This window comes from Streptomyces sp. NPDC026417, assembly GCF_055567695.1.
The window spans coordinates 48,265-104,145 of record NZ_JBVHPY010000020.1 but is presented as its reverse complement, the minus strand read 5'-3'; the positions used below and the strand labels follow the sequence as shown (position 1 = coordinate 104,145).

Genomic DNA, 55,881 nt, shown 5'->3' with positions numbered 1-55,881 from the left:
TGGGAGGGTCCGGGAAGCGGCTCCCTGGGGCAGCACCCGCATCCACATCCCGAGCGGCGTTTCCGGCTGGACCTGCACCGGCACCTCTGGGACGCCGGGCGGGCCGCGGAGCTGGCCTCGCGGTGCGGCGCGCCGGGAGCCTGTCCCCCGACGAGCTCCGGGCTCGGTCACGTCCCGCGTCCGCCGTTCCCGGCGGAGACGGCCGATCGGCTCGACTCCCGCTGGTCGACGCCGCGTTGGGCCGCCGAGGCGGAGTTGCTGCTCCGTGCCGAGGGGCTTCCCCGCGGGGCCTTCACCGTGCGGCTCGACGCCCGGCGCCGAGCCGTGCTCGAACTCGTCGCCCCGGACGACAGCCACGTCCCGGCGTTCCGTGCGCTGCGGGAGGGTGCCCTGGCACCGCAGGAGGTCGCGGCGCTCCCGATACTGCCGGAGGCGGCGGCCCGGGTCCTGCCGGACCTGGAACTGCTGCAGGCGGGGCTCATCCCGGCCGGGAAACTGCATCCTCTCGTCGCCTCGGTCCTGGCTCCGGACGGCTCGACGCCCGTCGGTCCACTCGCCCCTGCATCCGGAGATCCGCACCACGTGGAGTGCCGGGGCGAGGTCCACCGGATTGCGCTGCGGGACGGCGTGTTGACCGCGGTCGACCACGATCCCGTGCAACTACGGCGCGAGGAACTGCTCGTGGCGCTCGGCGGGCCCGCACTGCCCTGCCTGCGGGCGATCGACGCGGTGCACCGCGATCCGGAGGCACTGCCCGCGGTCCGGGAACGACTGTGCCATGGCGACGTCACCGGAGCGCTCGACGTGGTCGAAGGGCTGCTCGGTCCCGGCGCGATCCTGCGCGACGGGCCACTCCGTGAGGAGCTGGAGTCGGCCATGGCCCGCCGCGTCGAACACGGACTCTTCCGCTCTGGGCTGCATCCCGTGCACCCCGCCGCCGGCCCAGGCGGCGAGAACAAAACCGGCGTGACGCGAGCCGGGACGGACCATCGCCCCCGCCTCGAACGGCACACGCCGATTTCCGTGCGCCGCAAACTGAGCAGCCGCTCCCGGCCTCGCATCGGTCTGGCTCCCTGACAGGAGCGCGATCGGCGCGAGCCGGTCCACGCCACCCCCACCTCCCACTCCTCCGCTGCGCGCCGTGCGCCGCACCCCCTCATGAGCCTCGGTACGGGCCTTCCCGTTCCCTCGACCCACTCCAGGTGATCCCATGACATCCAGCACGATCCTGCACGCGCCGACTCCGTCCGCCGACCAGCCCGCGTCCTCCCGCGCGAAGGAGACGGGCGCCCATCTCGCCCTCGCCGAAGACCTGTTGACCCTCCTGCGGACGACCACCACCGAGCAGCGCCCCGACGAGCAGCTCGAAGCACTCACCCTGGCCGTCGCCGCGGACCTGCCCGTGCTGCTCTGGGGCGAGCCGGGCATCGGCAAGACCGCGGCCCTGACCCAGCTGGCCGCCTCTCTGGACCTGCCGCTGACCACCGTGATCGCCAGCGTCCACGAACCGTCCGACTTCTCGGGACTGCCGATCGTGGGCGAGGACCCGGCGGTTCAGGGAGTTCCCATGGCTCCGCCGCAGTGGGCCGTCGAGCTCGTTCGAGCGGGGCGCGGCCTGCTCTTCCTGGACGAACTCTCCACCGCCACGCCGGCCGTACAGGCGGCACTGCTCCGGGTCGTCCTGGAGCGTCGGGTCGGCGCGCTGCAACTGCCGCCGGGTGTGCGGATCGTGGCCGCCGCCAATCCACGGGCGTCGGCGGCGGACGGATGGGAGCTGAGCCCGCCCCTGGCCAACCGGTTCGTCCACCTGTACTGGGTGCACGACCAGGAGGTGGTGGTGCGCGGACTCGGCGGTGTCTGGCCCCGGGCGGAGCTTCCGCGCCTGGCGCCCGAGCGCCTGCCGGAGGCCGTCGCCTTCTCGCGGCGCGTGGTCTGCGGATTTCTGGCCGCCCGGCCGACGCTGATCCACCGGTTGCCGAGCAGCGAGACCCGGCGCGGGGGTGCCTGGCCTTCGCCCCGCAGCTGGGACGCCGCCCTGACGCTGCTCGCCTTCGGTACGGCCGCCTCGGTCTCCCGCGACGTCTTGGCCCTGCTCGTCCGGGGTGCGGTGGGCGACGGGCCCGGTCTCGAACTCCTCGCCTATCTGGACCGGCTGGACCTGCCGGACCCGGAGTCGTTGCTGGCCGACCCGGCCGCCGCCGAGCTGCCGGAACGGGGCGACGTCCGGCAGGCGACCCTGGAATCGGTCGTCGCCGCCGTCGGCGCGCGGCCGGACCGGAAGCGCTGGGAGGCGGGCTGGGCCGTGCTGGTCCGCGCGCTGGAGACGGGGGCCGCTGATCTGCTGGTCGCCCCGGCGAAGGCGCTGGCCGCGCTGCGGCGCGACGACTGGGAGGTACCGGAGACGATGGAACGACTGGCCCCGGTGATCGGCCTGACCCGGACGGCGGACAGGTCGTTGAGCCGGGTCCCCGGCCTGGCCGTGGCGGGCCGTGCGGGGGCGGGCCGATGACCGCCACTCCCGGACCTCCGGCTCCACGTCCGCGTCCGTTGCCCCGGCCCGCGCCGCCGCGCCCCGTGCGGGCCACCGTGCCGGGGCCTCCGGCCGGCCCCGGCGAACCGGCGCCGTTGGACATGGAGAAATTGCTCGCCGCCCGGCTCCACGCGGTGAAGGCACGGCCCTACCTCGCCCATGCGCTCTTCGCGCTGCATGTCGTCGAGGACCGCTCGGTGTCCACGATGGCGGTCGACGTGCACTGGCGTTGCTACGTCTCCCCCGGGTTCGTGGCACGGATGCCGGTGGAGGAACTGGCGAGCGTCTGGGTGCACGAGGTCTCCCACCTGCTCAGGGACCACCACGGCCGGAGCGAGCGGTACGCACGGCAGCACGAGGCCCACGGTCCGGGCGAACGGCTGCGGCGGAACATCGCCGCGGACTTCGAGATCAACGACGACCTCTACGGGGACGGTCTGCCGCTCCCCACGGGAGCGGTGCTGCCCTCGCTGCTGCGGCTGCCCCCGGGGCTGCTGATGGAGGAGTACCTGCGGACGGCGTCGATGTCCGGACTCGCGGCCGATCTGGCCTGGCTGGACTGCGGCGCCGGCGCCGATGGGCAGGACCGCCCGTGGGAGCTGGGGCCTGACGGGGCGCACGGGCTGACCCGGCAGCAACGGGACGCGGTCCGCTTCCGGGTCGCGGAGGGCATCAAGGGCCGGCCCGGCGAGGCACCACAGGGGTGGCGCCGCTGGGCGGACGAGGCGTTCCACCCGCCGCAGCCGTGGCGGCAGTTGCTGGGGGCCGCCGTCCGCTCGGCGGCGGGTGCGCCCGGCGCGGGCGAGAACCACAGCTACCGGCGCCCGTCCCGTCGTTCCGCCAGTGTCCCCGGGGTGGTGCTGCCGAGCCTGCGCCGGACGCCTCCCCGTGTCTGCGTCGTGATCGACACCTCGGGCTCGGTGAGCGACGCCGAGCTGGGCAGCGCACTGCTGGAGGTGGCGGCGATCACGCGAGCGGTGGGCGGCCGGCGTGACCTCGTCTCGGTCATCTCCTGCGATGCGGCGGCCGGGGTCGCCGTTCCGCTCTGCCGGGCCGAGAACATCGAGCTGATCGGCGGCGGCGGCACCGATCTGCGCTCGGGTTTCGCCCGGGCACTGCGCTCCCAGCCGCGTCCGGACGTGGTCGTGGCGCTGACGGACGGTCAGACTCCATGGCCCTCGGCACCGCCGCCCTGCCGTACGGTCGTCGGCCTCTTCCCCCGGCCCATGCGCGACCGGGACGAGAAGAACCCCGAATACGTCCCCGACACCCCGCCTTCCTGGGCGCGCGTCGTCACCATCAGTTGACCGGGCGAGCGGGCGGTGTCGCCGACCCGCCGCGTCGGGAGGCACGGTCGGCGTCCCCTGCGCGGTCACGACGACCGAACAGAGTTCCTCGCCGGCATCACCGCGTCGCGGACACCGGCCGGCCCGGCCGGCTCCGAGCAGTCGTGGGCGCGGTCGCTTCCGCCGCTGCCCGGGCCGGCGGCGCGGCACACCGTCAGCGCACGGTCCGCGGGGCGGCCCGGACGTCCGTGGCAGCGGGGCCGGTCACGGTCAGGACGAGGGCGGCCTGGTCGTCGTCGATGGTGCGGTCGTCGCTGAAGGCGTGGACCGCCCGGGTGAGGGTGTCGAGGACGGCGGGGGCGCGGTGCGGTCCCGGCGTGACGGCCCGGAGGAGACGGTCCTCGCCGAACTGCTCCCCCGTGGCGTCGCGTGCCTCGGTGATGCCGTCGGTGTAGAGGACCAGGCTCTCGCCGTGGGCGAGATGGAGGCCCCGGGTGGACAGGCGGGGGTCGGCCAGTGCGCCGAGCAGGCAGCCCTCGCTCTCGACCAGGTGGGCACCGGCCGCCGTGAGGTGCAGCGGAAGCGTGTGGCCCGCACGGACGTACTCGATGTCCAGCCCGTCACCCGAGGGCCTGAAATGGCCGTAGACGAGGGTGACGAAACCGGTGCCGTGACTGCCGTGCCGGTTGGTCAGGGCACGGTTGACCGCCTGGACGACCGCCTGCGGGTCGGGCAGCAGCGGAGCGACCGCGCGGGCGGTGTGGCGGACGAGCGCGGTGGTGGTGGCGGCGAGCGCCCCACGGCCGCAGACGTCCCCGAGCATGAAGGCCCAGCGTCCGTCCCCGAGGGGGAAGACGTCGTAGAAGTCCCCGCCGATCTCCAGCCCCTCACCCGCGGGATGGTAGTAGGTGGCCAGTTCCGCACCGGGCAGCGCGGGCAGCTCGGGGAGGAGGAGACCGGCCTGCAGGTCACGGGCGAGGGTGACGCGCTGGTTGTACTGGCGCGCGTTGTGCGCGGCGGTGGCGGCGCGCCGCGCGACCTCCTCGGCCAGCGCCACGGCGTGCCCGTCGAAGGCCTGGTCGCCGGTGCTGAGCAGGGTCAGGGCGCCGAAGGTCTGCCCCCGGTCGGTCAGCGGAATGCACAGATAGCCGGTGACGTCCAGGTCGGGCCAGGGGCCGGGACCCGTGGGAGTGCGGCGCGCGACCTCGGTCAGGGACGTGGCCAGGACGCGGGCGACGGCGTCGTCGTCGGCGTCGTACACCGGGATGTGTGAGGCCAGCAGTTGCCGCTCGCGCTCGGTGGGCGCCGCCGTGGCGATCCGGCGCACTCGGCCGGCCTCGACGATGTCGACCGCGCACAGCGGCGCCAGCGCCGGCACGCACAGGGTGGCCAGCCGCTGCAGGGTCTGGGTGTGGTCGAGGTCCGCGCTCAGCGCGGTACTGGCCCGCAGCAGGAACGCGAGGTCGTCCCGGGCGGCCTTCTCCCGGGTCTCGGCGGCCAGCCGGGCCCGCTCGGCGTGGTGGCGCTCGATGGCCAGCGCCGCGGTGCCTGCGAAGACGCCGGCGAGCGCGAGGTCGGCTTCACTGGGCGCGCGCGGGGTGCGGTGGTACATCGCGAACGTGCCCAGCAGCCGTCCGTCGCTGGCGAGGATCGGGGTGGACCAGCAGGCGGCGACACGGGCCCGGTCGGCCAGGTCGCGGAAGTCGTCCCAGAACGGGTCAGTGGCGATGTCGGAGACGATGACCTTCTGCCGGCGGTGCGCGGCGGTCCCGCAGGAGCCGACGCCCTCACCGGTCGCGATGCCGTCGATGGCCTGGTTGTAGAAGTCCGGCAGGCTCGGGGCGGTGCCGTGCCGCAGATGGCGGCCGTCGGCGTCGGCGAGCAGGACCGACACCAGAACGCCGGGAGACAGCGTCTCGATGACGTTCGCCATGCCCTCCAGGACCTCCTCCAGAGGCGCCTGGCGGGCGATCTGCTCCAGCAGAGCGCGGTGCTCGGCGGTCAGCCGCTGGGCGTGCTTGGCCTGGGTGGTCTCCACCCCGATCATCCGTACGCCGATGACGTTGCCGCCGGTGTCCCGGCGCGGCTCGTAGGTGAAGTCGAAGAACGCCTCCCGGGCCTGCGGACCCGTCCCCAGCAGCACTCGGGCGTCGCGGCCGGTGTAGGGCACGCCGGTGCGGTACACGCGGTCCAGCAGCGCGATGAAGCCCTGGTCGGCCAGCTCGGGCATCAGCTCCCCGATCGGCAGCCCGGTACGGGGGCGGTCGCCACGGCCGATGGCGGTGAAGAACGCCGCGTTCGCCGCTTCCAGGAGATGGGCGGGCCCGGCCATCGACGCGAAGAGGGCCGTCGACTCACCGAACAGCGCCCGTAGATCCTCGTCGACAGCGGGCGCCGTACCGGCCGCGTCCGGCCGCGCCGCGCGAATCGGCCGCTGCGGTGTGCTGGTCATCTTCTCCGCCCCTAGGACAACGGCCGCTGTTCTGTCACAGAACAGACTTTCATGAACACCCCGGTCGGCAGCAAGGGGCTCCCTGCGACCCGGGCGCGGGCAAGGGGGGAGGGACCGTGGCCGTCCGCCGGCAGAGTCCCCACGGCTCTAGAGAGTGATCCAGTAACGCCGCTTGCCGCCGCCGTCGGTGGCGCGGACATCCTCCAGAACACCCCCGTTGGCCTCGATACTGCGCGCCGATCCCACGTTGTCCTCGTCGCAGGTGACGAGGACCCTGTCCAGACTGAGCGCGCGGGCGTCGGGCAGCACCGACCCGAGGGCCCAGGTCGCCAGGCCTCGCCTGCGGGCGGAGGGCCGGATGCTGTAACCGATGTGGCCGCCTGCGTCGAGCAGGAAGGCGTTCAGGTAGTGCCGCAGGTCGATGGCGCCCAGATACCGGTCGTCCTCCACGATCCACCAGTGGGTGGCGTGGACGCGCCCCTCCCCCAGGACGGCCGACATGTCCGACTGCCGCTTCAGCTCCTCGACCCACGCGGAGAAGGACCGGGGATCGGTGAGGTCTGCGCCCGGCGCGAGTCGCAGACCGGTCCCGTCCTGGTGGGCGCCCGGGGGCCACTCGTCACGCGCCCCGAGCCATGAGGCGTGGAGCCGCCCGGTGGGTGTGATCAGTGCAGGCATGCGCGCGACGATAACACTCAACTCGTTTTCCGGATCGTGGAGTTGCTCAAGCGTGCGAGGACCGCCTGGTGGCAGCGGACGCCGTGTGTCGCGGGCGTATCGAAAAGCGCATACGCCACCGCAACGGCCCCCGGTCTGCAATGGGGTCATGACCCACGACGCATCCTCGTCCGCACCGTCCCGCCGCACGCGGCGGATCATGCTTCTCGGCCTGGCGGTCCTCGGCGGAGTGAGTGCCGCGTACGTGGTGCGGCGCCCGCTCATGATGTCCGCTCCCATGTGCATGGCCGGGCGGTGGCACGGCTGCTTCGACACGTTCAACGGCGTGGTGCTCATGACGCTGGTCACGGTGCCGCCGGCCGTGCTCGTCGCGTGGGCGCTGGCACACCGCCGGCGTGCCGCCGGCACCGCGGGGGCGTGGCGGATGTCGGTGGCCGAGGTGGGCATGGTCCACGGGACGGTGCCGTTCGTATGGCTGACCATGATGCCGGGCGGCGACGCCGGCACGGCACCGGCCCGGGTGAGCCTCGTACCGCTGCGGGACCTGGTCACGATGGGGGCCCTCGGGATCGTCGGCAACCTGTTGGTCTTCGCGGCGCTGGGGTTCTTCGCTCCGATGCGGTTCGCGGCCCTGGCCTCGGTGTGGCGGATCATGGCCCTCGGAGCGGGCTGCTCGGTCCTGGTCGAGAGCGCGCAGTACGTCCTGCGGCTGGACCGGGTGTCCTCCGTGGACGACGTGCTGGTCAACACCGCGGGCGCCGTACTGGCCGCGCTGGCGTCGCGCCGACGGTGGCGGGCGACGGCGCAGCCGCACCCCGCGCCGGTCCCGGCGGGCTGAGTCGCACGGGTGCGCCCGCCCGCGCATACGACGGCGATACGGTGCGCTGCTTAGGCTTCCGCCATGCGCGTACTGATCGTGGAGGACGAGCCCTACCTGGCCGAGGCCGTCCGTGACGGTCTGCGGCTGGAGGCGATCGCCGCGGACATCGCCGGCGACGGCGACTCGGCCCTGGAACTGCTCGCCGTCAACTCCTACGACCTCGCGGTCCTCGACCGCGACATCCCCGGCCCCTCCGGTGACGAGGTCGCACGGCGCATCGTCGCCTCCGGCAGCGGCATCCCGATCCTCATGCTCACCGCCGCCGACCGGATCGACGACAAGGCCTCCGGGTTCGGGCTCGGCGCCGACGACTACCTCACCAAACCGTTCGACCTGCGGGAGCTCGTCCTGCGGCTGAGAGCGCTCGACCGCAGACGCGCGTACGCGCGGCCGCCGGTGCGCGAGATCGCGGGTCTGCGGCTCGATCCCTTCCGCCGAGAAGTCTTCCGCGACGGGCACTACGTCGCCCTCACCCGCAAGCAGTTCGCCGTGCTGGACGTCCTCGTCGCCGCCGAGGGCGGGGTCGTCAGCGCCGAGGAGCTGCTGGAGCGGGCGTGGGACGAGAACGCCGACCCTTTCACCAACGCTGTGCGCATCACCGTCTCCGCCCTGCGCAAACGGCTGGGTGAACCGTGGATCATCGCCACCGTCCCCGGCGTCGGCTACCGCATCAACACCGGCCCTGCTGCCACCCGGCCCGGCGGGCACTCGTGAAGAGGCGCCCCGGGCACAGCGCCCGGCTCGCACTCACCCTCAGCTACGCGGGATTCCTCTTCGTCGCCGGCGTTCTCCTGCTGGCCGTCATGTGGGTGTTCGTGCTGCGCTGGCTGCCGACCGGCGACCCCCGGTCCCTGCAGGAGACCTACGGCGCCGTGATCATCGTCGGGCCCAGCCGCGCCGACCTCCTGCGCGGCTTCACCCCCGCCGCGGCCACCGCGCTGGGCTTCCTCCTCGCGTTCGGCCTCCTGGGGGGATGGATCCTCGCCGGCCGGATGCTCGCGCCCCTCACGCAGGTGACGGACGCGGCGCGGATGGTCGGGAACGGTTCGCTGTCCCATCGGATCCGCATGAAGGGCCGCCAGGACGAAATCCGTGAGCTCTCCGACGCGTTCGACTCGATGCTCGAACAGCTCGAGTCCCACGTCGCCGAGCAGCAGAGGTTCGCCGCGAACGCCTCCCACGAACTGCGCACCCCGCTGGCGATCTCGCGGACCCTCCTCGACGTCGCCCGCCAGGACCCCACCAGGGACCGGGGCGAACTCATCGAGCGCCTGCAGGCCGTCAACGCGCGGGCGATCGATCTCACCGAGGCCCTTCTGCTGCTCAGCCGCGGCGACGGCGGAGGCTTCGCCCGCGAAAGTGTCGACCTCTCCCTCCTCGCCGAAGAGGCGGCCGAGATCCTCCTGCCCCTGGCCGAACGGCGTGGGATCACGCTCGACGTCACCGGCGGGGCCGCCCGCACCCGCGGCTCCGCGGAACTCCTGCCGCGGATGGTGACCAACCTCGTCCAGAACGCCATCGTCCACAACCTCCCCGTCGGCGGCACCGTGACGGTCCACACCGAAGCGGACGGCGACACCGTCGTGCTGCGGGTCGAGAACACGGGCCGCCGGCTCTCACCGGACCTGGTGCCGACCCTCACCGAGCCCTTCCAGCGCGGAACGGAACGCGCGCGTACGGACGAACACGCCGGCATCGGCCTCGGTCTGGCGATCGTGCACAGCATCGTCCGCGCCCACGACGGGACCCTCGGCCTCGTCGCCCGCCCGGCCGGCGGTCTGCTCGTCACGGTCCGGCTTCCCGGCACGCCGTAGGCACGCGTCCGAGTTCCGGTCGCGGCGGATGCGTGGGTCGTGGGGTGAGCGCGGCCGGAGGCCGGCGGCACGGGACCCGATCGGCGGTTCGAGGGGTCCCGGTACCGCGCCCGAACGGCCGCCGGGGCGAACCGAGCCGGAAGGGAACCGGCCCGGCTCGGCCCGGCGACGGGGTGAGCAGATCCTCCGGCCGATGCGCGATCCCTCTCAGGGCGTGACCGTGATGTTGGTGAGGCCCCTCCCTCCGGTCACCGTGTTCGACGCGTACACCGTCGTCCGGCAACCGGCGCTGAGATTGGTCACGTTGATCGCCAGTTGTTTGTCGCCCGTCGCGCCGGCCAGGTTCGAGGTGTTGCCCCGGAACACCGTGCCGCAGCCCCAGCCGGGCTGCTGGGTGTGGGTCTCGTAGCCGTTGTTCGTCGTGGACGTGCCCCTGTTGTTCTCCACGACCACGTCGTTGCCCTTCACGTCGACCCAGGAGTCGTCGTAGTTGGCGCCGGTGAGACCGCTGCCGTCGAAGACGTTGCCCGTGATGCGTGCGCCGGTCGTCCCCTCCTTGATGTCGACGTTCTCTCCGCCCACGTCCGGACCGATGGTGTTGCCGGTGATCTGGATGCGGTCGCTGCGGTCGGCGGTTCCGCCCGCCGTGCCGACATAGACGCCCTCCCCCATTCCGCGGCCGTCGTTGCCGGTGTCGTAGATCGTCGAGTTCCTGATCACGCCGTCCGTGCTGGAGTTGCGGAAGTGCACGCCCTCCATGTCGAGGTCGTGGACGGTGACCGTGTCGACGACGACGCCCTGCGCCGAGTCGACCATGATGCCCTTCTGGCCTCCGGTGACGGTGACGCCACGGACGGTCCAGTACGAGGCTCCGTTGAGATGCAGGCCGTACCCCCCGCTCGCCGCCAGGACGGCCCGCGCCGAGCCGGTGAGCGTGATCCTGGACGCCGGACCGCCGTCGAGAGTGGTCTTGAAGTTGCCCGTGTACGTGCCGTCCGCGAGGTGGATGGTGTCTCCGGGGGACGCCGAGGTGAGCGCCGATTTCAGCTGGGCCGCAGTGGTGACCTCGATGACCTGCGCCGCCTCGGCCGAGGGGGCGGCGAGCGTCATCGAGCCGGCGGTCGCGGCGAGCAGGGGCAGGAAGAGCGTGCGTCGCATACGCATGTGGGGGTGACCTTCCCGTCGGTTCGGAACAGAGAGGTTCTGGTACATGAACAGCGGGCGCCCACATGAACGTACGAGCGCCGCATGCCCGCGTCAAGGTCTGGACCAGTTCCGGTCGACGGGGAAATGGCATGCCAACCGCCTCGGTCCTGGCGGAGATCATGAGCTGACCCCTGTGCCTTCGCGACGGCCGTACTTCCCAACGCCCGCGCGACCTCCGACAACTGGGCGCCGCGACCACGGAGTTCTGACCCGGGCGGCGCCGTCCCGGCGCTCACAACGCCCGGTCCCTGCCGCCGTGCGCATGCCGTCGGCGGAGGTGCCTCGTAGCCTGGATCCAGGGGGCCGAGGAGGTGCCGTATGGCAACGCCCACCGCTGTCGCCGCCAAGGACATACCCCGGACTTCGGCAGCCCGGGCGCGCACGGTCAACGAGGCGGAGATTCGAGCCTCGCTGGCGACGATGAACGCGCTGGACGCCGAGGCGTGGTCGAGGCCGACCGCGTGCACCGGCTGGACCGTCCGGGACATGGTCGCCCACGAGGTCGGCCAGTTCGAGGAGCTGCCCAAGCCCTGGCTCATGATCACGCGCGTGCGGCGGGCCCGCCGCACGCACCCCGGTATGGGTCCGCTCGACGGACACAACGAGAGCCAGATCGAAGATCGCCAAGGGGCCTCGGAGGAGCGTCTGGTCGCGGACTTCGCCCGCATCGCCCCGAAGGGCGTGCACTCACTGGGCCGCATGCCTGCTCCGGTGCTGCGCCGGATCCGTACGAGCATGATCTTCCCGGAGGCGAAGGCACTCCCCGAGGACACCATGGAGTACCTCAACAGCGTCCTCATCGCCCGCGACACCTGGATGCACCGCATCGACATCAGCGACGCCACCGGTGCCGAACCGTCCCTGGACGGCCACGACAGCGAGATCATGCGCCAGGTGGTGCTGGATCTGGCGCTGGGCTGGACCGGCCCGTCCTGCCTGCTCGACCTTTCGGGCCCGGCCGGCGGGCGCTACCGGCTCGGCAGCGGTCCACCCGTGGCCACCCTGCGCGCCGATGCCTTGGACTTCGCCCGCCACGTCTCGGGGCGGCCCACGCGGGGTGAGCTGCTGGTCGAGGGCGACGGGGAGGCCGCGGCGGCCCTCAAGGCGGCCCGGGTCGTCTTCTGAGCACCGCGACCCCAAGCGCCTGCGTCAGCGCTCCTCGCGCAGCCCCCACGGAGACCCGTAGGCGCCGAGCAGGTCGAGGAACGGGCGCGGCGGCAGCGCCTCGGGCCCGAGGACGCCCCGGGCCTTCCACTGGCCACCGGCGATCAATTCGAGTGCGATCACCGGGTTGAGCGCGGTCTGCCAGACGACGGCCTGGGAGCCGTACTCCCGCATCGTCCATTCGTTGTCGACGACGTGGTAGAGGTACACCTCGCGTGCCACCCCGTCCTTGGTCCCCTTGACCCAGGTGCCCGCGCAGGTCTTGCCCTTCATCCGGTCGCCCAGTGTGGCCGGGTCGGGCAGACACGCGGCCACCACGTCCCGCGGCGAGACCTGGACCGGCCCGTCCGCGCCCGGGACGGTGACCTTGGCCGTGGAGTCGAGTCCCAGGGCGTGGAGGGTCTTCAGCTTGGCGATGAAGTCGTCGCCGAGGCCGTACTTGAACGTCACGCGGCGGGCGTCCACCCAGCGGGGCATGAGGAGCACCTCCTCGTGCTCGACGTTCACGCACTCCACCGGGCCGATGCCCTCCGGGAAGTCGAACACCTCCGGCTCGCTGAACGGCGCCGTGGTGAACCAGCCCCGGCCCTTCTCGTAGACGACGGGCGGATTCAGGCACTCCTCGATGGTGGTCCAGATACTGAAGGAGGGAGCGAAGTCGTAGCCCTCCACGGTGAGGTTCGCGCCGTCACGGACGCCGAGTTCGTCGATCTCGTCGAAGAGTTCGTCGGCCGCGTACCGGGCGAACACGTCCGACAGGCCGGGCTCCACACCCATGCCGACCAGAGCCAGCCGGTCGGCGTCCGCCCAGGCCTCCGCCAGGGCGAACTGCTCGTCGCCGAGTTTCACCCCGCACTCCTCGTAGGGGGCGGTCGGGTGCGGCGCGGACAACGACATCGCCATGTCGACATAGTGCACACCCGCGGCGAGAGCCGCGTCGAACAGGGGCATCACGAAGCGCGGGTCGGTCGCGTTCAGCAGCACGTCGCAGCGCTCCTCCTCGAGGAACCGGCGCACCGCCGCCTCGTCGGAGGCGTCCAGGCGGTGCGCGCTGAACCGGCCCTGCCGGTCGCCGAGCGCAGCCACGGCCGCCTCGGCGCGGGTCACGTCGTAGTCGGCGACGGCCATGTGGGTCAGGAAGTCGCGGCGCGCCGCGATCCGGGTGACGGCGGTTCCGACGCCGCCCGCACCCACGAGAAGTACACGCATGTCACACACCACTTTCGTCGAGACGGTCCCGGCGAGCACCCGGGGACGACTCGATGCAACACGATCCCCGCGGCTAAGGTCTACGGCGTTGGCATAAGGCGTTCCCGGGGAGAAGACGATGCCCAAGAAGGTGGTCCAGGAAGCGGAACGGCGCAGGCGACGGCCCACCCGCCAGGGCACCGTGGTGTCGGAGAAGCTGATCGTGCAGACGGCGCTGCGCATCCTGCGCGAGCACGGAAGCGCCGGTCTGACCGCGCGCCGGCTGGGCGCCGCCCTCGGGGCCGACCCGAGCACCCTCTACCGCTACTTCGCGGGCCTCGACGGCCTCACCCGGGCCATCGGCGAGGAGCTGATGGGGCGGGCCCTCGACAGCTGGACAGCCACCGGGACGTGGCGTTCCGACCTGCACGCCCTGGGTCTGGCCATCCACTCCTCCTACCTGGCCCACCCGCAGGCCGCCGTGCTGACCGCCAGCCGCGTCACCGGCCGCCCGCGGGAGATCGAGGTGGACGAGACGATCCTCGGCATCCTCCGCACCGCGGGCTTCGGGGACGCGGACGCCGTCGGCATCTACCACGCGTTCATCGACCTGGCCCTGGCCTTCGCCGCTCTGGACGCAGGCGCGCTGACCATCAAGGACGAGGTCCGGGAAGCGGACGAGGACATGTGGACCTCCACCTATGCCCGGCTGCCCGCCGCGACCCACCCGCACATCGCCGCCACCGCACACCTGCTGGCGGACCGGATGAACCGCAGTGCCTATCCGGTCGTGCTGGACACGCTGCTGCACAGGGCGGAGGCACGGCTGCTGGTCGCGACGCAGGGCAGGACCACCGGTACGGAGTGAAGCCCGAGCCCCGACCCCGGAACACCTGGTGAGCGGGAGTGCACGCCGCTGCCGGGGAACGGCGGGGGCCTCGGCTCCCTCCAGTCGGCGGGCTCGTGCGACAGGGACAGCGGATCAGCGCGTTCCTTGCCCCACCCGGGCGCCTGCCGGCCCGTGAGATCGACGAACCTCTGTGCGAAGATCGCGCGGTGAACGATCTTCGCTTCCGTCTCGCCGACGACACGGACTCGGATGCCCTCGTGCGGCTGCGCGACGACGCGGCCCGCTGGATGCTCGCCCGGGGCGTCACCGGTCAGTGGCAGCCCGGTGAACTGGACGCGGACCACTTCCGCCGGGTCATCGGGAACGGCGAGGTGTGGCTCGCGGAGACCGCCGGCCGTCTCGTCGGGGCCTGGGAGCTGTGGTGGGAGGACGAGGACGCCTGGGGACCACAGCCGCCCACGGCGGGCTATGTGCACCGGCTCATGGTGGCCCACGGCAGGGTGCCGCCGGGGACGGGACGGCGGCTGTTGCGCGCCGCCGAACACCGCGTTGCCGAGGCGGGCCGGCCCTTGGTGCGCCTGGACTGCCTGTCGGACAACCTCCGCCTCACCGCCTACTACCTCGAAGCCGGCTATCGGGTGGTCGGACGCAAGGCCGGCAAACCGCAGCCGGGCGGAGCACCCAAGTCGTTCACGCTCCTGGAGAGGTCCTCCACGGCCGGAGGGGAACACCTCGGGGACTCGCGTCGCACGCCTGCGCCGGGCCGGTAGGCCCGCGGCCGTTCCGGGGCCCGGCTTGTCCGCTGACATCGCCCGCCCGACGGCGACGTCCGGGGTGGCCGCTCGCTGCGCCGCCGATGAGGGCCTGCCGCGGTGCTCGTGCCCAAGGGCGGCGGGGCGGCCGTTTCGGCCCGTGATCGGCGGGCGGGCCCGCGCCGCGTACCCCCGTGCCGCGGAGCGGGCCCGCCCGGCCGCGGACGGCCGGGCGACACCCCTGGAGTGCTCACCCCCACTTGGGTCAACTCACGTTGCATCGAAGGCGGTTGAGCGTGCCTCACCCCGCTCGGGAGTGATGGGCCGCTTCGCGAAGGCCGGCGTGCCGCGTCGCCGGCTCACGCCGTGTCAGTCGATGCAGCGCCACGTCTGGGTGCCGATGATGCCATCGTCGTCGATGCCGCACTCTCGCTGGAGCGCGACGGTCGCGTTGTAGGTGTCCCGGCCGAAGATGCCGTCGATCGCGACGGGGCGACCCCACTTGCCGAGCTTGCACTGGGCGTGGCGTACGGCATTTCCGGTACTGCCCCACCGAAGGGTGGGGTGGTTCTGGCTCCAGCCTTCCGAGCAGTAGTCCGCCGCGACCCGGGCGGGGGCCGTGGTGACCGCTTGGGCCACGCCCGGGGTCCCCAGCGCGCCCAGCGTCGCCAGGGACAGGGCGGAGACCGCCCCGGCGAATTTACGGGTGATGGTCATGGTCTTCTCCTGATGCTCGTCGTGATCGGGACGTCCACCGGTGTCGCGCGGAGCCACCCGCTCGCGGGCGGGCAAGACGCTCTGTCCCGCGGACCGCGGCGCACGCCAGGTGTGCGGGCCGACGATGCCGTCGACGGTGACGGGACGGACGCGGTGCCGGTGGTCCTCCGGCACCCCGTGATGACAGAACGTACGGTCCGTCCGGTGCGACGCGCGTCCCATGAGGGGTTGAACTTCCGCGCAGACCAGTGCCGTAGCCGCCCGGTTCCTGCAACTTCCGCGGTACCGCGAGGGTTTGACGACCGTCCGATGGGCGCTGCCCTACGCTGCTGCGATGCGGATCCGCCCCCTGGCAGTCGACGCGCTGATCGCTGCGGCGCTGACCGGCGTGGCCCTGCTGCTGGGACCGGAGGCCGCGCGTCAGGGGCAGAGGCCGCTCGATGCGGCCGCCTATGCGCTGGTGATTCTGGTCCATCTGCCCCTGGTGCTCCGCGGCCGGGCCCCGGTCCTGGTCTGCTGCCTCGTCCACGCGACCTTGCTGGCGTACATCACCGCCGGCTACTGGCCCGTGGTGTGCAGCTTCGGACCCATGCTCGCCGTGTACACCGTCGCCTCCCTGCGGGCGCCACGCGTCTCGGTCCCCTGCGCCGCGCTGATGGGCGGGGTGTGGATCTACGCGGGCGCGCTGAGTGACACGGTCTCCTGGCCCTCCGTGGTCGGGCAGGCCGTGGTCTATCCGGCGGTGCTGTGGCGGTTCGGTGTGGTCGCCCGCCGCTCCGCCGAGCTGACCCGGCAGCTGCGCCGGGAACAGGCCGAGCGGGCCCGTGGCGAGGTGGCCGAGGAACGCGGCCGGATCGCCCGCGAACTGCACGATGTGGTCGCCCACCACATGACCGTCATCTCCGTGCACACCGGTCTCGCCCGGTTCGTCTTCGACACCGACCGCCGGACCGCCCGCAGCGCACTCGACACCATCGACGCCACCGGCAAGGAGGCCCTCGAAGAGCTGCGCCGCATGCTCATGGTGCTGCGCGCCGGGGACGACGGCGGCGCCCCGGCCGGCCCGATGCCCGGCCTGGCCCGCCTCCAGGAGACGGCCGAACGCGTCCGCGCCGGCGGAGTCCCGGTCGCCGTCACCGTCGAGGGCACGCCGCGGCCGCTCGCCCCCGGCGTGGAGCTGTGCGCCTACCGAGTGGTGCAGGAAGCACTCACCAACGTGCTGAAGCACGCGCCCGGCGCGCAGGCGGAGGTACGGCTGAGGTACGAGCCGCACCAGGTGACGGTTTCGGTCACGGACGACGGAGAGGGGGTGAATCCGGACAGAGTACGGAGCGACGGCGGGCACGGCTTGCTTGGCATGCGCGAGCGGGCCAAGCTCTACGGCGGGCAGATCAGCATCGGCCCGCGGGAGCAGGGGGGCTTCGCCGTACGGCTGGTCCTGCCCACCTCCGCGCGCACGGCAGGGCGGGGGGACGGCGCCACCACATGACCAACGTGCTCGTCGTGGACGACCAGTTCCTCATCCGTGCCGGGCTGGTGGGCCTGCTGCGCGCCGCACCCGGCATCGAGGTGGTCGGCGAGGCGAGCGACGGCTCGGAGGCCGTGGCGCTGGCCGCCGAGACGGCCCCCGACGTGATCCTGATGGACGTCCGGATGCCCGGCATGAACGGCATCGAGGCCACCGAACGCATCCTCGCGCAGGCTTCCGAACCCCCGCCCCGAGTCCTGGTGCTGACCACCTTCGACCTCGACGAGTACGTGTACGGGGCGCTGCGTGCCGGGGCCTCCGGATTCCTGCTCAAGGACTCCGGTCCGGAACGGCTGCTCGCCGCGGTGGTCGCCGTCGCCGGTGGGGACGCGCTCTTCGCGCCCAGCGTCACCCGCCGCCTGGTCGAGGCGTACGCCCGCCGGACCGCGTGCGAACGGCCCGCCGATCTGGACGGGTTGACCTCCCGCGAACTGGAGGTCCTCGGGCTGATCGCACGGGGCCTGTCCAACCCGGAGATCGCCGACCTCCTCTGCATCAGCGAGGCGACCGTCAAGACCCACCTGAACCGCACGATGACCAAGCTGGACCTGGACAGCAGGGCCCAAGCGGTGGTGGTGGCGTACGAGTCGGGGCTCGTGATCCCGGGCGGGTGACGCGCGCGTACGTCCTCCACGTTACGGACACCGTTGCGGCCCCGGCCCGGCGGATGCGGTCAGGGACCGGCGGGCCGGTCTTCCGTCGCGGGCTCGACCGGCTCGGTGCCGACCCGGCGGGAGCCGGCGTCGTGCAGTCCTGTGAGCGCCGCGTGATCGTTGGACACCAGGACCTGGGCCAGCCGGGCGGCCGTGGCGAGTACGGCCGACCATCCGGGTGAGTCCAGGTAGGCCTCGTCGCGGGCAGCGGGACCGACCGAGTCCTGTACCGCACTGTAGGCGGCGCCGAGGCGTGCCATCAGCTCGACTTCCTCCTCGCTGCACAGGGACTGTCCCAGCCAGGGCATCGGGTCGTCGGCGTCGCAGAAGTCGTCGAAGAGCACGTGCACGACGTGGTCGAGGTCCTCGAACCGATCCGGGTCGAGCCATACCTCTCGCTGCCATGCCGGGCTGGCGAGCGCCACGACCGCGGGCACGACATGGAGACGGTAGTGGGGCAGGGCGATCCCGTGATCGATCACCGACCAAGAGTACGCAGTCAAGGTTCGGCGAGGCACTTGCCGCCCGGCGGCCGGGAGGGGCCGGTGTGCGGGCCGCGGAGCGCTCCGGGGGATCCGGTGCCGTTCCCGCCATGCCGTCCGGGCCGGCACTCCCGGTCGCTCCGGACCCGCGGAACAGGGGAACGAGCCGCACGGCACGGGAGCCGCGCGGCCAGGGGGCGGCCCGTCGTTCTCAGCCCAGGGTGAACCAGGTGCTGCGGGACTTCTGCCACTCCGGGTGGCCGAGGTCCTTGGCGGCGGCGCCGTCCCCGTACAAGTCGGCGTCCCCGTCGTCGGTGACCAGTTGGACGCGCGCGCCGGGCTGCGCGAGGTCCGGCACGGCCGCGATGGCCTCCCAGCCGCCCGCGTCCGACGTCGGCAGGTCCAGCACCTTCACCGGCCGGTGCCCGGTCACTCCGTCCCAGGAGTAGAGCGCGTACGGGTCGCTGTTGTCGTCCGCCGCCCAGGAACCCGCCAGGATGAGGTACTGGTTCAGCGCGTTGCGCCGGATGTCACGGATCGACAGGCCGTCCAGGTCCAGCTGGATGGGCGTGCCGAAGACCGCCCCGCTGCCCTTGACCACCTTGTCGAAGTTGGTGACCGGCACGATCAGGGCGTTGCCGTCGGACTGCGGGGGCACCACCGGCGCGCGGAAGCCGACGTAGGCGGTGGTGGTGCTGCCCGGCGCGAACTCCAGGCCCTCCACGTTGAAGCCGTCGACCGCCTTGGGCACCGATCCGTCGGCGGTGCCGTCCGCGAAGCCGAAGCGGTCCCCGTTGTCCTCGTCCCACGCCACCAGATCGTCACGGAGGCCGTGGTACGCGCTGCCGAAGGTCAGCGACGTGGTGGCGCCGGACCCGGAGAGCGTCGTGGTGAAGACCGTGTTCCGGTCGGCCCGGTACTCGCCGTCCTTGTTGTTGCCGAGGGAACCCGTCCAGTAGACGGTGTTGCCGACCAGGGTGCCGCCCTCGATGTCGGCCTCCTTGTCCGCGTCGAGTGCGGAGTCGAGGCTCCAGGTCTTCAACGGAGCTCCGGAGACGGCCCCGTTGTAGAGCCGCAGGGTGTTGTCCTCGTCGTTGGCGACGAGCAGGTGGCCTCCGCCGACGTCCACCACGGCCGAGGCGTCGCTCGCGCCGGTCAGGTAGCGGGCGTCCGCGGAGTGCTGGACGGCCGGCGAGGCGGCGTAGTGGAGTGTGGTCGTCGCGGTCTTCCCGCCGAGGCCGGTGACCTTGAGAGTGAGGTCGGTGTACCCCTGGGCGTGCGCGGTGACGCCGAGCGTGCGCGTGCCGCCGGTCCCCGTGACGGCGATGTCGCCGGTGCCCGCGACGGACGACTTGGTGGTCTTCGACGCGGTCACGGTCAGGGCGGAGGCGTCGGCCCCGCTCTGCGCGACGGTCACGGCGACGGTCGGATCGGCCGTGGCCCCGACCGCTCCGGACAGGTACGCGGAGGAGAGTCTGATGGTCGGCGTCCCGTAGCTCACGGCGTGGGCGGGTGCCGCGGCCGCGAGTGACGACAGCAGCGCCGTCGCCACGGCCAGCGTGGTCCCACGGGCGTACGACGGGGAGGGAAAGCGCACGGTCGGTGCCTTTCGTCGGTCGGCTCGACGCATCCGGCCACGGCGGCCGATGCCGTCGAGAAGGCTGTAGCCGGCGCCGCAACGTGCGGCTACGGCCAGGAGTCGCGGCGACGAACAGCAGCCGACGGATGATCTTCGTAGGGATCCGGGGACGGTTCACGGCGGGTCGGCGGACGTGGGCGTGGCCCGTGCTCGGGGCAGACCCCTGGACGGTGTGGCCGAGGAGGGTGCGGGGGTCGGCCTGGCGGTCGGCCGGGCGGTCGGTGTGGGCACGGCCGAGGGGCCGCGGGTGGGAGCCGCACCGGTCCGCCCGCCGTCACTCGGAGTGGGGTCGGCCGGGCCGCGTGAGGTCTCCGGGGACGGGACGGCCGCGGGGCTGCTCGCGGGCGGAGGGGCGAGCGGGACCGTCGGGGACTCGTGCCGTTGCGAGGCGGTCGTGCCCAGCGGCAGCACCACGACGGCTGCGACGCCCGCGACCGCACAGGACAGGCCGACGCCTACGGCGGTGCGCCGCAGCTTGCGGCGGGAGGCGCCGCGGCGGATCGCCTCGAACCGTCCGGGGGGCGGGCTCAGATAGTCGGGAGAGGGCCGCAGAAGGACGGCGAGCGGGTCGTCCGGCTCGAACTCCGGTTCTGCGCCGTCGTCATGACGTGTGATCAAGGCTTCTCCCCAGGTGGGCACGGAGCAGTTCGCGGGCCGCGTGCAGGTCGGCCTTGATGGTTCCTTCCTTGCGTCCGGTCAGCACGGACACCTCCCGGATGGACATGTCCGCGTAGTAGTGCAGCAGGATCGGGACGCGCAGGCGTTCCGGCAGCGACTGTACGAGCAGCCGTACGGAAGGGTCGCTCTGTTCGCTGTGCGGACGGATCACGGCCTCGGTCGTGACGCGCCGCACGGCTCTGCGTTCCCGCTCGGCCTTGCGCCAGTGGTCGCGGACGAGGTTGGCCGCGGTCACGTAGAGGAAGCCGCGCGGTTCCTCCACGGACGTCCAGCGGGCCCAGAGGCGGGTGAAGGCCTCGGAGGCGATCTCGTGGGCCGTGCCGTCGTCGTCGACCAGCCGGCGGCACCAGCCGGCCAGTCGCGGGTAGAGGGCAGCGAACAGCTCGGACGCTGCCGTGTCGCGGGACCGTTTCAACGCTCTCCATGGTCGGGGCCGCGCGGGCGTCGCGCGGTGTCGTGAGGAAGGAGTCCGGGCGGACGGCGTACGTTCCGTCCGCCCGGGATCCTTCGGTGGAGTCAGGGATTGTCCGTGCGGCGGAAGAGCTCCTTTCCTGCCGGTCTCAGGGGGTGGCTCCGCTCAGCGCGGCGAAGACGATGACGTTGTCGCGGTAGCCGTCGCCGGTCCGGGGGCCGCCGCACGTGATGAGACGCAACTCGGGGCGGTCCACGTCGCCGTAGACGTCCTGCGCCGGGAACTCGGCCTTGGCGACCGTCCGCACGGATCTCACGGCGAACCTCGCGGCGGTGCCGTTCTCCAGGACGGCGGTGATCGCATCGCCCGGCCGCAGTCGGTCCAGGTGGCGAAAGACGCCGTCCCCGTGCGCGCCGACCGTCACATGGCCGAGGATCACCGACGGCCCGACCTGCCCCGGCGTCGGCGAGTGCCGGTACCAGCCCGCTCGGTCGTGTGCCGTGACGGGCGGTACCTGCACACGGCCGTCCGGGGCGAGACCCAGCCGTACGACGGGTGTGTCCACCGAGATGGCCGGGATCCGCAGTGTGACCGGGACCGAACGCCCAAGGGGCTGCGGTGTGTTCGCGCCGGCATCGGACGACGGCTGCCGTGGATGTCCACGGGGACGCGCGGGTCCGGTCGGGCCGTCCTCGCCGCCACAGCCCACGAGCAGCGAGCCCAGTACGGCAGCGGTGAAGGCCCGTCTGGCGAGTGGGGTCATCCCCGGGTGGTCCGGCGGCGGCGCAGCACGAGAACCATCCCTCCGCCCAGGGCGGCCGCGGCCGCGGCACCGCCGCCGACGACCGCTCCCCCGTTTCCGGTGCCGTCGGACGAGGACGCCACACCCGTGTCGGGCGCTCCCTTCGGAATGCGGCCGACCTGCCCCGTTGCCGGGGCGCGGGTCGGCTCCGCGCTCGGGGCCGGGGCCCGGGTCGGCACCGCGCTCGGAGCCGGGGCACCGGGTGTGGGCGTGGCGGCGTCCGTCGGGCGTGCCGTGGGGGCGGTGGGGGCCGGGCTCGGGGTCGCGCCGTCGGCGAACGCCGGTATCGCGCCCGCCAGTACGGCGGTGCACGCAAGTGTCATGGTTCCCAGGGCGGTTCGGCGCATGAGTCGCTCTCCTTCTTCCGTTCGCCCGTCCGGAGGCGGCGGGCTGGATACAGATCGAGCGGAGAGACGAGGCAGCGGCGGACCGGGTTGTAAAGAGACGGCAAAGCCGCACCGGCAGGGCACCTGCGCCGGCGGGCGAGCGCGCGGCCGGACGGAACCGCCCCCGGCGCCGCACATCCGCCCCGGCCTCCGTACGCGTTCCGGGCGAACCGGGAACGGGCGGTGGGTCGGGGCGGTGTGTGACGCCGGGGGCCGGATCGCGGGAGCAGCCGAGGGAGCGGGGCTGGGTTCAGCCGAGCCGGGCGGCCAGTCGCCCGTTCCCGGTACCCGCATGACCGGCGGGGACCGCCTCCGGCTGCGCCATCAGGATCGAACGCTGAAGCCGGCTCAGCTGCGCGGAGGGCTCAAGGCCCAGTTCGGAGACCAGCGTGGTGCGCAGGCGCTGATAGACACTGAGCGCCTCACCGCGCCGTCCGGAGCGGTGCAGGGCGAGCATGAACTGGCCGTGCAGGCTCTCGTGCATCCGATGCCGGCTCACCAGGACGGTCAGCTCCGACAGCAGTTCGCGGTGGCGGCCCAGTCGCAGATCGGCCTCGATGCGCTGATCCAGCGCACAGAGCCGGCTCTCCTCCAGACGCTTGGCCTCCATGGCGACCTGGCTGCCCGCCTGCACGTCGCCGAGTGCGGGACCGCTCCACAGGGACAGCGCGTCCGCGAGCCGGCGGGCGGCCGCGCTGTAGTCCTCGCCGTCCATCGCACGGTAGCCCGCACCCGCCCGGCGCTCGAACTCCCGGTAGTCCACGTTGCCGCCGCGCGTCTGCAGTGCGTAGCCGCCCGGCAGGGTCGCCAGGACGTCCTTCGCGCTCAGGCGCTGCTCCCCGCCCGCCGACAGGGCCTGGGCGATCAGCTCGCGCAGGTGCAGCACGTACGTCTGCAGGGTGGTACGGGCGCTGCGCGGCGGAGCAGCCCCCCACAACTCCTCCGTCAGCGAGGCCACCGGGACCACCTGATCGGCGTGCAGTGCGAGCAGAGCCAGCACCTGCCGCGGCTTGGGAGCCGTCGGGGCTATGGGCAACCCGTTCTCCGTCACCGACAACGCGCCCAGCACCTGTACGTCCATGATCTCTCCCCCATACCTGGCACACCCGGCGCACCCGGCATACCTCAGCTCCGCTGACAACCCCGACGGCCGGCCTGCGAGGGTTCCGCTGCCGCAACCCGATCGCGTTGCAACCCGACCACTTGATAAAAAAACAGCGCAGTCGGTTTGTCAACAGGAGGCCGTCACCAGCCAGTCCTCCCCCGTCTCAAATCGGCCACTTACCTTCGCGCAACGAACAGACGAAGTCGCATAAATAGGGACGAATCTCGGGCGGAGAACCGCCAAACCGCGCCACGACACCCGTCCAACCTGGGAAGACAGTGCTGTCGAGAGATGGCCGGTGATAGTTGGCGAACCTCCGCCCCGGTCGAGCGGCACCAGCCGGGGCCATCCGGGAACCCTAAAAACAAACCACACGGTTCGTAGAGGAGGCGTGGCGGCCAACTCCGCCGGTACGGGGATGTCCGAACCTGCTCCAGCCCGCTCGCAGCGCGGCTGCGAGCCGGGCGAAGGACCCGGGCCGGGTGGGCCCGGCGACGGCGAGGTGTGTCAGCCCGCCGTGGCGGCGGACGGCACCGGCGTCAGCAGGCCTCGCTCCTGGACCGCCGGGAGGGACAGGGTCCGATAGCCGACGCTCTCGAAGAGAACCGTGATCCGGTCCCCCTCCTCGTGCATCACCTCGCCCTCACCCCACGTGCTGTGCCCCACCCGCATTCCGGGCGGGAAGGCGCCGGCGGCCGCCACGGGTTCCAGCGGATCGGGACCGGTACCGGAGAGGACGTCTCCCGTCCGGGCAGGGGCTTCCTTCAGCTCCTGCGCACGGGTGCAGGTGTCGCAGCCCGCGCAGTCGCCGTCCGCCAGACTCTCGCCGAAGTAGCCGAGCATGTGGCGCCGACGGCAGCCGTTCGTCTCCGCGTACGCCCGCATCATCTCCACCCGGGAACGCTCCAGGTCGACACGGGCGGCGGCGATCCGCACGGCCTCGCCGACGCAGACGTCGCGCCGGGCACCGGGCACGGCACGCACGCCGCCGCGCTTCTCCGCCGCCACGGCTCCGGCCTCCTCCAGCAGGTGGAGCATCGATGTCAGGGGGGTCTGGGACAGCCCGGTGCGTTCACGCAGAGCGGTCGCCTTGACCGGCCCCCGCTGCTCGCGCACCGCGTCGATGAGCCCGCCCAGCACCTCAGGGTCGGGCTGGGCGCCCGTACGGAATCGCTGCACTCCGAGATCCTCGGGCCGGTAGGCGAGGATCGCCGTCGACGGCTGCCCGTCACGTCCGGCCCGGCCGATCTCCTGGTAGTAGGTGTCGAGGGAACCCGGCACCGATGCGTGCAGCACGAAGCGGATGTTCGGCTTGTCGATGCCCATGCCGAAGGCGGAGGTGGCGACCACCACGTCGAGTTCACCGTCGCGGAAGCGGTCGTGCGTCCGGGAGCGCTCGGCCGCCGGGAGGCCGGCGTGGTAGGCGGCGCTGTCGAATCCCAGGGCCGACAGCTCCTGCGCGTACTCCTCCGCCTCCCGCCGCGTCCCCGTGTACACGATGCCCGGTTTGGCCTCGGCCGCGGCCCGTTCCACCACCCATCGGCGCTTCGCCGCGTTCTCCCGGTGCCGCACCACCTCCAGGGTGATGTTGCGGCGATCGAACCCCGCGACCACCTCGCGCGGTTCGTGCATGCCGAGCCGCTCCACGATGTCCGCCCGCACGGGGGCCGCCGCGCTGGCGGTGAGGGCGAGGAGCGGAGGCCGGCCGATGCGTTCGCGCACACGGCCGAGGGACAGGTAGTCGGGCCGGAAGTCGTATCCCCAGGAGGACACGCAGTGCGCCTCGTCGACCACCATCAGCGCGGGTGCGGCCGCGGCGATCTGCTCCACCACCTCGTCCTTCGCGAGCTGCTCGGGCGAGACGAACAGGAAGTCCAGACTGCCTTCGCGTACGCGCTCCCACACGGCCTCGTTGTCACGGGCACGCTGCGCGGAGTTGACGGCCGAGGCGCCGGATCCCTCGATGCGGGCGAGGTTGGCGACCTGGTCCCGCTGGAGCGCTATCAGGGGCGAGACCACGACGGTCGGCCCCTCCAGCAGCACACCCGGCACCTGGTACACGGCGGACTTCCCCGCGCCCGTCGGCATCACGACGATGGTGTCGCGGCCCTCCATCACGGCCGTCATGGCCTCGAGTTGGGACGGGCGCAGGCTCTCCCAGCCGAACACCTCCCGGGCGCAGCGCTGCAGGCGTCTTCTGAGTGACCTGGCCTTGAAGTATCCGACCTTGACACGCATGGCACTCCTGACGCCGTTCTCAGTGGGTTCGGCGCCCGTGTACCCCCGACACGACGAAAAACGAGCCGCCCGCGAGGCGTTGTCACTTCGTGTCCCGGTGCGGCCCCCGCGCCGCGGGCGACGTCCGCCGGGGCGGGCCACGGCCACTCGACGCCGCGTGGCGCACCCCGGCCGCCGACCGGCCGGGCCGGTGCCGGTGGATCCGCTCAGTCCGTGAGGGGCGTCCAGCCGCCGCGCGCGTACCAGTAGCGGGGCAGGCCCTTGGTGCCGCTCGTCCGGAACGGGACGCCGTGGTCGTCGATGCGCTCGGTGCCGGTGCGGCCCTGCGAGGACCAGTCGAGCTCCAGATACCAGCGGCAGTCGCAGCCGACGGTGCGGGCGTCGACCAGCAGCACCTCGGGGTCCTTCGCGGACACCCGGTACGGCATGCGCATCGGAGGCGTGCTCGTGCCCCGGTCGTTTCCCGCGACCGGGCGGGCGATCGGCCGGTCCTTGTCCAGGTCGACGGCGAACGAGCGGGGTTCCATGTCGCTGCCGCAGCCCTGCCCGGTGGCGTAGACGGTGCCCTTCACCGGATCGGACCGTCCCACGACGCGGACGCGCAGCGCCTCCAGGACGACAGCCGTGTCCGTGCGCCCCTGCACGGAGATGTCCACGAGGGTCTGGCCGCCGTGCACCGCGCCCTGGGTACGAGCCCAGGTGAAGGCGTCCTGCGGGGCCGGGGGCGGCGGGACCTGCTCGGGCGCCTTGTCGATGACGTAGTCGTGATGGCAACCGGACTCCCAGAGCTGGGAGTTCATGGTCCAGGCGAGAGGGGCGACGGCGGAGCGGGCCGTGGTCGACGGACCCGGCGAGCCCTTGCCCGTGGCGGGCGCCCCGGACGAGGGCGTCGCGGAGACTGTGCCGCGCCCGGCCGAAGGGGACGCGGAGGGCGTCGTGGTGCCATGCCGTGCGTCCGTTCCCGACGCCGGTGTCGGACGGCCGGACGCCCGGTCGCCGTCCTCGCCCGCGGAGTTCCCCGAGGACAGGGCGGCCATGCTTCCCAACGTGGCGAGGAGCACCGTGACGACGGCACCGGTGACGGCGAACCGCTGCCTGTTGCGGGGCTTTCGACCGCCGGTGGACGGCACTTGAGCCCGCCGGAATGAGGGGCGGGGGCGGCGGCCCGGATCCGGCGCGGGGACCGGCGGAGGTGCCTGCGCCGACCGCATGGGGTTCGGCTCACGAGCCGGCACGGACGGCGCGGAGATCGGCTCAGTGGTCTGTGACGACGGTGCCGGCCCGGACGCGGGGGCGGGTGCCGAGGCCGACGCGGATACTGAGGCCGACTCGGACGCCGACCCCGACTCGGCCGCCTGGGCCGACTCGGACGCCGACGCCGACCGGGATGCCGATGGCGGTGCCGATGACGGCGTGCCCCCTGCCGTCCGGGACCGCCGGCGTGCCGCCACCGCCAGGATCCACCACCGGTGCAGCTCGACCCGTTCGTCCGGGCTCGCCCCGCACATCGCGGCGAACCGCTCCACGGGCGCGAAGTCGAGCGGCACGGCCTCCCCCGCGCAGTACCGGTGCAGCGTCGAGGCGTTCATGTTCAGCCGGCGCGCGAGGGCGCCGTAACTGCGGTCCGTGCGCGCCTTCAGGCGCCGCAGCAGCGCCGCGAACTCCTCCACGTCGTCCTGAGATGGCAACGGATCTCCCAGCCTCGCGTCCTGGGCGGAATCCCAGGCACTCCCGCATATGGGGAGGTCGGAAGATCCGGGACGGTTCCACCGTCGCGGCTCGAGTGCGGTGAGCGGTCCCCGTGGCAGGGGTCCGCCGCCGCTCAGGGGTTCGCCGGAGCGACCCTCCGTACGGCCGAGCACCTCGTCAGAAGGCGCCCGGATCCCACGACAGGTCCTCGACGACCCTTTCCAGTGGCTCCGCGGCTTCGGCTCGGCGTGGCCGGCACGGCGGCCGGTACCAATGGCTCCGGCACGCGGTCGGCTCCCGCACCCTCGGAGACGACCGACGCCCTTCCGTCCTCCTCGATGCGGATCAGGCGGGCCAGGAGCAGTTCGGCGGCGCCGGCCCGGTCCGCGCCGCGTCCGCCGGCGGCCGCGGCGACCCATTGGGTACGGGTCGATGTCCCCCGGGTGCAGCCGCGCGACCGCGGCCCGGTCGGCCCGGTCACGCATCCGCCCTGCACGCCGAGCACCGCGTACACCCCGCAGCCTGCCGTCAACCCGGCTCCGAAGAGCTCCGGTTGACTCATGGCCGACTCACTCGGGGCACGAGGGCGGGCGCGTGGCGACCGGCGGAGCGGGCCCCTCGTCGGCGTTCCCGTGGCGCGGCGTATCCATGTGCGCGGCACCGCCGGGTCCGTGTGCGTGATGCCCCTGCATTCACCCCGCCGCCCGGCGGGCGGAGCCGGATGAGGACCGCGCCGCTCCCCTAGGGTGAATCGCGTGACAACGCAACGATGGGAACTGGGCGGCGACTTGAGCGTCGCGAGGATCGGGTACGGCACGATGAAGCTGACCGGTTGGCCGCGGGGTGACCGGCCGAGCCGGGAAACCGCTCTGGCCGTCCTGCGCAGGGCCGTGGACCTCGGGGTGAACCACATCGACACCTCGCACTACTACGCGCGTGACGGTGTGGCGGCCAACGGACTGATCCGTGAGGCCCTGCACCCCTACCCCGACGACCTGGTGATCGTGACCAAGGTGGGGGCCCTGGTCGAGGGCTCCGACATCGCCCTGCCCGATGCGGAGAAGACCGGTCTCACCTCGGGCAATCTGCGCCGTGCCGTCGAGGCGAACCTGCGCACGCTCGGCCTGGACCGGCTGGACGTGGTCAACCTGCGGCTGGGTGACCTGGACCGGACCGGGACTTCTCTGGCCGGACCCCTGGAAGCGCTCCTCGCCCTGCGCGAGGAGGGTCTGATCCGCCATCTCGGGGTCTCCAACGTCACGGCGGCGGAGCTCGCCGAGGCCCGCGGGATCGCACCCATCGCCTGCGTCCAGAACCTCTACAACCTGGCACGGCGCGACGACGATCCGATCATCGACGCCTGCGCGGAAGCGGGCATCGCCTACGTGCCCTTCTTCCCCGTCGGGGGCTTCCAGCCGATCACGGCCCACCGCCTCGACGCCGTCGCCGCCCGCCACGATGCGACCGCCCCGCAGGTCGCCCTCGCCTGGCTGCTCGCCCGGTCGCCGAACATCCTGCCCATTCCCGGCACCGGATCCCCGGCTCACCTGGAGGAGAACATCGCCGCTGCCGCCCTGAGGTTGAGCCCAGCGGACCTCTCCGAGCTCGATCAGAGCTGAACGGGCACACGCGGCCTGCCGGACCGTACCCCTTTGCGAGGACCCTGACCAGCATGTTCAGCGGACCTGAGTCGAGGCTTGTCAAGTTTACTGCTGCGGTGTATATAGATGGTGTCGTCATGCGCATCACGTCTTCAGGAGAGGAGTGAGTGATGATGCTCATGCGGACGGACCCCTTCCGTGAGCTGGACCGCCTCACCCAGCAGGTGCTGAGCACCGCGGCGAGGCCGGCGGCCCTGCCGATGGACGCCTTCCGCGACGGGGACACCTTCGTCGTCGAACTGGACCTGCCCGGCGTGGACCCCGAATCGATCGACCTGGACGTCGAGCGCAACGTGCTGACCGTCAAGGCCGAACGCCGCCCGAGCGCGGGCGAGGACAGCGAGGTCCTGGTCTCCGAGCGCCCCGCCGGAGCCTTCAGCCGTCAGCTCTTCCTGGGCGAGACCCTGGACACCGAGCGCATCGACGCCGCCTACGAGGCAGGCGTGCTGCGGCTGCGGATCCCCGTGGCCGAGCAGGCAAAGCCCCGCAAGATCGCGATCAGCGGGAGCGACACCCGCAAGCAGATCAGCGGCTGAACCGGCAGCGACGGGCGGGACCCGGTACGCGGGGGCTGCCGCACCCGGCAGCCCCCCCACCACGGCGACACCAGGTCGGGAGGACATCATGCGCAGGGACTGGCTCGCTTTCCTGTCCGCGGTACGGGAACGCGGCGAATACCCCACGCGGGAAGAGGCCGAACGCGCCTCGCGCGTCGTCCTCGCCCTGCTGGGTGCACACCTGGTGGGCGAGGTGCGCGGCCAACTGGCCGCCCGGCTCCCCGAGACGCTGGCACTCGTCCTGCTCAATCCGCTGCAGGCACATGAACCGCTCTCTCCGGAGCGCTTCGTCCGCGCGACCGCCGCGTGGATCGACGGCGCGACCGAGAAGACCGCGACCTGGGACGTGGGCGCCGTCCTCAGCGTCGTGTCCGACATCGCGGGCGAGGACCTGATGGAGCAAGTCCTCCTCCAACTCCCGGTGGGCTACGGCCCTTTGTTCGGCCACCCCGAACCCGTCTGACCGTCACGGCCCCCGACCTGAACCACCCGCGCCGGTCCGTCCGCCCCAGGGCGAGCCACTCCGCGCCAGGGCGGCCACGCCGACCCGCGGCGGGCCACGCCGAGGCCGGCCGGGCCGGACTGCCCGGCCGGCCTCTCGTACGCTTGCCCCGTGCCAGCCTCCCGCCTGCAACGCGTCGCCGTTCTCGTGCTCGAAGGTGCGAAACCGCTCGACGTGGGCATCCCCGCCCAGGTGTTCACGACCCGCGCGAGCATGCCGTACGAGGTCCGGGTGTGCGGCGCGGCACCGGGGCTGGTGACCGGCGGTGACGGCCTGTCGTACTCCGTCGCGCACGGCCTGGAGGCCCTGGAGTGGGCCGACATCGTCTTCGTGCCCGGCTACCGCTTTCCGGACCGGGACGACCCGCCGGGAGCCGTCCTGGAAGCGCTGGTCGCGGCGCACGCCCGGGGCGCGCGGCTCGCCGCCATCTCGACCGGCGCCTTCGCGCTCGCCGCCACGGGTCTCCTCGACGGCAAACGCGCCACGACGCACTGGCACTACACGCGGGCCCTGCAGGCGAAGCGTCCCCTCGTCCAGGTCGACGAGAACGTGCTGTTCGTGGACGAGGGGAGCATGCTGACCTCCGCCGGCGCCGCCTCGGGCATCGACCTGTGCCTGCACATCCTGCGCGGCGACCTGGGCGTGGCCGCCTCGAACCACGCGGCACGCCGCCTGGTCGCGGCCCCCTACCGCAGCGGTGGCCAGGCGCAGTACGTGCCGCGCAGTGTGCCCGAGCCACTCGGAGAGCGGTTCGCCGCCACTCGTGAGTGGGCCCTGCACCGGCTGGACGACCCGCTCACCCTCACCACCCTCGCCCGGCATGCCGGAGTCTCACCGCGTACCCTCTCGCGGCGCTTCGTCGAGGACACCGGCTACACGCCGATGCAGTGGGTCATGCGCGCCCGGATCGACATGGCCCGCGAACTGCTCGAACGGTCCCAGCGAAGCGTCGAGCAGATCGCCGCCGACGTCGGTCTCGGGACCGCGGTCAATCTGCGGCTGCACTTCCAGCGCATCCTCGGGACCACGCCGAGTCAGTACCGGCGGACCTTCGCGCAGGGCGACTGACGTCCCCGCCGTCCCGCTGGCGCGATCCTTTCGGATCGTGGCACTCACGCCACTGCCACGCGCGGGCCCGCCGAGTGAGTCTTGTGGCGACCCGAAAGGACACCTCTCATGACTCGCATCGCCATCAACGGATTCGGCCGTATCGGACGCAATGTGCTGCGCGCACTCCTGGAGCGCGACAGCGATCTCGAGATCGTCGCCGTCAACGACCTCACGGAGCCCGCCACCCTCGCGCGGCTGCTCGCCTACGACACCACGGCGGGCCGGCTCGGCCGCCCCGTGACCACCGACGGGGACACCCTCGTCGTCGACGGACGCCGGATCACCGTCCTCGCCGAGCGCGAACCGGCGAAGCTGCCGTGGGCCGAGCTCGGCGTCGACATCGTGCTGGAGGCGACCGGCCGCTTCACCTCCGCCGCGGCCGCCGGCGCCCACCTCACCGCGGGCGCCAGGAAGGTCCTGGTCAGCGCGCCGTCGGACGGTGCGGACGTCACCCTCGCGTACGGCGTCAACACCGACGCCTACGACCCGGCCGCGCACACGATCGTCTCGAACGCCTCGTGTACGACCAACGCGCTCGCGCCCCTGGCCGCGGTGCTCGACGAACTCGCCGGCATCGAACACGGCTTCATGACCACGGTGCACGCCTACACGCAGGAGCAGAACCTGCAGGACGGGCCGCACCGCGACGCCCGCCGCGCCCGCGCCGCCGCGGCCAACATCGTGCCGACCACGACGGGTGCCGCCAAGGCGATCGGACACGTGCTGCCCGCCCTCGACGGAAAGCTGTCCGGCGACTCCATCCGCGTACCGGTCGCGGTGGGCTCGATCGTCGAACTCAACACGACCGTCGCCCGCGACGTGACACGCGACGACGTGCTGGCCGCGTACCGCGCCGCCGCCGGCGGCCCCCTGGCCGGCATCCTGGAGTACTCCGACGACCCGCTGGTGTCGTCCGACATCACCGGCAACCCGGCGTCGTCGATCTTCGACTCGGCCCTCACCCGCGTCGACGGACGTCACATCAAGGTGGTCGCCTGGTACGACAACGAATGGGGCTTCTCGAACCGCGTGATCGACACGCTCGAACTCCTCGCCGGCCGCTGACGGGTCCCGCAAGCCGCACCCGGCGGCGGCGTGCCGGGACGAGAGCCGCGCGATGCCGGCACCGCTGTCGGCCGGTGCTCCGCCGGGGCGCCCCGCGTCACCCGTGCCGCTGGGCGGCGGCGCGGCGCTGCCGCTTGCCGAGCGGTGCCTGGGAGAGGTCCTCGGCACTGCTCCTGAGGTTCTTGTAGCCGTAGCCGCGCTCGGCCAGCCACGTCCCGGCCGCCGCCTCGGCACGTTCGGCCGCTTCGAGGATGTCCTCCTCCGCGTCCCCCGAGTCCTGGAAACGGAACGTGAAGGCGGACCGCGCGGCCAGGTCGTAACTCAGGTGCCCCTCGGGGGTGAAGGTCGCCCGCAGGACGTCGTGCTCGGCGGCACGGGCCAGGAGCTCGGCCCGCTGGTCACCGGTGAGTCCGTCGAAGACACCGCGGACGGTGATACGGAACGTACGCGTACTCATCCCGCGACCGTATCCGGCGGGCCCGGTGCCGCTCCACCGCATTTCTCGCGGCCCGGACGGGGCGGCCGAGGCCGCCCCTCTTCCCGTACGGCGGGCCGTTCCCCCTCCGACAGCGCAGGCCACCGGCCCGTGGGGCGGGCACAAAGGGGAGAATGCAGGGAAGGAGGCATCCGAGAAGCGGGAGCAAAGGGGAATTCGTGTCCCAGGACGGCGCGTACTCATCGTCCCGGCCGGCGGCCGGTGACGAGTGGTCCGCAGTGCTGCACACCCTCTGGCAGGCGGCCGCCGAGGTCCAGGACGTCACCGGCCTCGCGGACGGCGTCTACCCGGCTCTGCTCTCGCACCCGGACGTGGTGGTGGGCGTCGGGAGCCGCTGGACCGCCCGTGACATCCAGTACGTCCGCCATTCCAGCGACGGAACCGCACGACCGGTCACCATCGGCCCCGTGGAGCTGGCGAAGTGGGGCGAGCACGTCTGCGCCGCGGCCCGCGCCGACGCCGTCCCCCACCGCCCGGAGGTCGTGCGTCACGTCCCCCTTCGGTCCGACGATGCCGTTCGGGGCCCCGAGGGTCGTCTCCTCCTCGCTGCCGGAGCCGTGCACGCCCTCGAATGCGTCATCCCGTTCGGCGGGTCCGACTGGGCGTCCCTGTGGGTGGGTCTCGCCGCACCACCGGCCGACGACGGCGTTCTCGAGGAACGGCTGCTCCAGGTGGCCGACGTCCTGATCGCGAGCAACAAGCGCATCGTGGAGTACCGCATACACGATCGGCGTCAGGTCGAGGACGCCTTCCTCGCCGAGGCCTCGCTCCAGATGGACGCCAGCCTCGACGTCGAGGAGACGCTGCGGCGGGTGGCCCGGCTCGCGGTCCCGGCCGTCGCCGAAGGATGTGTGGTCCACCTCTTCGAGCCCAACGGCGAACTCGCCCCCGTCGCATCCGCGCACGTCGCCGCCTCCGCCCAGAACTGGCTGGCCGGCGTGTCCCGCGAGGACTCGTGGCTGGCGAAGGCGCTGCGTGCGGGGGCCGAGGGGAAGGCGAGCGTGGTGCTGCGCGGCGCCGACCTGATGGGCGGCCCCTTCGGCGTCGGTTCCCCGGCCGCGGGAGCACCCGTACGAGCGGTGAGTGTGAGTCCGCTGCGGGCGCGGGGCCGCGCTCTCGGGACCCTCACCTTCCTGTACCACCGCGACGACGCCGACATCGGCAGCCCGCGTCTCCTGGACGATCTCGCGGGACGCGCCGCCCTGGCCATCGACACCAGCACGCTGTACGAGCAGCGGCGCCGCCATGTGGAGGTGCTGCAGCGGCATCTGCTGCCCCGGGCGCTGCCCGACGTCGAAGGCGTGGAGCTGAGCGCCGCCTACGCCGTGGCCGACTCCAGTCTCGACGTGGGAGGGGACTTCTACGACGCCGTCGTGACCGGCGACCGGATCGCCCTGCTGATCGGCGATGTCTGCGGCCGGGGCGCCGAGGCCGCCGCGCTCACCGGCCTCGCCCGGCACACCCTCCGCACCCTCTTGGAGGACCGCACTCCGCCCGGTCAGGCACTCGCCCGGCTGAACCGGGCCCTCCTCACCGAGCGGACGACCCGCTTCGTGACCGCGGTGGTCGCGGTGCTGACGCCCGCACCCGGCGGCTGGTCGGTCGAGGTGGCCAGCGCCGGTCACCCTCGTCCCCTGGTGCGAGGCGTCGACGGCCGGGTGCGGGAGATCCCCTGCTCCGGGATCTTTCTCGGGGTGCTGGAGGACGCCGACTACCGGCCCACCCGGCAGCGCCTCGCACCGGGCGAGGCCCTGGTGATGTTCACCGACGGCCTCACCGAGGCCAAGGGCGCCGACGGCAGTTATTTCGAGGACCACCTCACCGACGCGGTACGCGGGCTCGGTGACGCAACGGACGCGGCCGGGCGGCTCGTCGCCATGTCGGCGGACTTCCGCCGGCATGGCGACGACGACACAGCCGTCCTCATGGCCCAGCTGAAAGGACCATCGTGAAGCAGCCCGAACACGGCAGGTCGGTCGACCACGGCCGGGTACTGGTGGTGGAGGACTCCGAGGAGGACGCGGAGGCCATCGAACGCGCCCTGGCCCAGACCCATCCGGAGCTGCGGCTGGAGTTCGCGAACCGCGGCGAGGAGGTCGTCGCCGGGCTGCGGGGGGCCGACGAGCTGCCCGGGCTGATCCTCCTCGACCTCAACATGCCCGGCGCCAGTGGGCACACGATCCTCGGTGCCATCCGCTCCCACCCGGAGTTCTCGGCCGTGACCGTGGTCGTGTTCACCTCCTCCACCGCGCCCACGGAGGTCGACGCCTGCTACGCGGCGGGCGCGGACAGCTACATCTACAAGCCCGTCAACTTCCATCTGTTCCGCACGGTGCTGAAGGGCGCGGTGGACTACTGGCAGCAGACCACGAGTCACGCCGGGTCGGACGGAGCGGGCACCGGATCGCCGAGCGTGAAGTAGAAGGCGGAGCCGAGACCCGGCTCGCTCTCCAGCCACAGGCGTCCGCCGTGCCGCTCCACGATGCGCTTCACGACCGCGAGTCCCACCCCGGTTCCTCCGCCGTGGTCGCCGGGCCCGTGCAGCCGCCGGAACAGGTCGAACACCTCGGCCTGCCGGTCCGGCGGGATGCCGAGGCCGTTGTCGCGGACGACTAGGGCCTGCTCCGTGCCCGACCCGTTCGGCCGGTGGACGCTCTCCACCTCGATCGCCACCGTCCGGTCCGGCCGGTCCCCGGCGTACTTGGCGGCGTTCACCAGCAGGTTGACCAGGATCTCGTACAGGCGGTCCGGGTCGGCGTTCACCTCGGGCAGGGACGGCGGCCGCAGCACGGCCACGCGCTCCTCCGCCAGCCGCGGCCCGGCGACCTCCAGCGCCGCGTCGACGACCTCGTCCAGTGCGACGTCACGCCGCCGCAGGCCGGCGCGCCCCAACCGGGCGTAGTGCAGGAGTGAGTTGAGCAGCTCGTCCATGCGGCCCGCCAGACGCTCCATGGTCCGCAGCCGCGCCACGCTCCTGGCGTCCAGGCCGGCACCCGCGTCCTCCAGCGTGAAGGTCGCCGCGTTCGAGATGCCGCGCAAGGGTTCCTTGAGGTCGTGAGCGGCGGCGTGCGCGAACGAGTCGAGGTCCGTGTTAGTCATCCGCAGTTCCTCGTTGAGCTCGCCGAGGATGTCGGCGTGGTGCAGCACCAGCCCGGTCAGCATGCGCCACAACTCCCCGGCCGTCGCACGGTCCTGCGGTGTCCACGGCAGACTCCGGCCGCGCATCACGGAGCGGAGGACCTCGCCGGAGCCCCTCGGCGTCAGCCGCTCGCCGCGCGGGCCCACCTTGACCGGCACGGCCGGGTCGGCGGCCCAACGCCGCGGGACGGGCCGCTCGGTCCGCAGCCAGGCGAGGAAGTCCCCGGGCCGCAGGGGGATCATCAACACCCCCGCGGGCACGGCGTCCGACCCGTCCTCACCGGCCGCCCCCGCCGTGCCCGGACGGTCCGTCGGGTGCGCTGTCCCTCCCGTGTCCGGCCCGTCCGCCGACTGCGGGGTCCCTGCCACGTCCGGGCCGTCCGTCGGGTGCGGCGCTCCTGCCGTGCCCTGTCCGGCCGGGGTGCCGGGGCCGCCCGCCGTGGGTGCTCCCAGTGCGGCGGCCGTCTCCGGCGTCTCCTCGGCAGGCAGCAGCTCCGGCAGCCGGTCCGTGTCCCACACCGCTCCCGGCGGCAGTTGCGCCGCGCGTCGGCCGAGTTCGTCGGCCACGCGCCCGGACACCGGCGCCCCGGTGGACGTCAGACGGCCGCCTCGCATCAGCAGGACGGCGTCCGCCCCCATCAGGGCCCGCACCTCCGCGGCGTGCCGCACCAGCGAGGCCTCCAGGTCCACGCCCAGCAGTTCGGCCACTGCCGCCGCGCGTCCGCCGGAGCGGGTCAGCGCGTCCGCCCGCCCGCGCTCCTCGATGGCCGCCAGTTGCAGCGAGAACGCCGCGCCGAACAGCTCGCACGCCGAACGCACCTCGGGCGCCAGCGTCACCGGGGCGCCGCCGTGGCAGGCGATGAGCCCCCACAGCCGGCCCTCCCGCAGCACGGACACCGACATGGACGACCGCACACCGATGTTCCGCAGATATTCGAGGTGGAAGCCCGACACCGTGCGCAGCGCGGAGCCCGACAGGTCCAGCGGGGCCCCGGTCGCCGCCCTGACCTCCGGATACAGGCGGACCGTCGGATCGTCGACGTCCGCGATCACCCGGATCCAGTTCTCCTCGTACAGCCGGCGGGCCTGCGGGGGAATGTCCGTGGCGGGGAACCACAGCCCCAGCCAGGGCTCCCAGCCGTCGGCCACGTCCTCGGCCACCACCTCGCCGGGCCCGTCCGAGCCGTCGAAGCGGTAGGCGACCACGCGGTCGTACCCCGTCAGTTCGCGCACCTGCCGGACGGCGATCCGGCAGCAGTCCTCCACGGATCCGGCCGACCGCAGCCGTGCCAGTGCCCGGCGGATGCCCTGGTAGAAGCCGGAGAAGTGGAACGCCGCCGCCTCATCCCGGGGCTCGAACTCCAGGACGACCAGACCGTCCCGGCGGTGGGCGGACACGTCGAACGTCCGTCGTGCCGGTCCGGCGCCCGCCACGACGGGCAGAGCGGCACCCGTGCCGTCCTCGCCCGCGGTGGCGTCCAGCACCTCGGCCCAGTCGTCGGGGTCCAGCACCCCGAAGACGTGGGCGCCGACCAGGTCGGGGGCCGTGACGCCGAGCAGCGCGGCGCAGTTCTCGGCCGCCGTGTCCACGACGCCGGAGTCGGCAGCCACGGCCAGGAGGGTGCCGTAGGACTGCACTCCGCCCAGGAGGTGGATGGGCTCACGGACGCATTCGGAGAGGTCGAAGCCGCCGGGCACGACCGCCTCGGCCTCCCGCGCACGCTGAGACAGCCAGTCGGCTTCCACTTGTGATCACCTCACCCTTGCCTGTCGGTACGTGCCTGCGCGCCGCGTCGCCGCCCCCGGGCCGGCGGACGGGTCCACCGGCAGGGCGGCTCCCGGCGGGCACCGGCGGCGTCGCACCGGCTCAACCACCGCTCGTGTCGCCCGACATGTTCCAGCGGGCGAGGTCACGCAGCCAGGCCTGCGCCGTGCCGTCCGACGGGGCGCGCCAGTCGCCGCGCGGCGAGAGCGAACCGCCGGCCGAGACCTTGGGCCCGTTCGGCATGGCGGACCGCTTGAACTGCGCGAACGCGAAGAAGCGCCGGCAGAAGACCTCCAGCCACTCCCAGATCACCGGCAGGTCGTACTCCGCCCGCTTGGGCGCCGGGAAGTGCGGCGGCCAGACGCCCGCCTCCTTGTCGTGCCAGGCATGCCAGGCGAGGAAGGCGATCTTCGACGGCCGGAAGCCGTAGCGCAGCACGTGGAAGAGGGTGAAGTCGTGCAGCGCGTACGGCCCGATCTTGGACTCCGTGGACTGCAGTTCCTCGCCCGGGACGAGTTCGGGGCTGATCTCCGTGTCCAGGATCGCGGTCAGTGTCCTGCCGGTCTCCTCGTCGAACTGCTCGCTGCCGACGACCCAGCGGATCAGGTGCTGGATGAGCGTCTTCGGCACGCCGGAGTTGACGTTGTAGTGGCTCATCTGGTCGCCGACCCCGTACGTGCACCAGCCGAGCGCCAGTTCGGACAGGTCACCGGTGCCGAGCACGATGCCGCCGCGCTGGTTGGCCAGCCGGAACAGGTAGTCGGTGCGCAGTCCGGCCTGGACGTTCTCGAAGGTGATGTCGTACACCGGCTCGCCGGACGAGAACGGGTGGCCGAGTTCCTTGAGCATGAGCCGTGCGGTCGGCGAGATGTCGAGTTCGGCGGCGGTGATGCCGAGGGAGCGCATCAGCTTGTGCGCGTTGCCCTTCGTGTGGTCGCTGGTCGCGAAGCCGGGGAGGGTGAACCCGAGGATGTCGCTGCGCGGGCGGCCGGCGCGGTCCATCGCCCGCGCGGCGACGATGAGCGCGTGGGTGGAGTCCAGGCCGCCGGACACGCCGATCACGACCTTGGGGCCGCCGATCGACGCGAGGCGCTGCTGCAGGCCCGCGACCTGGATGTTGTAGGCCTCGTAGCAGTCCTGGGCGAGCCGGTCCGCGTCGGCGGGCACGAACGGGAAGCGCTCGACCCGGCGCTTGAGCCCGAGGTCCGTCTCCGGCGGGTCGAGGCGGAACTCCACCTGTCGGAAGCTGTCGGTGCGTGCGGCGTGGGCACGCCGGTTGTCGTCGAAGGTGCCCATCCGCTGGCGTTCCTGACGCAGCAGGTCGAGGTCGACGTCGGCCACGGCGTACCGGTCGTCCTGCGGGAAGCGGTCGGTCTCCGCCAGCAGGACGCCGTTCTCGTAGATCATGGTCTGGCCGTCCCAGGACAGGTCCGTGGTCGACTCGCCGAGTCCGGCCGCCGCATAGACGTAGGCGGCGAGGCAGCGTGAGGACGCGGAGCGGCAGAGCATCCGGCGGTCCTCGGCCCTGCCGACGGTGATCGGGCTGCCGGACAGGTTGGCGAGGACGGTGGCGCCCGCGAGCGCGGCTTCGGCGCTGGGTGGCACGGGGACCCACATGTCCTCGCAGATCTCGACGTGCAGGACGAGGCCGGGGACGTCCTGCGCGGCGAAGAGCAGATCGACGCCGAACGGCACGGCGGCGCCGCCGATCCGGATCGATCCGCCGCGCTCGTCGTCGCCCGCGGCGATCTGCCGCCGCTCGTAGAACTCGCGGTAGTTCGGCACGTAGGACTTGGGGGCGATGCCGAGGATCCGGCCGCGGTGCACCACCACCGCGCAGTTGTAGACGCGGTGGCGGTGGCGCAGGGGTGCGCCCACCACGAGCACGGAGGTGAGGTCCGCGGAGCCGGCCACCACGATCTGGAGGGCCTCCTCGACCTCGTCGAGCACCGCGTCCTGCAGCAGGAGGTCCTCGATCGAGTAACCGGACAGGCACAGCTCGGGGAAGATCGCGACGGCGACGCCCTCCTCCGAGCACCGGCGTCCCTGCCGCAGTACGGCCTCCGCGTTGGCCGGCGGGTCGGCGATGGCGGCGTGGCCGGTGCACGCGGCGATCCGCGCGAATCCGTGCTGGTAGATCGACCAGAAGTTCATCGAAACTCCGCATCCGTCCGGGGCCCGCGCCCCGGTCCGGTGGTGTGCGTACCCGGAACGCCCATGATCACAGACTACGGGTCGGTCCGCGTCACGGCGGAGGGGCGGCGCCCCGGTCGGGCCCGGCGCCGCGGGACGCGCACCCGTGCCCCCGCCCGCGGCTACTTGAGCGCCGCGGTGGCCGCCAGGAAGGTGGTCACGAGTTCGCGCGCCCAGTCGCCGGACGCGGGTCGGGCGCTGAAGATGGCGCGGTAGTACAGCGGGCCGAGCAGGAAGTCGACGGCACTGCCCACGGCGGGCGCCTCACCGCCCCGGGAGCGCTCGCGTTCGATGATGGCGCTCAGTTGCTCGTGCCGGTCCGCGGTGCAGGCGCAGCCGCCCTCCGGGCCGGAGCCGATCGTGGCGCGCATCAGGGCGAGTGTGTCCGGGTCGGCGAGGTCGGTGGCGACGTCCTCCATCCACCGCTCCAGGTCGCCGGCCAGCGAGCCGGAGTCGGGTACGACCACGTCGCCGCTGAACCGGCTGGTGGCGACGTCGTTGAGCAGCTGGGCGGCCGACCCCCAGCGCCGGTACACGGTCGTGGCGTGCACGCCCGCGCGGGCGGCGACGGCGGGGATTGTCAGCGCCTCCGCGGGCTCCTCCGCGAGGAGGTCCGCGACGGCGCGGTGGACGGCCGCCCGCACCTTCGCGGAGCGGCCACCGGGGCGTGCCTGAGCTGAAGCGTCAACCATGACGGAATTATCGCACTGATCGTTGCGTTAGTGGTAGCGTCCTTAACGCATCGATCACTGCGTTTGGAGAGAGTCGTGCCCGGTTCCGCCCTGCCCCAGAACCACACCTCCCCGCCCCCGCCCGCCTCCCCACCCGTCGCGTCCCCGCCCGGTACCGGGCGCCGCCTGGGGCATCCGGCGGCCTTCGCCGCCCTCGCGGTGGTCTTCGTGCTGTTCATGGCCGCGTCCAGCGCGCCGTCCCCGCTGTACGTCGTCTACCAGCAGCAGTGGAACTTCTCCGCCACCGTCCTCACCACGGTCTTCGCCGTGTACGTCCTCGGGATGATCGCGGCCCTCCTGGTGCTCGGCGCCCTGTCCGACCACCTCGGCCGACGGCCGGTCCTGCTGTCGGCGCTCGCACTCGAAGCGGTGTCGATGGCCGTGTTCCTCACCGCCGACGACGTGGCCCTGCTGCTGACCGCGCGGCTGGTCCAGGGCATAGCCACCGGCGCCGCCATGACCGCCCTCGGCGCGGCCCTGGCAGACCTCAACCCGGCCCACGCCCCCCACCGCGCGGGCGTCGTCACGGGCGCGGCACCCACGTTCGGCCTGGGACTCGGCTCCCTGGGCTCCGGCTTCCTCGTGGAGTACGGTCCGCACCCCACGCGCCTGGTGTACGCGCTGCTGCTGGGCGCGGTGATCCTGGCCGGCACGATGCTCCTGGCGCTGCCCGAGACCTCGCTCCGGCGTCCCGGCGCCGCCCGTTCGCTCCAGCCCCGGCTCCGGGTGGCCCCGCGCCTCCGGGCCGACCTGCTGGGACTGGTGCCGATCCTCGTCGCCAGCTGGGCGCTCGGCGGTCTCTACCTCTCCCTCGGCCCCTCCGTCGCCGTCGGGCTGTTCGGTCTGTCCAGCCACGTCGTGGGCGGTCTGGTGGTCACCCTGCTGACCGTGCCCGCCTCGCTCACCGCGTTCGCCCTGCGCGGCTGGCCAACCGCGCGCACCCTCACCTTCGGCGCGAGCCTGCTGCTGGCCGGCACGGCCGTCGCCCTCACCGGCGTCGAGGAGAACTCCCTGAGCACGGCGGCGCTCGGCACCGTCGTCGCCGGAGTGGGCTTCGGCGGCTCGGCCCTCGCGAGCTTCGGCACACTGGCCCGTATCGCCGCCCCGTCCGAACGCGGTGAACTGCTCTCGGTGGCCTTCGTGATCTCGTACCTGTCCTTCAGCGTGCCCGCGGTGGCCGCCGGAATCGCCGTCACCCACACGGGGCTGCACGAGACGTCCGTCGTCTACGCCGCGACGGTGGCCGTCCTCGCCGCCCTCGCCCTGCTCGCCCAGTGGCTGCGCTCCCACCGCACCCCCGGCCGGGGAACCTGCCCGCAGACCTGACGGCCCGACGACTCCCGGACCTGCCGGCCATGACGACCGGCCCCTGCGGGGCGAGGCACGGCCCGGCCGGACTCGCCCTTCACCCGGAGCGGGGCAGCTGCCGGCGCACCCAGCCCGGATCGGGATTGACGTGCGGCCGGCCCCCGACCACCACGGTCGGTACGGTCTCGTCGCCGTCATTGGCCGCCCTCACCACCGAGGCCCCGGCCGGGTCGCGCCAGATGTCGACCCAGTGCGCACGACGGGCACTGCGGCCCAGCCGGATCCGCAGACGCAGGCAGTACGTGCAGCCCGGCCGCCAGTAGACGACCGGACGGCCGTCGGCCGCGCTGCGCCGCTGCGCCTCCGCGGCGCCGACCGACCGCGGAAACGCCAGTGGCGAGTGCAGCCAGGCGGGCAGCAGGAACATCAGCAGAAGTACGCCCGCGGCAGCCGGCGCTCCTCGCGCGGCCGTCGTCGCCCCGAAGGCCGCACCACAGGCCACGAACACCACCGGCAGGAGCCACGCACGCGTCATGAGAACGCAGGCTATCGGCGGCCACGGACGTGCGTCCCACAGCGTCCGACCACCGGGCACCGGGCACCGGGCACCGGGCACCGGGGCGAGATTCCCGGCGCGGGTGCGCCGGACGCGGACGTGGTTCGTCAGAGGATCACCACCGAGCGCAGGACGTCGCCCCGGTGCATACGGGCGAAGGCGCCCTCCACCTCGTCGAGGGCGATCGTCTCGCTGACGAAGGCGTCGAGGTCCAGGCGGCCGTGGCGGTAGAGATCGATGAGCACGGGGAAGTCGCGGGAGGGCAGACAGTCGCCGTACCAGGAGGACTTGAGTGCTTCGCTGCTGGCCGAACACGTCCAGCAGCGGCAGTTCGAGACGCATGTCCGGGGTGGGGACCCCGACGAGTACGACGGTGCCCGCCGGATCGCGGGCGTAGAACGCCTGCCGGTAGGTCTCCGGGCGGCCGACCGCGTCGATGACGACGTCCGCGCCGTGGCCACCGGTCAGTTCGCGGGTCGCCTCGACGGGATCCGTCTCAAGCGAGTTGACCGTGTGGGTGGCCCCCATGTCCCGGGCGGTCCGCAGCTTGCGGTCGTCGATGTCCACGGCGATGATCCGGGCCGCCCCGGCGAGCCGGGACCCGGCGATCGCGGCGTCCCCGACACCTCCGCAGCCGATGACGGCCACCGCGTCGCCGCGGCCGACTCCGCCCGTGTGGACCGCCGCGCCGAGGCCCGCCATCACCCCGCAGCCGAGCAGCCCTGCGGCGGCGGGCGACGCGGCGGGGTCGACCTTCGTGCACTGCCCGGCGGCGACCAGCGTCTTCTCGGCGAAGGCACCGATACCGAGAGCCGGTGTCAGCTCGGTGCCGTCGGTGAGCGTCATCCGCTGCCGCGCGGTGCGAGTGTCGAAGCAGTACTGCGGGCGCCCTCGCCGACAGGCACGGCAATGTCCGCACACCGCACGCCAGTTGAGGACGATGACATCTCCCGGTACGACCTCCGACACCCCGGCGCCCACCCGTTCGACGACGCCGGCCGCCTCGTGGCCGAGCAGGAAGGGGAAGGCGTCGTCGATACCGCCCTCGCGGTAGTGCAGGTCGGTGTGGCAGACCCCGCACGCGCGCACCTGCACCACCGCCTCCCCCGGCCCCGGGTCGGGCACGACCACCGTCTCGACGCGCACCGGCTCTCCCTTGGCGCGTGCCACGGCACCGCGTACGTACTGGGGCATGGGCGAGGTCCCTTCGACTTGATGGTTCTGGGCTGTGGTGGCCCGACTCGGGCCGGGCGGCGTGGAGTTCAGCGCGCGAGGCGCACCCGCACCGGGAGCGAGGCCCACGAGCGGAGGGTGTTGTTGAGGTGACGCTCCGGGTCGCCGGCCGGCTCGATCCGGTCCACCCGGCGGGCGAGCGCGGTCAGCAGGGCCTCGGCCTCCAGACGGGCGACGTGCTGGCCGATGCACTGGTGGATGCCCATGCCGAAGCCGACGTGGCCGGACGGGTCACGCGTGAGGTCGAAGCGGTCGGGATCGGTCCACCGTGCCGGATCCCGGTTGGCGGACCCGAGGAACATCAGGACCTTGGAGCCCTCGGGGACGACCGTCCCCGCGATCACCAGGTCCGTCGTGGCGGTGCGGAAGAAGGTCTGCACGGGTGACTGCCGGCGCACCGCCTCGTCGAACGCCACCCGGGCCAGCGAGGGCCGTTCGCGCAGCAGCTGCCACGCACCGGGACGGGTGGCGAAGGCGTGGAGTGCGGCGGCCAGGCCGTGCACGGTGGTGTCGACGCCGGCGGTGAGCAGGGAGCGGACCACCAGAGGCGCCTGCTCGTGGGTGAGGTCGCCGCGGTCGGCGGCGGCCCCGCGCGCGGACGCGGGATGTGCCATGACTATGCGTTCCGCGCCCGCCCCTGCCCACCCCCGGCGCGATTCACGTTCCGGATGACTGCGATCCAGGGTGTGGATACCCGTACCCGACGTCGGCGGAGCGGGGCGGCTGTCCGTCCCGTGCCGGCCGCGACGGCCCGTCGTGCGGCCCCTCGTGCGGGCCCGGCGCCGCCCCGAGCCGCCTGCCGACCCGCGCGGCGGTCTCCCGCAGCCAGATGTGCGCGGCGTCGTGCGTGTGGACCGGGTGCCACCACAGGGCCTCCCGCAGCGGGACCGCCTCGTACGGCGGTTCCACCACGCGTACGGCGGCGAGCGGCGCGAGGAGCCGGGCGAGGCGCGCCTGGACCAAGGCCAGCCGCCGGGTTCCCGCGACCAGCAGCGGCAGGAGGTGGAAGCTGTCGACGGAGACCTCGACGCGCGGCTCGATGCCGAGCATGCCGAGCTGGCGCACCGCGGGGGCGTCGTAGGTGCGCTGGTAGGTGACCCACGGCAGCCGGGCCAGGTCCTGGCGGGTGAGTTCCGTCTCCACGCTGGGGTGGTCGTCGGCGACCAGGAACACCCAGCGGTCGTCGTAGAGGTCGGTCGCCGGGAAGTCGCTGATGACACCGTGGGGCATGAACAGCCCGTCGGTGGCGCTGAGCAGGGTGGCGGTGTCGTCGACCACGGTGGGCGGCGTCTGGGTGAAGCGGAGCCGGATCCCGGGAGCCTCCTCGTGCACGACGCGGGCCAGCTCGGTGCCGAAGACGGCGACGGCGTAGTCCGAGGCGACCAGCCGGAACTCGCGGCTCTCCGTGGCCGGGTCGAAGTCCGCCTGGCTGGCGAACAGCCGCTCCAGGACGTCGTAGGCGGTGGAGGTCCGGTCCAGGAGGACCTGCCCGAGGGCGGTGAGTTCGTAGTGGCCGCCGACGCGGGCGAGCAGGTCGTCGTCGAAGTGCCGCCGCAGCCGGGCCAGCGCGGCGCTCATGGCGGGCTGGCTGAGCCCGATGCGCTGTCCGGCGCGGGTGACGTTGCGTTCCTCCAGGAGGGCGCGCAGGGCGACGACGAGATTGAGGTCGAGACGGGCCAGATTCACGGGCTTCCCTCTGCGGTGCGGCGCCGAACAGGGAGGAATAGACACGGTGGATGGCGAGCATCCACAGAATCGATTTCCCTGATCGCGGGTGGCGGGTCCAGATTAGTCCCACCGCAATCAGGAGGACATGTCTGTGAAACCTGGATCCGCGTCCGCGCCCTTCGCCGGACCCTTCGCGCTCGGCACTCTGTCGACCCCGGGCGGGCCCGCCTTTCCCGCGCTCGTCACCCCCGACTCCCGGGTGCTCGACCTGCGAGCCGCCCTGCACCAGGAGCACGCGACGGTCCTGACCCTCCTGGACGACTGGGACACGTCTCGTGAGCGGTTGCGCTCCCTGGCCGGCGACGGCGACCTCGCCCGCAGGCCGCTCACCGACTTCCGGGTGCACGCCCCTGTCGCGCCGCGTCAGGTGTTCCAGTCGGGGGCGAACTATCGGCAGCACGTGATCGACCTGCACGTCGCCCATCGGGCTCCCGGCGACGACCGGCCGGAGGAGGAGCGGCGGGCGGAGGCAGCGGAGATCATGGACCGGCGCGCGACGGAGGACCTGCCCTACGTTTTCCTCGGCCTGCCGACCGCGATCACCGGCCCGTACGACGATGTCGAACTCCCCGCTTGGGCCGAACAGCCTGACTGGGAACTGGAGTTGACGGCGGTCATCGGCCGCACCGCCCACCGGGTGTCCGTCGCGGACGCCTTGGACCACGTCGCCGGCTACACCATCGCCAACGATCTCACCGACCGTGCCGGGGTCTTCCGCCGGGACATGCCGCAGATCGGCACGGACTGGCTGCGCAGCAAGAACGCGCCCGGCTTCACCCCGCTCGGCCCCTGGATCGTGCCCGCCGAGTCCCTCGCCGGAACCGACGATCTGCGGCTCACGCTGAAACTGAACGGCGAGACCATGCAGGACGAGTCCACCAAGGACATGATCTTCTCTGTGGCGCGGATGGTGTCCCACGCCTCCCAGAGTGCCCGCCTGCTGCCCGGTGACCTGGTGCTCACCGGCAGCCCGGCCGGCAACGGCATGCACTGGGGCCGCCTGCTGCGCGACGGCGACGTGATGGACGGCTCGATCACCGGGCTCGGCGCCCAGCGCACCCGTTGTGTGGCGGAGGCGGCACGGTGACCCTGGACCGCACCGACCCGGAGGGCTCGATCGCGCGGGCCGCCAAAGCCTTCTCCAACTGGGGACGTTGGGGCGAGGACGACGTTCTCGGCACGCTGAACTTCCTCGACGAGGCCGCCCGCCGCGGGGCCGCCGGGCTCGTCCGGCGCGGTGTCAGCTTCTCGCTCTCCCAGCGCTTCGACATGAACGGTCCGCAGAAGGGCTGGCGGCGGCGCACCAACCCGGTGCACACCATGCTCGACACCGGAACCGACGCGGTCCTCGGCAACCAGGGCTTCCCGCACGGGATAGGCGGTGCGGACGACGTGATCGCCATGCCGTTGCAGTGCTCCACGCAGTGGGACGGGCTCGGTCACATCTTCGACCACGGCAAGGCGTGGAACGGACGACCGGCCGAGCAGGTCGTCACTTCCGAGGGCGACCTCGTCACCGGAATCGAGCACATGGCCGCGCACGTGGCCGGCCGCGGCGTCCTGCTCGACGTCGGCCGCGTGTTCGGCACGGCACATGCCGACGCCGCCCCGGAGACCACCGGGACCGGGGGCGAACTGCCCGACGGATTCGCGATCACCGAGGAGCACCTGACGGCGACCGCCGAGGCGCACGGCGTCCGCGTGGGGCGCGGCGACATCGTGCTGGTCCGCACCGGACAGCTCACCCGGGCGCGCCGGGACGGCTGGGGCGACTACGCGGGCGGACCCGCACCCGGTCTGTCGTTCACCACGGCCGGCTGGCTGCACCGCACGGAGATCGCCGCGATCGCCACCGACACCTGGGGCTTCGAGGTGCGGCCCAACGAGTTCGAGCACGCCTTCCAGCCGCTGCACCAGGTCGCCATCCCGCATCTGGGCCTCCTCATCGGGGAGATGTGGGACCTGGACGCCCTCGCCGAGGACTGCGCAGCCGACGGCGTGTACGCATTCTCGCTCACCGCCGCACCCCTCCCCATCACCGGAGCGGTCGGCTCCCCCGTCAACCCGATCGCCGTCAAGTAGCGGTCGGAACAAGGGAGTTCCCATGACACCATCCCGTACGGTCCTCGTCGTCGGCGGCGGCGCGGCCGGCAACGCGGTCACCATCCTGCTGCGCCGTGCCGGATTCGCGGTGGACCTGATCGAGGCCAGGGACGACTGGAACGCCACCGCGGGCTCCGGCATCACCCTCCAGGGCAACGCCCTGCGCGTGCTGCGCGAACTCGGCGTGTGGGACCGCGTCGAGGCGTCCGGCTTCGGCTTCGGCTCGGTCGGCATCACCGCCCCCGACGGCACCGTTCTGCACGTGCAGAGCGATCTGCGCACCGGTGGCGACGACCTGCCCGCCACCGTCGGCATGCAGCGCCCCCAGCTCCAGCAGATCCTCATCGAGGCCGTCCGCGCGAGTGGCGCCGCCATCCGGCTGGGCACCACCGCGCAGTCCCTGGAGCAGGACGCCGACGGCGTCTCCGTCCGATTCGGTGACGGCTCCGAGGGCCGCTACGACCTGGTCGTCGCCGCGGACGGAGTCGGGTCCGCCACCCGCGCCGCGATCGGCATCACGGCGAAGCCCGAGCCCACCGGCATGGCCATCTGGCGCATCGCGGCCCCGCGCCCGGCGGGCGTGGTCCGCACCGACCTCGCCTACGGCGGTCCCGCGTACATCGCGGGCTACTGCCCCACCAGCGACAACACCCTGTACGCGTACGTCGTCGAGGCCCATCGCGACCGCGCCTCCCTGCCCGCCGAGTCCTACGCCGACGAGATGCGCGGCCTCACCCGGCACTACGGCGGCCACTGGCCGGAGATCACCGCGCACATCACCGACCCGGCGAAGGTCAACTACACGTGGTTCGACCGGATGCTGGTGGAGGACTCCTGGCACCGGGGTCGTGTCGTCCTGGTCGGCGACGCCGCCCACTGCTGTCCGCCCACGCTCGCCCAGGGCGCCGCGCTCTCCCTGGAGGACGCCTGGGTGCTCGCCCACCTGCTCGCCGGGGCCGAGACCTGGGACGACGCCCTTTTCCAGGCGTACTACGAACGACGGATCGCCCGGGTGCGGCCGGTGGTCGAGGCGTCGGTGCAGATCGGGCAGTGGCAGCTCGACGGCGTCCGCGACGCCGACGTGCCGGGGCTGATGGCCCGCACGATGACCATGCTCAGGGAGCTGCCGTGACCGGGCACCCCGAGTCCGCGACGTCCGTGAACGGACCCAAGGGGGCCGGGCACCGCGGATCCGGGCGCACCGAGTCCGGACGTACGGAGTCCTGGCGCACCGAGTCCGGTCCCACCGTGGACGTACACGCCCACGTCCTGCTGCCCGAGGTCGAGGCACTCGTGGCGGGTCTGCCCGGGCACGCCGAGGCACGGGAGCTCGACGCGCGCCGCAACGGCGCCGCCTCCCTCGCCGTAAGCGGCCCCATGGTCCGCGAACGCGTTCCGAAGATGACCGACGTCACCGTGCGCCTGGCGGCGATGGACGCGCAGGGCGTGGACGTGCAGCTGGTCAGCCCCTCGCCCTCGCACTACCACTACTGGACGGACGAGGAGACGGCCGAGAAGGTGTACCGGCTCGCCAACGAGGCGGTGGCCGCACACTGTTCGGACGCCCCCGACCGGCTGCGCGGGCTCGGCCTCGTCCCCCTCCAGCACCCCGGTGCGGCGGCACACGCCCTCGAACACGCCCTGGCACAGGGGCTGGCCGGCGTGGAGATCTCCAGCCACGCCCCCGGCCGCGAGCTCTCCGATCCCGCGTACGAGCCCTTCTGGACGCGGGCCGAGGCGACCGGGGCGATCGTCTTCCTCCACCCCTTCGGGTGCACGCTCGACGAGCGCCTCGACCGGTGGTACCTGTCCAACACCGTCGGCCAGCCCACCGAGAACGCGGTCGCACTCTCGCATCTCATCTTCTCCGGCGTGCTCGACCGCCATCCCGGCCTGAAGGTGATCGCGGCACACGGCGGCGGCTACCTGCCCACCCACATCGGCCGCTCGGACCACGCCTGGTCGGCCCGCCCCGACGCGGCCGCCGCCTGCGCCCACCCGCCCAGCAGCTACCTCGGACGGCTGTACTTCGACTCTCTCGTCCACGACCCCGGCGTCCTCCGGGAGTTGGTCCGGGTCGCGGGAGCGGACCGGGTGCTGCTCGGCTCGGACTTCCCCTTCGACATGGGCACCGACGACCCGGTGGGCGCCCTGCGCGCCGCTCGGCTGCCCGAGGCCGCTCTCGACGCCGTACGCGGCCGGAATGCCGCCGCCCTGCTCCACCTCACCCCACCCCCGGGAGGAACCTCATGAGCGCCCGTCTGCTCACCCATCTGCGGCACGTCGACCTGGCCGTGCCCGACTACGACAAGCAGCTCGACTTCTACTCCGGCGTCTGGGGGCTGACCAAGGTCGCCGAGGACTCCGGCATCTCCTTCCTGGCCGCCGAGGGCTCCCCCGAGCAGTACGTGGTCCGGCTGCGCAAGGCCGCCGAGAAGCGTCTCGACCTCGTCGCCTACGGCGCCGCGAGCGCGGCGGACGTGGACACCCTGGCCGCACAACTCCTCTCCGGGGGAGTGCAGTTGATCTCCCAGCCGGGCAAGATCGACACGCCCGGCGGCGGATACGGCTTCCGCTTCTTCGACGTCGACGGCCGCACCATCGAGGTCTCGGCCGACGTCGCGGTCCGGCGGCACCGCAAGATCGAGGAGAAGGAGGCGATCCCGGTCAAGCTGTCCCACGTCGTCCTCAACTCCCCCGACCTGAACCGCACGCGCGCGTGGTACGAGCGCCATCTCGGCTTCGCCCTCTCCGACACCCTCAGCTCACCGCACATGGGCGAGGTCATGCACTTCATGCGGATCAGCAACCAGCACCACTCCATGGCGATCGCCCAGGGCCCGCACACCGCCCTGCACCACGTGTCCTTCGAGATGCGCGGCATCGACGAGTACATGCGCGGCTCGGGCCGGGTGATCCGCGCCGGCCACCGGAAGATCTGGGGACCGGGGCGGCACATGGCCGGGGACAACACCTTCACGTACTTCCTCGACCCGCACGGCAACACCGTCGAGTACACCACCGAGTTGGAGTGCCTGGACGAGGACACCTGGCACCCGCACGTCTACGACTTCTCCCGGCCCGAGGTCACCGACCAGTGGGGCACCGCCAACCCCATGAACGAGCTGATCGCCAAGGAGTCCTTCAACGACCCCGACCGCGGCGTGTTCGTGGCCCCGCCCGTCTGATCTCCCGGCAGGTCACCAGGGCCGCGGTAGCGGTGCTCGTTTCCCGCTCACCCCGCCGCGCCCTCCGTACCCGGCCCGGGGCGTTCGGGGGCCTCACACCACGCGCCACCACGTCCCCGCCCCGGCCGGGAACACCGGGGAGCCTCACCACACCCCGTCCGTCCACCTGCTCGCCCCAGGAGCCATGCCATGCGTTTCGCCGCATATCACCACCGACACCGCAACAGAGTGGCCGTCGTGGAGGACGACGGCACACTCCTCCCCCTGCCGGGTGTCTCCTCGCTGACCACACTGCTGGAGCGGACCGCCGGCCTGCCGGGGCTGCTCGCCGCCGGACGGGAGGCACTCGACGTCCCGCCCGGCCCGCACGTCTCCCAGGTGACGCTGCTCCCCCCGCTCCGGCCCGCCTCGGTGCGGGACTTCGTCACCTTCGAGGAGCACGTGGAAGGAGTACGCCGCTCCGTCGACGGCGTCTCGGGCGTCCCCGACCAGTGGTACGCGGCGCCGACCTTCTACTTCGCCAATCCGCACGCCGTCCACGGCCCGCACGACGGTGTGCCGATGCCACCCGGGTCGACCGTCCTGGACTTCGAACTGGAGGTGGGCGCGGTGATCGGCCGGGAAGGCCGAGACCTCACGCCCGAGCAGGCCCGCGAGCACATCGTCGGCTACACCGTGTTCAACGACTGGTCGGCGCGCGACCTGCAGTCGGCGGAGATGAAGGTGGGCCTCGGCCCCTGCAAGGGGAAGGACACCGCGACCACGCTCGGCCCGTATCTGGTCACCGCCGACGAACTGCAGCCGTACCGCGACACCGAGGGCTTCCTGCGGCTGGCCCTGACGGCCGAGGTCAACGGCGAGGTCGTGGGCAAGGACCTGCTCTCCAACATGAGTTGGACGTTCGAGGAGATGACCGCCTACGCCTCCCGTGGCACACGTGTGATGCCCGGCGACGTGCTCGGTTCGGGGACCTGCGGCAACGGCGGCTGCCTCGCCGAACTGTGGGGCCGGCACGGCGAGCAGAAGCCGCCGCCGCTCAAGCCCGGCGACACGGTGCGCCTCACCGTCGAGGGCATCGGCACCCTGACCAGCACCGTGCTGCCCGGCCCCGAGCCGGTGCCCCTGCCGACGGGGCGGCGTCGCTCGCGTGAGCGGCCGTGACCGACCTCTGCCGCAAGAGACTCCTGGCCGGGTCGTCGTGACCGGTCTCGAGGACGCCGTCGCCCACATGAAGCGCGGCAGCTCGCCCGGTCGCCGTCAGCGAGGCGGGTGGAGTGAATCCGGCGTGGCACCTTCGGCCGTGGCTGCGTCGGCGAGGGCCGCTGCAGCGGCTTCCTCCGCCTGCGCCTTGTCGCTGGCGGCCTGAGCGATCATGTCGTCCGCAGGCTTTTCCCGGGTGGCGGGCGACTTCGGCAGCACCTCGGTGAAGGCGCGGGACACGCCCTGCAGCGCGGAGGTGATCTCACTGGGGATCACCCAGAAGTTGTTGCCCGACCCTTGCGCGAGCTGAGGGAGCGCTTGGAGGTACTGATAGGCCAGCAGCTTGGGGTCGGGGTCGTTTCGATGCACGGCCTGGAACACCTCGTCGATGGCCCGGGACTGGCCCTCGGCTTGAAGGATGGCGGCGGTGCGGTTCCCTTCCGCGCGAAGGACAGCGGCCTGTTTGTCGCCTTCGGCGGTGAGGATCTGGGACTGGCGTTGCCCTTCGGCCCCGAGGATCGCGGCTCGCTTGTCCCGCTCGGCCCGCATCTGCTTCTGCATCGCGTCCTTGATGGACTGCGGGGGGTCGATCGCCTTGATCTCCACCCGGTTCACCCTCAGCCCCCATTTTCCGGTGGCCTCGTCCAGCACACCACGAAGCTGGCTGTTGATGGTGTCCCTCGAGGTGAGCGTCTTTTCCAGGTCCATGGACCCCACGACATTGCGCAGGGTGGTGACGGTGAGCTGCTCCACCGCCTGGAGAAAGTTCGCGATCTCGTAAAAGGCGGCCCGTGGGTCGGTGACCTGGAAATACAGCACCGTGTCGATCTCGACCACCAGATTGTCCTCGGTGATGACCGGCTGCGGTTTGAAGGAGACGACCTGCTCGCGCAGATCGATCACCGGATGGACACGGTCGATGTAAGGGATCACGAGGCTGAGTCCGGGAGTCAGTGTCCGGTGGTAGCGGCCCAGCCGCTCGACGTTGCGAGCGCGCGCCTGGGGCACGATACGGACGGCCCGCACCACGGTGAAGACCGCGATCACCGCGACAATGAGGCCGGCGATGAGGAACGCCGAGGTTTCCATCTTTCAGTCCCTGGGGTAGACGATCGCAGTGGCGCCGCGGATCTCCATGACGTCGACGGTTTTTCCAGGAGGAATCACCAGCGTCTCGTCGTAGGCGCGGGCCGTCCACTCGTCGCCGTCGATGCGGACCCTGCCGCCCAGGCCCGTCACCTCCGAGACGACATAGGCGGCCTTGCCGACCAGTGCGTCCATGCCGAACCGCTCCCTCTGGGGCTTCAGGACGTGGCGTAGGGCAACGGGGCGCACGAACAGCACCGTGATGGTGGCAACGGCAGCGAACACCACGAATTGCAGCGGCACCGGCAGCCCGAGAACGGCGGACCCCGCCGTGACCAGTGCGGCGGCGCTCAGCATTCCGAGCGCCGCGGTGAGAGTGAAGATCTCCGCTGCGGCCAAGACCGCGGAAATGATCAACCAGATCAGCCATGGGTCCATGTGAGTGCCTCTTCCGACCGACTCGGGCGCGAAGGGCCTGACTGATACGCCATGAAAAGTTCACCTCTTAGCCTTTACCCCTTTTTACCCCTTTCGGGGGTCCTGGGAACTCAGCTCAACGCATCGTCGCGCGCACCAGCGCTCCCCTGCGCCCGGACGGGTGCGCGGCCCCCTGCTGAGCCACGCATGCCTGCGGTGGGCCTCGCGTGGGTATCACACCGGCGCGCACCGTGCGCCGAGGGGCTGCTGCCGAGAGGTGGACACGTGAGAATCGTGATCACGGGTGCGTACGGGTTCCTGGGACGTCTGCTCACCGCGGCACTGCTGCGGGCGCGCTCGTTCGACGGCGAGCCGATCACCCGGCTGGTGCTCGTCGACCGCGTCGTGTGCCCGGACCTGCCGCAGACGGCGGACCTGCTCGTGGAAACCGTGCACGGCGACCTGACCGCCCGTCTCGGTGAGGTCTTCTCCGAACCCGTCGACGTCGTGTTCCACCTCGCCGCCGCGGTGTCGGCCGAGTGCGAGGCGGATTTCGACGTCGGCATGCGGACGAATCTGGACACCACGCGCGCCCTGCTGGAGGCGGTCCGGGCCCAGTCGACGGCCGGTGGACCCGTGGCACGGCTGCTGTTCGCGAGCAGCATCGCCGTCTACGGTTCCCCGTCGTCCCAGCCCCTGCCGCCCGTGGTGAGCGAGGCGACCGTGCCGCTGCCGCAGTCGAGTTACGGAACGCAGAAGCTCGTCTGCGAACACCTCGTCGCGGACTGCACGCGACGCGGATTCGTCGACGGCCGCGTCGCCCGCCTGATGACCGTCGTGGTGCGGCCGGGCAGGCCGAACGCCGCCGCCTCCGGCTTTCTGTCCGGCATCATCCGCGAGCCGCTCGCGGGCCTTCCGGCCACCTGCCCGGTGGATCCCGGCCTGCGCGTCGCGCTGGCCTCGCCGCGGCGCACGATCCAGGGCATCCTCCGCGTCGCGGAGGCCCGACGGGGTAGCGGGCCCGGATGCATCGAGGGCCGGACGCCGGTCAACCTCCCCGCCCTCACGGTCTCCGTCGCCGAGCTGCTCGCCACCCTGCGGCAAGTGGCGGGCACCGCTGCCGACTTGGTCACCGTCGCCCCCGACCCGGCGGTCGAGGCCATCGTCGGCTCGTGGCCGGCCGTCTTCGACGGCACCCGCGCCGCCGCGCTCGGCCTGGAGCCCGACCCGAGCTTCCTGTCGGTGGTCCAGGACTACCTGGCAGACCACTCGGAAGCGGTCCACCTCTCGTCCCGCGGCTGACTCTGGCACGGCGGTCGGCCCGCGCCCGGCGGGCACGGGCCGACCCTCCCGTGCAGGGGCGACGACCGCTGTCCCGGCGGCCGAGCCTCGGAGCGTCTCAACTGTCCCTTATGTGAACTCGATTGGCCCCCGGTCCGGGCCCGGCTAGAGTCCGCCTCGCACCACGTACACAGAAAGCACACAGGGGGCGGGACACATGAAGCAGATCAGGACCGCGGCGTGGGCGGGCATCACCGTCGTCGCGCTGGCCGCGACCACCGCATGCAGCGCCGATGCCGCGCGGACGACCGCGGACGCCGTCAGCCACGCCGACACGATCATGGCGGCGCTCACCCGGGCCTCCGACAAGGCGTCCGAACTCGGCTCGGCCGAGGTCGAGTCGACGACCACGATCACCGCGGGCACGGGCAAGCCGGTCTCCATGGACGGCACCTACTCCTGGGGCGACGGCGCCGCGCTCGACGTGGAGATGGACACGGCCAACGCTCAGATGCAGTCCCTGCAGGACGACCCCACGCTGAACGTGCGGATGGTCGACGGGGCGTACTACTACGAGGTGGACCCGCAGCCCAGCGGCCCGCTCAAGGGCAAGCACTGGATGCGCATCGACGTGTCCGCGGTACTGGGCGACACGGGCGCGAACAACGTCGCGGACAACGCCGATCCGACCGCGGGTCTGCGCTACATCGCCGCCTCGAAGAACGTGAAGGACCTGGGCGAGGAGACGGTCCGCGGCAAGCGCGCGACGCACTACCGGGGCAGTGTCGGAGCGGAGCAGATCAACAAGTCCGATCTGACGGCCGCGGAGAAGAAGGCGGCGCTCAAGTCCCTGACGCCGAACGGCAAGCTGGTCCTGGAGATCTGGGTCGACGAGGACGACCTGCCGGTGCGCATGGCACAGCGCGGCGCCGGCATGTCGGTCACCATGGACTTCCTGAAGTTCGGGGCCACGAAGAAGATCACCGCCCCGCCGGCCTCGGACACCGGCGACCTCACCGATCAGGTGGAGAAGGCCCGCGAGCAGTCGCTCGACCAGTGAGACACTGACACCGCCACACGCCAGGGGCCCGGCCGTCGCAACGGCCGGGCCCTTCGCACGCGTTGCGTCCCGCCGCGTGCCCGTGTCCCGGGCACGCGGGCGGACATGGCAGGGCGTTCGAGGCCCCGGAAAACCTGCGCCGGTTGCGGTCGTGCGGGAAGCCGCGGCCGCACTGCGCACGCATCCAGGCGGTGGGGGGGGGGGGGGGGGGGGGGGGGGGGGGGGGGGGGGGAACCGCCCCCCCCCCCCCCCCCCCCCCCCCCCCCCCCCCCGCGCGACCCCCCCCCCCCCCCCCCCCCCCCCCCACCCCCCCCCCCCCCTCCCCCCCCCCTCCCCCCCCCCCCCCCCCCCGCCCCCCACCTACCTCCCCCCTC

51 protein-coding genes and 2 pseudogenes (1 of these 53 only partly in view) are annotated in these 55,881 nt (G+C 72.5%); 28 read left to right on the top strand and 25 right to left on the bottom strand.

Annotated features, from left to right (window positions below; genetic code table 11):
• The 3 genes from ACZ4NT_RS28455 to ACZ4NT_RS28445 all read left to right on the top strand — a co-directional run.
• Positions 1–1,077 carry the 3' portion of a hypothetical protein gene (locus ACZ4NT_RS28455; protein ID WP_467728176.1) on the top strand. The gene continues 408 nt to the left of window position 1, outside the view, so 1,077 of the gene's 1,485 nt are visible here — the last part of the coding sequence; the start codon falls outside the window, past its left edge; the stop codon is at positions 1,075–1,077.
• A gap of 133 nt (positions 1,078–1,210) precedes the next feature.
• A complete protein-coding gene (locus tag ACZ4NT_RS28450; RefSeq protein ID WP_467728175.1) occupies positions 1,211–2,509 on the top strand; it encodes an AAA family ATPase in 1,299 nt (432 codons plus the stop codon).
• Between the two features lie 122 nt (positions 2,510–2,631).
• Positions 2,632–3,837 (top strand): vWA domain-containing protein, encoded by a 1,206-nt coding sequence (locus ACZ4NT_RS28445; RefSeq protein WP_467728174.1) that lies wholly within the window; start codon positions 2,632–2,634, stop codon positions 3,835–3,837.
• A gap of 193 nt (positions 3,838–4,030) precedes the next feature.
• Here ACZ4NT_RS28445 and ACZ4NT_RS28440 read toward each other — a convergent pair whose 3' ends face one another.
• Positions 4,031–6,268 (bottom strand): SpoIIE family protein phosphatase, encoded by a 2,238-nt coding sequence (locus ACZ4NT_RS28440; RefSeq protein WP_467728173.1) that lies wholly within the window; start codon positions 6,266–6,268, stop codon positions 4,031–4,033.
• A 147-nt stretch (positions 6,269–6,415) separates the two neighbouring features.
• Complete coding sequence (locus ACZ4NT_RS28435) at positions 6,416–6,946, bottom strand: GNAT family N-acetyltransferase (RefSeq protein ID WP_467728172.1); 531 nt, start codon at positions 6,944–6,946, stop codon at positions 6,416–6,418.
• Between the two features lie 148 nt (positions 6,947–7,094).
• Between ACZ4NT_RS28435 and ACZ4NT_RS28430 the strand changes: the two genes are divergently transcribed.
• The 3 genes from ACZ4NT_RS28430 (at position 7,095) to ACZ4NT_RS28420 (ending at position 9,640) form a co-directional block, all read left to right on the top strand.
• The gene (locus ACZ4NT_RS28430) at positions 7,095–7,784 is read left to right on the top strand and encodes a VanZ family protein (RefSeq protein WP_467728171.1); all 690 of its coding nucleotides are present in this window, start codon (positions 7,095–7,097) and stop codon (positions 7,782–7,784) included.
• Between the two features lie 63 nt (positions 7,785–7,847).
• Positions 7,848–8,540, top strand: a complete 693-nt coding sequence (locus tag ACZ4NT_RS28425) for a response regulator transcription factor (protein ID WP_467728170.1) — start codon at positions 7,848–7,850, stop codon at positions 8,538–8,540.
• Positions 8,537–9,640 carry a sensor histidine kinase gene (locus ACZ4NT_RS28420; RefSeq protein ID WP_467728169.1) on the top strand — a complete coding sequence of 368 codons (1,104 nt, stop codon included), beginning with the start codon at positions 8,537–8,539 and terminating at the stop codon, positions 9,638–9,640. The genes ACZ4NT_RS28425 and ACZ4NT_RS28420 overlap by 4 nt, the downstream gene beginning before the upstream one ends.
• A 207-nt stretch (positions 9,641–9,847) precedes the next feature.
• Here ACZ4NT_RS28420 and ACZ4NT_RS28415 read toward each other — a convergent pair whose 3' ends face one another.
• Positions 9,848–10,804, bottom strand: a complete 957-nt coding sequence (locus tag ACZ4NT_RS28415) for a right-handed parallel beta-helix repeat-containing protein (RefSeq protein WP_467728168.1) — start codon at positions 10,802–10,804, stop codon at positions 9,848–9,850.
• A 360-nt stretch (positions 10,805–11,164) separates the two neighbouring features.
• Between ACZ4NT_RS28415 and ACZ4NT_RS28410 the strand changes: the two genes are divergently transcribed.
• Positions 11,165–11,971 carry a maleylpyruvate isomerase family mycothiol-dependent enzyme gene (locus ACZ4NT_RS28410; RefSeq protein ID WP_467728167.1) on the top strand — a complete coding sequence of 269 codons (807 nt, stop codon included), beginning with the start codon at positions 11,165–11,167 and terminating at the stop codon, positions 11,969–11,971.
• A 24-nt stretch (positions 11,972–11,995) separates the two neighbouring features.
• On the opposite strand, the gene ACZ4NT_RS28405 is transcribed toward ACZ4NT_RS28410, so the two are convergent.
• Positions 11,996–13,219: a saccharopine dehydrogenase C-terminal domain-containing protein gene (locus tag ACZ4NT_RS28405; RefSeq protein WP_121408976.1), complete on the bottom strand. Its 1,224-nt coding sequence runs from the start codon at positions 13,217–13,219 to the stop codon at positions 11,996–11,998.
• Between the two features lie 118 nt (positions 13,220–13,337).
• On the opposite strand from ACZ4NT_RS28405, the gene ACZ4NT_RS28400 reads away from it, so the two are divergent.
• The gene (locus ACZ4NT_RS28400; protein ID WP_467728166.1) at positions 13,338–14,066 is read left to right on the top strand and encodes a TetR/AcrR family transcriptional regulator; all 729 of its coding nucleotides are present in this window, start codon (positions 13,338–13,340) and stop codon (positions 14,064–14,066) included.
• Between the two features lie 188 nt (positions 14,067–14,254).
• Positions 14,255–14,818 (top strand): GNAT family N-acetyltransferase, encoded by a 564-nt coding sequence (locus tag ACZ4NT_RS28395; protein ID WP_467728165.1) that lies wholly within the window; start codon positions 14,255–14,257, stop codon positions 14,816–14,818.
• Positions 14,819–15,169: 351 nt separating this feature from the next.
• Here ACZ4NT_RS28395 and ACZ4NT_RS28390 read toward each other — a convergent pair whose 3' ends face one another.
• Entirely contained in the window at positions 15,170–15,691 is a 522-nt protein-coding gene (locus ACZ4NT_RS28390; protein WP_467728164.1) for a peptidoglycan-binding domain-containing protein, read from the bottom strand.
• A gap of 160 nt (positions 15,692–15,851) precedes the next feature.
• Between ACZ4NT_RS28390 and ACZ4NT_RS28385 the strand changes: the two genes are divergently transcribed.
• Together ACZ4NT_RS28385 and ACZ4NT_RS28380 are read left to right on the top strand one after the other, a co-directional pair.
• Positions 15,852–17,006, top strand: coding sequence for a sensor histidine kinase (locus tag ACZ4NT_RS28385; protein ID WP_467728163.1), 1,155 nt, complete (start codon positions 15,852–15,854; stop codon positions 17,004–17,006).
• On the top strand, positions 17,003–17,659 hold the full coding sequence (locus tag ACZ4NT_RS28380) for a response regulator transcription factor (protein ID WP_121408981.1): 657 nt from the start codon (positions 17,003–17,005) through the stop codon (positions 17,657–17,659). The genes ACZ4NT_RS28385 and ACZ4NT_RS28380 overlap by 4 nt, the downstream gene beginning before the upstream one ends.
• Positions 17,660–17,718: 59 nt before the next feature.
• On the opposite strand, the gene ACZ4NT_RS28375 is transcribed toward ACZ4NT_RS28380, so the two are convergent.
• The 9 genes from ACZ4NT_RS28375 to ACZ4NT_RS28335 form a co-directional block, all read right to left on the bottom strand.
• Complete coding sequence (locus tag ACZ4NT_RS28375) at positions 17,719–18,180, bottom strand: SCO4402 family protein (protein ID WP_467728162.1); 462 nt, start codon at positions 18,178–18,180, stop codon at positions 17,719–17,721.
• Between the two features lie 211 nt (positions 18,181–18,391).
• Positions 18,392–19,777, bottom strand: a complete 1,386-nt coding sequence (locus ACZ4NT_RS28370; RefSeq protein ID WP_467728161.1) for a hypothetical protein — start codon at positions 19,775–19,777, stop codon at positions 18,392–18,394.
• Between the two features lie 156 nt (positions 19,778–19,933).
• The gene (locus tag ACZ4NT_RS28365) at positions 19,934–20,437 is read right to left on the bottom strand and encodes a hypothetical protein (RefSeq protein ID WP_121408983.1); all 504 of its coding nucleotides are present in this window, start codon (positions 20,435–20,437) and stop codon (positions 19,934–19,936) included.
• Positions 20,421–20,912, bottom strand: coding sequence for an RNA polymerase sigma factor (locus ACZ4NT_RS28360; protein ID WP_121408984.1), 492 nt, complete (start codon positions 20,910–20,912; stop codon positions 20,421–20,423). The genes ACZ4NT_RS28365 and ACZ4NT_RS28360 overlap by 17 nt, the downstream gene beginning before the upstream one ends.
• A gap of 145 nt (positions 20,913–21,057) precedes the next feature.
• Positions 21,058–21,672, bottom strand: coding sequence for a class F sortase (locus ACZ4NT_RS28355; RefSeq protein WP_121408985.1), 615 nt, complete (start codon positions 21,670–21,672; stop codon positions 21,058–21,060).
• Positions 21,669–22,058, bottom strand: coding sequence for a sortase-dependent protein (locus ACZ4NT_RS28350; protein WP_467728160.1), 390 nt, complete (start codon positions 22,056–22,058; stop codon positions 21,669–21,671). The genes ACZ4NT_RS28355 and ACZ4NT_RS28350 overlap by 4 nt, the downstream gene beginning before the upstream one ends.
• Positions 22,059–22,347: 289 nt before the next feature.
• Complete coding sequence (locus tag ACZ4NT_RS28345) at positions 22,348–23,178, bottom strand: AfsR/SARP family transcriptional regulator (protein ID WP_467728159.1); 831 nt, start codon at positions 23,176–23,178, stop codon at positions 22,348–22,350.
• A gap of 531 nt (positions 23,179–23,709) precedes the next feature.
• Positions 23,710–25,440, bottom strand: a complete 1,731-nt coding sequence (locus tag ACZ4NT_RS28340) for a RecQ family ATP-dependent DNA helicase (RefSeq protein ID WP_467728158.1) — start codon at positions 25,438–25,440, stop codon at positions 23,710–23,712.
• 206 nt (positions 25,441–25,646) lie between these two features.
• Entirely contained in the window at positions 25,647–26,477 is an 831-nt protein-coding gene (locus tag ACZ4NT_RS28335; protein WP_467728237.1) for a hypothetical protein, read from the bottom strand.
• A 172-nt stretch (positions 26,478–26,649) separates the two neighbouring features.
• Between ACZ4NT_RS28335 and ACZ4NT_RS28330 the strand changes: the two genes are divergently transcribed.
• Positions 26,650–27,057, top strand: coding sequence for a hypothetical protein (locus ACZ4NT_RS28330; RefSeq protein ID WP_467728236.1), 408 nt, complete (start codon positions 26,650–26,652; stop codon positions 27,055–27,057).
• Here ACZ4NT_RS28330 and ACZ4NT_RS28325 read toward each other — a convergent pair.
• Positions 26,973–27,548: pseudogene (locus ACZ4NT_RS28325) on the bottom strand (helix-turn-helix domain-containing protein); the annotation flags it as partial. The gene ACZ4NT_RS28330 and the pseudogene ACZ4NT_RS28325 overlap by 85 nt on opposite strands.
• A gap of 336 nt (positions 27,549–27,884) precedes the next feature.
• Between ACZ4NT_RS28325 and ACZ4NT_RS28320 the strand changes: the two are divergent.
• The 5 genes from ACZ4NT_RS28320 (at position 27,885) to gap (ending at position 32,024) form a co-directional block, all read left to right on the top strand.
• Positions 27,885–28,748 (top strand): oxidoreductase, encoded by an 864-nt coding sequence (locus tag ACZ4NT_RS28320; protein ID WP_121408990.1) that lies wholly within the window; start codon positions 27,885–27,887, stop codon positions 28,746–28,748.
• A gap of 155 nt (positions 28,749–28,903) precedes the next feature.
• Positions 28,904–29,326, top strand: a complete 423-nt coding sequence (locus ACZ4NT_RS28315) for an Hsp20/alpha crystallin family protein (protein WP_121409473.1) — start codon at positions 28,904–28,906, stop codon at positions 29,324–29,326.
• Positions 29,327–29,414: 88 nt separating this feature from the next.
• Positions 29,415–29,810, top strand: a complete 396-nt coding sequence (locus ACZ4NT_RS28310; protein WP_121408991.1) for a DUF2267 domain-containing protein — start codon at positions 29,415–29,417, stop codon at positions 29,808–29,810.
• Positions 29,811–29,960: 150 nt separating this feature from the next.
• The gene (locus ACZ4NT_RS28305) at positions 29,961–30,917 is read left to right on the top strand and encodes a helix-turn-helix domain-containing protein (protein ID WP_121408992.1); all 957 of its coding nucleotides are present in this window, start codon (positions 29,961–29,963) and stop codon (positions 30,915–30,917) included.
• Positions 30,918–31,025: 108 nt separating this feature from the next.
• Entirely contained in the window at positions 31,026–32,024 is a 999-nt protein-coding gene (gap, locus tag ACZ4NT_RS28300; RefSeq protein ID WP_121408993.1) for a type I glyceraldehyde-3-phosphate dehydrogenase, read from the top strand.
• Between the two features lie 97 nt (positions 32,025–32,121).
• On the opposite strand, the gene ACZ4NT_RS28295 is transcribed toward gap, so the two are convergent.
• Positions 32,122–32,481, bottom strand: coding sequence for a DUF6204 family protein (locus ACZ4NT_RS28295; RefSeq protein ID WP_467728157.1), 360 nt, complete (start codon positions 32,479–32,481; stop codon positions 32,122–32,124).
• Positions 32,482–32,678: 197 nt separating this feature from the next.
• Here ACZ4NT_RS28295 and ACZ4NT_RS28290 point away from each other — a divergent pair, with 197 nt between their 5' ends.
• Together ACZ4NT_RS28290 and ACZ4NT_RS28285 are read left to right on the top strand one after the other, a co-directional pair.
• The gene (locus ACZ4NT_RS28290) at positions 32,679–34,472 is read left to right on the top strand and encodes a PP2C family protein-serine/threonine phosphatase (protein WP_467728156.1); all 1,794 of its coding nucleotides are present in this window, start codon (positions 32,679–32,681) and stop codon (positions 34,470–34,472) included.
• Positions 34,466–34,942, top strand: a complete 477-nt coding sequence (locus ACZ4NT_RS28285; RefSeq protein WP_467728232.1) for a response regulator — start codon at positions 34,466–34,468, stop codon at positions 34,940–34,942. The genes ACZ4NT_RS28290 and ACZ4NT_RS28285 overlap by 7 nt, the downstream gene beginning before the upstream one ends.
• Here ACZ4NT_RS28285 and ACZ4NT_RS28280 read toward each other — a convergent pair.
• From ACZ4NT_RS28280 to ACZ4NT_RS28270, 3 genes are all read right to left on the bottom strand, one after another.
• The gene (locus ACZ4NT_RS28280; protein WP_467728155.1) at positions 34,894–37,404 is read right to left on the bottom strand and encodes an ATP-binding protein; all 2,511 of its coding nucleotides are present in this window, start codon (positions 37,402–37,404) and stop codon (positions 34,894–34,896) included. The genes ACZ4NT_RS28285 and ACZ4NT_RS28280 overlap by 49 nt on opposite strands.
• Positions 37,405–37,525: 121 nt before the next feature.
• Entirely contained in the window at positions 37,526–39,577 is a 2,052-nt protein-coding gene (locus ACZ4NT_RS28275; protein WP_121408998.1) for an NAD(+) synthase, read from the bottom strand.
• Between the two features lie 161 nt (positions 39,578–39,738).
• Entirely contained in the window at positions 39,739–40,308 is a 570-nt protein-coding gene (locus tag ACZ4NT_RS28270) for a TetR/AcrR family transcriptional regulator (protein ID WP_467728154.1), read from the bottom strand.
• A 75-nt stretch (positions 40,309–40,383) separates the two neighbouring features.
• Here ACZ4NT_RS28270 and ACZ4NT_RS28265 point away from each other — a divergent pair, with 75 nt between their 5' ends.
• On the top strand, positions 40,384–41,673 hold the full coding sequence (locus ACZ4NT_RS28265; protein WP_467728153.1) for an MFS transporter: 1,290 nt from the start codon (positions 40,384–40,386) through the stop codon (positions 41,671–41,673).
• Between the two features lie 79 nt (positions 41,674–41,752).
• Here ACZ4NT_RS28265 and ACZ4NT_RS28260 read toward each other — a convergent pair whose 3' ends face one another.
• The 4 genes and pseudogenes from ACZ4NT_RS28260 to ACZ4NT_RS28245 form a co-directional block, all read right to left on the bottom strand.
• Positions 41,753–42,082, bottom strand: coding sequence for a glutaredoxin domain-containing protein (locus ACZ4NT_RS28260; protein WP_467728231.1), 330 nt, complete (start codon positions 42,080–42,082; stop codon positions 41,753–41,755).
• 236 nt (positions 42,083–42,318) lie between these two features.
• A pseudogene (locus ACZ4NT_RS28255) lies at positions 42,319–43,405 on the bottom strand (S-(hydroxymethyl)mycothiol dehydrogenase).
• Between the two features lie 68 nt (positions 43,406–43,473).
• Positions 43,474–44,058, bottom strand: a complete 585-nt coding sequence (locus tag ACZ4NT_RS28250; protein WP_467728152.1) for a cytochrome P450 — start codon at positions 44,056–44,058, stop codon at positions 43,474–43,476.
• Positions 44,059–44,101: 43 nt separating this feature from the next.
• Positions 44,102–45,130, bottom strand: coding sequence for a LysR family transcriptional regulator (locus ACZ4NT_RS28245; protein WP_467728151.1), 1,029 nt, complete (start codon positions 45,128–45,130; stop codon positions 44,102–44,104).
• 127 nt (positions 45,131–45,257) lie between these two features.
• On the opposite strand from ACZ4NT_RS28245, the gene ACZ4NT_RS28240 reads away from it, so the two are divergent.
• From ACZ4NT_RS28240 to ACZ4NT_RS28215, 6 genes are all read left to right on the top strand, one after another.
• Entirely contained in the window at positions 45,258–46,259 is a 1,002-nt protein-coding gene (locus ACZ4NT_RS28240; protein ID WP_467728150.1) for a fumarylacetoacetate hydrolase family protein, read from the top strand.
• The gene (locus ACZ4NT_RS28235; RefSeq protein ID WP_467728149.1) at positions 46,256–47,254 is read left to right on the top strand and encodes a cyclase family protein; all 999 of its coding nucleotides are present in this window, start codon (positions 46,256–46,258) and stop codon (positions 47,252–47,254) included. The genes ACZ4NT_RS28240 and ACZ4NT_RS28235 overlap by 4 nt, the downstream gene beginning before the upstream one ends.
• A 22-nt stretch (positions 47,255–47,276) precedes the next feature.
• The gene (locus tag ACZ4NT_RS28230) at positions 47,277–48,407 is read left to right on the top strand and encodes an FAD-dependent oxidoreductase (protein WP_467728148.1); all 1,131 of its coding nucleotides are present in this window, start codon (positions 47,277–47,279) and stop codon (positions 48,405–48,407) included.
• Positions 48,408–48,523: 116 nt separating this feature from the next.
• Positions 48,524–49,528 carry an amidohydrolase family protein gene (locus ACZ4NT_RS28225; RefSeq protein WP_467728230.1) on the top strand — a complete coding sequence of 335 codons (1,005 nt, stop codon included), beginning with the start codon at positions 48,524–48,526 and terminating at the stop codon, positions 49,526–49,528.
• A complete protein-coding gene (locus ACZ4NT_RS28220) occupies positions 49,525–50,463 on the top strand; it encodes a VOC family protein (protein ID WP_467728147.1) in 939 nt (312 codons plus the stop codon). The genes ACZ4NT_RS28225 and ACZ4NT_RS28220 overlap by 4 nt, the downstream gene beginning before the upstream one ends.
• 189 nt (positions 50,464–50,652) lie before the next feature.
• Positions 50,653–51,624 (top strand): fumarylacetoacetate hydrolase family protein, encoded by a 972-nt coding sequence (locus tag ACZ4NT_RS28215; protein ID WP_467728146.1) that lies wholly within the window; start codon positions 50,653–50,655, stop codon positions 51,622–51,624.
• Between the two features lie 96 nt (positions 51,625–51,720).
• Here the strand turns inward: ACZ4NT_RS28215 and ACZ4NT_RS28210 are convergent, their stop codons facing one another.
• Together ACZ4NT_RS28210 and ACZ4NT_RS28205 are read right to left on the bottom strand one after the other, a co-directional pair.
• Positions 51,721–52,752, bottom strand: coding sequence for an SPFH domain-containing protein (locus ACZ4NT_RS28210; RefSeq protein ID WP_467728145.1), 1,032 nt, complete (start codon positions 52,750–52,752; stop codon positions 51,721–51,723).
• Between the two features lie 3 nt (positions 52,753–52,755).
• Entirely contained in the window at positions 52,756–53,187 is a 432-nt protein-coding gene (locus tag ACZ4NT_RS28205; protein WP_121409003.1) for an NfeD family protein, read from the bottom strand.
• 264 nt (positions 53,188–53,451) lie between these two features.
• On the opposite strand from ACZ4NT_RS28205, the gene denD reads away from it, so the two are divergent.
• A complete protein-coding gene (gene denD / locus ACZ4NT_RS28200) occupies positions 53,452–54,468 on the top strand; it encodes a D-erythronate dehydrogenase (protein ID WP_121409004.1) in 1,017 nt (338 codons plus the stop codon).
• Between the two features lie 196 nt (positions 54,469–54,664).
• The gene (locus tag ACZ4NT_RS28195; protein ID WP_467728144.1) at positions 54,665–55,507 is read left to right on the top strand and encodes an SCO4651 family lipoprotein; all 843 of its coding nucleotides are present in this window, start codon (positions 54,665–54,667) and stop codon (positions 55,505–55,507) included.
• Positions 55,508–55,881 lie beyond the last annotated feature (374 nt).

What these genes read in the sequence shown, in the direction of transcription:
- ACZ4NT_RS28450 (WP_467728175.1), top strand. Translation starts at nt 1,211, where the DNA reads ATGACATCCAGCACGATCCTGCACGCGCCGACTCCGTCCGCCGACCAG.
- ACZ4NT_RS28445 (WP_467728174.1), top strand. Translation starts at nt 2,632, where the DNA reads ATGGAGAAATTGCTCGCCGCCCGGCTCCACGCGGTGAAGGCACGGCCC.
- ACZ4NT_RS28440 (WP_467728173.1), bottom strand. Translation starts at nt 6,268, where the DNA reads ATGACCAGCACACCGCAGCGGCCGATTCGCGCGGCGCGGCCGGACGCG.
- ACZ4NT_RS28435 (WP_467728172.1), bottom strand. Translation starts at nt 6,946, where the DNA reads ATGCCTGCACTGATCACACCCACCGGGCGGCTCCACGCCTCATGGCTC.
- ACZ4NT_RS28430 (WP_467728171.1), top strand. Translation starts at nt 7,095, where the DNA reads ATGACCCACGACGCATCCTCGTCCGCACCGTCCCGCCGCACGCGGCGG.
- ACZ4NT_RS28425 (WP_467728170.1), top strand. Translation starts at nt 7,848, where the DNA reads ATGCGCGTACTGATCGTGGAGGACGAGCCCTACCTGGCCGAGGCCGTC.
- ACZ4NT_RS28415 (WP_467728168.1), bottom strand. Translation starts at nt 10,804, where the DNA reads ATGCGTATGCGACGCACGCTCTTCCTGCCCCTGCTCGCCGCGACCGCC.
- ACZ4NT_RS28410 (WP_467728167.1), top strand. Translation starts at nt 11,165, where the DNA reads ATGGCAACGCCCACCGCTGTCGCCGCCAAGGACATACCCCGGACTTCG.
- ACZ4NT_RS28405 (WP_121408976.1), bottom strand. Translation starts at nt 13,219, where the DNA reads ATGCGTGTACTTCTCGTGGGTGCGGGCGGCGTCGGAACCGCCGTCACC.
- ACZ4NT_RS28400 (WP_467728166.1), top strand. Translation starts at nt 13,338, where the DNA reads ATGCCCAAGAAGGTGGTCCAGGAAGCGGAACGGCGCAGGCGACGGCCC.
- ACZ4NT_RS28385 (WP_467728163.1), top strand. Translation starts at nt 15,852, where the DNA reads ATGCGGATCCGCCCCCTGGCAGTCGACGCGCTGATCGCTGCGGCGCTG.
- ACZ4NT_RS28380 (WP_121408981.1), top strand. Translation starts at nt 17,003, where the DNA reads ATGACCAACGTGCTCGTCGTGGACGACCAGTTCCTCATCCGTGCCGGG.
- ACZ4NT_RS28355 (WP_121408985.1), bottom strand. Translation starts at nt 21,672, where the DNA reads ATGACCCCACTCGCCAGACGGGCCTTCACCGCTGCCGTACTGGGCTCG.
- ACZ4NT_RS28350 (WP_467728160.1), bottom strand. Translation starts at nt 22,058, where the DNA reads ATGCGCCGAACCGCCCTGGGAACCATGACACTTGCGTGCACCGCCGTA.
- ACZ4NT_RS28345 (WP_467728159.1), bottom strand. Translation starts at nt 23,178, where the DNA reads ATGGACGTACAGGTGCTGGGCGCGTTGTCGGTGACGGAGAACGGGTTG.
- ACZ4NT_RS28340 (WP_467728158.1), bottom strand. Translation starts at nt 25,440, where the DNA reads ATGCGTGTCAAGGTCGGATACTTCAAGGCCAGGTCACTCAGAAGACGC.
- ACZ4NT_RS28335 (WP_467728237.1), bottom strand. Translation starts at nt 26,477, where the DNA reads ATGGCCGCCCTGTCCTCGGGGAACTCCGCGGGCGAGGACGGCGACCGG.
- ACZ4NT_RS28330 (WP_467728236.1), top strand. Translation starts at nt 26,650, where the DNA reads ATGGGGTTCGGCTCACGAGCCGGCACGGACGGCGCGGAGATCGGCTCA.
- ACZ4NT_RS28315 (WP_121409473.1), top strand. Translation starts at nt 28,904, where the DNA reads ATGCTCATGCGGACGGACCCCTTCCGTGAGCTGGACCGCCTCACCCAG.
- ACZ4NT_RS28310 (WP_121408991.1), top strand. Translation starts at nt 29,415, where the DNA reads ATGCGCAGGGACTGGCTCGCTTTCCTGTCCGCGGTACGGGAACGCGGC.
- gap (WP_121408993.1), top strand. Translation starts at nt 31,026, where the DNA reads ATGACTCGCATCGCCATCAACGGATTCGGCCGTATCGGACGCAATGTG.
- ACZ4NT_RS28295 (WP_467728157.1), bottom strand. Translation starts at nt 32,481, where the DNA reads ATGAGTACGCGTACGTTCCGTATCACCGTCCGCGGTGTCTTCGACGGA.
- ACZ4NT_RS28275 (WP_121408998.1), bottom strand. Translation starts at nt 39,577, where the DNA reads ATGAACTTCTGGTCGATCTACCAGCACGGATTCGCGCGGATCGCCGCG.
- ACZ4NT_RS28270 (WP_467728154.1), bottom strand. Translation starts at nt 40,308, where the DNA reads ATGGTTGACGCTTCAGCTCAGGCACGCCCCGGTGGCCGCTCCGCGAAG.
- ACZ4NT_RS28260 (WP_467728231.1), bottom strand. Translation starts at nt 42,082, where the DNA reads ATGTTCCTGCTGCCCGCCTGGCTGCACTCGCCACTGGCGTTTCCGCGG.
- ACZ4NT_RS28250 (WP_467728152.1), bottom strand. Translation starts at nt 44,058, where the DNA reads ATGGCACATCCCGCGTCCGCGCGCGGGGCCGCCGCCGACCGCGGCGAC.
- ACZ4NT_RS28240 (WP_467728150.1), top strand. Translation starts at nt 45,258, where the DNA reads ATGTCTGTGAAACCTGGATCCGCGTCCGCGCCCTTCGCCGGACCCTTC.
- ACZ4NT_RS28230 (WP_467728148.1), top strand. Translation starts at nt 47,277, where the DNA reads ATGACACCATCCCGTACGGTCCTCGTCGTCGGCGGCGGCGCGGCCGGC.
- ACZ4NT_RS28220 (WP_467728147.1), top strand. Translation starts at nt 49,525, where the DNA reads ATGAGCGCCCGTCTGCTCACCCATCTGCGGCACGTCGACCTGGCCGTG.
- ACZ4NT_RS28215 (WP_467728146.1), top strand. Translation starts at nt 50,653, where the DNA reads ATGCGTTTCGCCGCATATCACCACCGACACCGCAACAGAGTGGCCGTC.
- ACZ4NT_RS28210 (WP_467728145.1), bottom strand. Translation starts at nt 52,752, where the DNA reads ATGGAAACCTCGGCGTTCCTCATCGCCGGCCTCATTGTCGCGGTGATC.
- ACZ4NT_RS28205 (WP_121409003.1), bottom strand. Translation starts at nt 53,187, where the DNA reads ATGGACCCATGGCTGATCTGGTTGATCATTTCCGCGGTCTTGGCCGCA.
- ACZ4NT_RS28195 (WP_467728144.1), top strand. Translation starts at nt 54,665, where the DNA reads ATGAAGCAGATCAGGACCGCGGCGTGGGCGGGCATCACCGTCGTCGCG.